At 56.6% G+C, this 57671-nt stretch carries 52 protein-coding genes, 1 tRNA gene and 2 riboswitches (2 of these 55 running past the window's edge); of the genes, 23 read left to right on the forward strand and 30 right to left on the reverse strand.

Translation table 11 applies throughout. From position 1 onward, the window contains the following. The 7 genes from AD930_RS13590 to cbiB all read right to left on the reverse strand — a co-directional run. Window positions 1-1277: the 5' portion of an MFS transporter gene (locus tag AD930_RS13590; RefSeq protein ID WP_061506661.1), read on the reverse strand. It extends 85 nt beyond the left edge of the window; 1277 of the gene's 1362 nt are visible here — the first part of the coding sequence; its start codon is at window positions 1275-1277; its stop codon lies off the left edge, out of view. 76 nt (window positions 1278-1353) lie between these two features. Further along, complete coding sequence (locus AD930_RS13595) at window positions 1354-1947, reverse strand: hypothetical protein (RefSeq protein WP_156475283.1); 594 nt, start codon at window positions 1945-1947, stop codon at window positions 1354-1356. A 149-nt stretch (window positions 1948-2096) separates the two neighbouring features. Next, entirely contained in the window at window positions 2097-3359 is a 1263-nt protein-coding gene (locus AD930_RS13600; RefSeq protein WP_061506662.1) for an MFS transporter, read from the reverse strand. A 69-nt stretch (window positions 3360-3428) separates the two neighbouring features. Further along, complete coding sequence (locus AD930_RS13605) at window positions 3429-5120, reverse strand: alpha-keto acid decarboxylase family protein (protein WP_043549626.1); 1692 nt, start codon at window positions 5118-5120, stop codon at window positions 3429-3431. A 40-nt stretch (window positions 5121-5160) separates the two neighbouring features. Continuing rightward, window positions 5161-7035, reverse strand: coding sequence for a hypothetical protein (locus tag AD930_RS13610; RefSeq protein ID WP_061506763.1), 1875 nt, complete (start codon window positions 7033-7035; stop codon window positions 5161-5163). Between the two features lie 434 nt (window positions 7036-7469). Beyond that, entirely contained in the window at window positions 7470-8108 is a 639-nt protein-coding gene (bluB, locus tag AD930_RS13615; protein ID WP_061506663.1) for a 5,6-dimethylbenzimidazole synthase, read from the reverse strand. After that, the gene (gene cbiB / locus AD930_RS13620; protein WP_061506764.1) at window positions 8105-9091 is read right to left on the reverse strand and encodes an adenosylcobinamide-phosphate synthase CbiB; all 987 of its coding nucleotides are present in this window, start codon (window positions 9089-9091) and stop codon (window positions 8105-8107) included. The genes bluB and cbiB overlap by 4 nt, the downstream gene beginning before the upstream one ends. A gap of 241 nt (window positions 9092-9332) precedes the next feature. On the opposite strand from cbiB, the gene cobD reads away from it, so the two are divergent. Together cobD and AD930_RS13630 are read left to right on the forward strand one after the other, a co-directional pair. After that, a complete protein-coding gene (cobD, locus tag AD930_RS13625) occupies window positions 9333-10337 on the forward strand; it encodes a threonine-phosphate decarboxylase CobD (RefSeq protein WP_061506664.1) in 1005 nt (334 codons plus the stop codon). 2 nt (window positions 10338-10339) lie between these two features. Next, on the forward strand, window positions 10340-11188 hold the full coding sequence (locus AD930_RS13630) for a histidine phosphatase family protein (RefSeq protein ID WP_061506665.1): 849 nt from the start codon (window positions 10340-10342) through the stop codon (window positions 11186-11188). 18 nt (window positions 11189-11206) lie between these two features. Here the strand turns inward: AD930_RS13630 and AD930_RS13635 are convergent, their stop codons facing one another. The 9 genes from AD930_RS13635 to AD930_RS13675 form a co-directional block, all read right to left on the reverse strand. Continuing rightward, the gene (locus AD930_RS13635; RefSeq protein WP_061506666.1) at window positions 11207-11389 is read right to left on the reverse strand and encodes a hypothetical protein; all 183 of its coding nucleotides are present in this window, start codon (window positions 11387-11389) and stop codon (window positions 11207-11209) included. 410 nt (window positions 11390-11799) lie between these two features. Beyond that, complete coding sequence (locus AD930_RS13640) at window positions 11800-12009, reverse strand: hypothetical protein (RefSeq protein ID WP_061491384.1); 210 nt, start codon at window positions 12007-12009, stop codon at window positions 11800-11802. 87 nt (window positions 12010-12096) lie between these two features. Next, the gene (locus AD930_RS13645) at window positions 12097-12819 is read right to left on the reverse strand and encodes a CbtA family protein (RefSeq protein WP_061506765.1); all 723 of its coding nucleotides are present in this window, start codon (window positions 12817-12819) and stop codon (window positions 12097-12099) included. Window positions 12820-12841: 22 nt separating this feature from the next. Further along, window positions 12842-13066: a CbtB domain-containing protein gene (locus AD930_RS13650; protein WP_043549773.1), complete on the reverse strand. Its 225-nt coding sequence runs from the start codon at window positions 13064-13066 to the stop codon at window positions 12842-12844. Between the two features lie 19 nt (window positions 13067-13085). Then, window positions 13086-13215, reverse strand: a riboswitch (adenosylcobalamin (AdoCbl) riboswitch). A gap of 46 nt (window positions 13216-13261) precedes the next feature. Next, the gene (locus AD930_RS13655; protein ID WP_061506667.1) at window positions 13262-14233 is read right to left on the reverse strand and encodes an adenosylcobinamide-GDP ribazoletransferase; all 972 of its coding nucleotides are present in this window, start codon (window positions 14231-14233) and stop codon (window positions 13262-13264) included. After that, window positions 14230-15423: a nicotinate-nucleotide--dimethylbenzimidazole phosphoribosyltransferase gene (locus AD930_RS13660; protein WP_408735777.1), complete on the reverse strand. Its 1194-nt coding sequence runs from the start codon at window positions 15421-15423 to the stop codon at window positions 14230-14232. Before AD930_RS13660 ends, AD930_RS13655 begins: the two co-directional genes overlap by 4 nt. Before the next feature lie 100 nt (window positions 15424-15523). Then, window positions 15524-16270, reverse strand: a complete 747-nt coding sequence (locus AD930_RS13665) for an adenosine deaminase family protein (RefSeq protein ID WP_244150595.1) — start codon at window positions 16268-16270, stop codon at window positions 15524-15526. A gap of 284 nt (window positions 16271-16554) precedes the next feature. Next, window positions 16555-17139 carry a TetR/AcrR family transcriptional regulator gene (locus AD930_RS13670; RefSeq protein ID WP_061506668.1) on the reverse strand — a complete coding sequence of 195 codons (585 nt, stop codon included), beginning with the start codon at window positions 17137-17139 and terminating at the stop codon, window positions 16555-16557. A gap of 281 nt (window positions 17140-17420) precedes the next feature. Further along, window positions 17421-18701: a hypothetical protein gene (locus AD930_RS13675; protein ID WP_061506669.1), complete on the reverse strand. Its 1281-nt coding sequence runs from the start codon at window positions 18699-18701 to the stop codon at window positions 17421-17423. 324 nt (window positions 18702-19025) lie between these two features. Between AD930_RS13675 and cobU the strand changes: the two genes are divergently transcribed. Continuing rightward, entirely contained in the window at window positions 19026-19670 is a 645-nt protein-coding gene (gene cobU / locus AD930_RS13680) for a bifunctional adenosylcobinamide kinase/adenosylcobinamide-phosphate guanylyltransferase (RefSeq protein WP_082781895.1), read from the forward strand. Between the two features lie 18 nt (window positions 19671-19688). Here the strand turns inward: cobU and AD930_RS13685 are convergent, their stop codons facing one another. Then, window positions 19689-20801: a glycerophosphodiester phosphodiesterase family protein gene (locus AD930_RS13685; RefSeq protein ID WP_061506670.1), complete on the reverse strand. Its 1113-nt coding sequence runs from the start codon at window positions 20799-20801 to the stop codon at window positions 19689-19691. A 191-nt stretch (window positions 20802-20992) separates the two neighbouring features. On the opposite strand from AD930_RS13685, the gene AD930_RS13690 reads away from it, so the two are divergent. The 4 genes from AD930_RS13690 (at window position 20993) to AD930_RS13705 (ending at window position 25710) form a co-directional block, all read left to right on the forward strand. Further along, on the forward strand, window positions 20993-22309 hold the full coding sequence (locus tag AD930_RS13690; protein WP_082781896.1) for an autotransporter strand-loop-strand O-heptosyltransferase: 1317 nt from the start codon (window positions 20993-20995) through the stop codon (window positions 22307-22309). Window positions 22310-22428: 119 nt separating this feature from the next. Beyond that, window positions 22429-23883, forward strand: a complete 1455-nt coding sequence (locus AD930_RS13695; RefSeq protein ID WP_061506671.1) for an NAD-dependent succinate-semialdehyde dehydrogenase — start codon at window positions 22429-22431, stop codon at window positions 23881-23883. Window positions 23884-24287: 404 nt separating this feature from the next. Next, window positions 24288-24866 (forward strand): acyl-homoserine-lactone synthase, encoded by a 579-nt coding sequence (locus AD930_RS13700; protein ID WP_061506672.1) that lies wholly within the window; start codon window positions 24288-24290, stop codon window positions 24864-24866. 88 nt (window positions 24867-24954) lie between these two features. Beyond that, on the forward strand, window positions 24955-25710 hold the full coding sequence (locus AD930_RS13705) for a helix-turn-helix transcriptional regulator (protein ID WP_061506673.1): 756 nt from the start codon (window positions 24955-24957) through the stop codon (window positions 25708-25710). Window positions 25711-25738: 28 nt separating this feature from the next. Here AD930_RS13705 and AD930_RS13710 read toward each other — a convergent pair whose 3' ends face one another. Then, entirely contained in the window at window positions 25739-27196 is a 1458-nt protein-coding gene (locus tag AD930_RS13710; protein WP_061506674.1) for a cryptochrome/photolyase family protein, read from the reverse strand. A 206-nt stretch (window positions 27197-27402) separates the two neighbouring features. Between AD930_RS13710 and msrB the strand changes: the two genes are divergently transcribed. Further along, the gene (gene msrB / locus AD930_RS13715) at window positions 27403-27786 is read left to right on the forward strand and encodes a peptide-methionine (R)-S-oxide reductase MsrB (protein WP_043549642.1); all 384 of its coding nucleotides are present in this window, start codon (window positions 27403-27405) and stop codon (window positions 27784-27786) included. A 32-nt stretch (window positions 27787-27818) separates the two neighbouring features. Then, on the forward strand, window positions 27819-28223 hold the full coding sequence (locus tag AD930_RS13720) for a DUF4112 domain-containing protein (RefSeq protein WP_052403678.1): 405 nt from the start codon (window positions 27819-27821) through the stop codon (window positions 28221-28223). Window positions 28224-28238: 15 nt separating this feature from the next. Here the strand turns inward: AD930_RS13720 and AD930_RS13725 are convergent, their stop codons facing one another. Further along, window positions 28239-28928 (reverse strand): TetR/AcrR family transcriptional regulator, encoded by a 690-nt coding sequence (locus tag AD930_RS13725; RefSeq protein ID WP_231866783.1) that lies wholly within the window; start codon window positions 28926-28928, stop codon window positions 28239-28241. Window positions 28929-29199: 271 nt separating this feature from the next. On the opposite strand from AD930_RS13725, the gene AD930_RS13730 reads away from it, so the two are divergent. From AD930_RS13730 to AD930_RS13745, 4 genes are all read left to right on the forward strand, one after another. Then, window positions 29200-30363, forward strand: a complete 1164-nt coding sequence (locus AD930_RS13730; protein WP_061506675.1) for an AI-2E family transporter — start codon at window positions 29200-29202, stop codon at window positions 30361-30363. 84 nt (window positions 30364-30447) lie between these two features. Next, window positions 30448-31386, forward strand: a complete 939-nt coding sequence (locus tag AD930_RS13735; RefSeq protein ID WP_061506676.1) for a DMT family transporter — start codon at window positions 30448-30450, stop codon at window positions 31384-31386. Window positions 31387-31517: 131 nt separating this feature from the next. Next, a complete protein-coding gene (locus AD930_RS13740; RefSeq protein ID WP_043549787.1) occupies window positions 31518-33143 on the forward strand; it encodes a bifunctional aspartate transaminase/aspartate 4-decarboxylase in 1626 nt (541 codons plus the stop codon). 420 nt (window positions 33144-33563) lie between these two features. After that, a complete protein-coding gene (locus AD930_RS13745) occupies window positions 33564-35768 on the forward strand; it encodes a TonB-dependent siderophore receptor (RefSeq protein WP_061506768.1) in 2205 nt (734 codons plus the stop codon). Window positions 35769-35932: 164 nt separating this feature from the next. Here AD930_RS13745 and AD930_RS13750 read toward each other — a convergent pair whose 3' ends face one another. Continuing rightward, the gene (locus AD930_RS13750; RefSeq protein ID WP_082781898.1) at window positions 35933-37819 is read right to left on the reverse strand and encodes a Hint domain-containing protein; all 1887 of its coding nucleotides are present in this window, start codon (window positions 37817-37819) and stop codon (window positions 35933-35935) included. A 192-nt stretch (window positions 37820-38011) separates the two neighbouring features. On the opposite strand from AD930_RS13750, the gene AD930_RS13755 reads away from it, so the two are divergent. After that, window positions 38012-38629 carry a recombinase family protein gene (locus AD930_RS13755; RefSeq protein WP_061506677.1) on the forward strand — a complete coding sequence of 206 codons (618 nt, stop codon included), beginning with the start codon at window positions 38012-38014 and terminating at the stop codon, window positions 38627-38629. Between the two features lie 311 nt (window positions 38630-38940). Here the strand turns inward: AD930_RS13755 and AD930_RS13760 are convergent, their stop codons facing one another. The 4 genes from AD930_RS13760 to AD930_RS13770 all read right to left on the reverse strand — a co-directional run bounded on the left by AD930_RS13760 (window position 38941) and on the right by AD930_RS13770 (window position 40650). After that, entirely contained in the window at window positions 38941-39480 is a 540-nt protein-coding gene (locus AD930_RS13760; RefSeq protein WP_043549647.1) for a Dps family protein, read from the reverse strand. A 158-nt stretch (window positions 39481-39638) separates the two neighbouring features. Further along, window positions 39639-39878, reverse strand: a complete 240-nt coding sequence (locus AD930_RS13765) for a (2Fe-2S)-binding protein (protein WP_043549648.1) — start codon at window positions 39876-39878, stop codon at window positions 39639-39641. A 176-nt stretch (window positions 39879-40054) separates the two neighbouring features. Beyond that, a complete protein-coding gene (locus tag AD930_RS17955) occupies window positions 40055-40300 on the reverse strand; it encodes a hypothetical protein (RefSeq protein ID WP_167375195.1) in 246 nt (81 codons plus the stop codon). Between the two features lie 273 nt (window positions 40301-40573). Next, window positions 40574-40650: transfer RNA gene (locus tag AD930_RS13770), tRNA-Arg, on the reverse strand. Between the two features lie 190 nt (window positions 40651-40840). Between AD930_RS13770 and AD930_RS13775 the strand changes: the two genes are divergently transcribed. Further along, window positions 40841-41284 carry a hypothetical protein gene (locus AD930_RS13775; protein ID WP_043551659.1) on the forward strand — a complete coding sequence of 148 codons (444 nt, stop codon included), beginning with the start codon at window positions 40841-40843 and terminating at the stop codon, window positions 41282-41284. An 8-nt stretch (window positions 41285-41292) separates the two neighbouring features. Beyond that, a complete protein-coding gene (locus AD930_RS13780) occupies window positions 41293-41844 on the forward strand; it encodes a GAF domain-containing protein (protein ID WP_061506678.1) in 552 nt (183 codons plus the stop codon). A gap of 9 nt (window positions 41845-41853) precedes the next feature. On the opposite strand, the gene AD930_RS13785 is transcribed toward AD930_RS13780, so the two are convergent. Beyond that, window positions 41854-42105 (reverse strand): hypothetical protein, encoded by a 252-nt coding sequence (locus AD930_RS13785; RefSeq protein ID WP_061506679.1) that lies wholly within the window; start codon window positions 42103-42105, stop codon window positions 41854-41856. Window positions 42106-42306: 201 nt separating this feature from the next. Between AD930_RS13785 and AD930_RS13790 the strand changes: the two genes are divergently transcribed. Further along, window positions 42307-42708 carry a hypothetical protein gene (locus tag AD930_RS13790; protein ID WP_061506680.1) on the forward strand — a complete coding sequence of 134 codons (402 nt, stop codon included), beginning with the start codon at window positions 42307-42309 and terminating at the stop codon, window positions 42706-42708. Window positions 42709-42769: 61 nt separating this feature from the next. Further along, complete coding sequence (locus AD930_RS13795) at window positions 42770-43117, forward strand: DUF3147 family protein (RefSeq protein WP_061506681.1); 348 nt, start codon at window positions 42770-42772, stop codon at window positions 43115-43117. Window positions 43118-43122: 5 nt separating this feature from the next. Here AD930_RS13795 and AD930_RS13800 read toward each other — a convergent pair whose 3' ends face one another. Continuing rightward, window positions 43123-43752: a recombinase family protein gene (locus tag AD930_RS13800; RefSeq protein WP_061506682.1), complete on the reverse strand. Its 630-nt coding sequence runs from the start codon at window positions 43750-43752 to the stop codon at window positions 43123-43125. Between the two features lie 194 nt (window positions 43753-43946). On the opposite strand from AD930_RS13800, the gene AD930_RS13805 reads away from it, so the two are divergent. Beyond that, on the forward strand, window positions 43947-45785 hold the full coding sequence (locus AD930_RS13805; RefSeq protein ID WP_061506683.1) for a Hint domain-containing protein: 1839 nt from the start codon (window positions 43947-43949) through the stop codon (window positions 45783-45785). 106 nt (window positions 45786-45891) lie between these two features. On the opposite strand, the gene AD930_RS13810 is transcribed toward AD930_RS13805, so the two are convergent. Both AD930_RS13810 and AD930_RS17960 read right to left on the reverse strand, forming a co-directional pair. Next, on the reverse strand, window positions 45892-46833 hold the full coding sequence (locus tag AD930_RS13810) for a LysR family transcriptional regulator (RefSeq protein ID WP_244150596.1): 942 nt from the start codon (window positions 46831-46833) through the stop codon (window positions 45892-45894). Window positions 46834-47036: 203 nt separating this feature from the next. Then, window positions 47037-47216 carry a hypothetical protein gene (locus AD930_RS17960; protein WP_156477106.1) on the reverse strand — a complete coding sequence of 60 codons (180 nt, stop codon included), beginning with the start codon at window positions 47214-47216 and terminating at the stop codon, window positions 47037-47039. Between the two features lie 69 nt (window positions 47217-47285). Here AD930_RS17960 and AD930_RS13815 point away from each other — a divergent pair, with 69 nt between their 5' ends. Further along, complete coding sequence (locus AD930_RS13815; RefSeq protein WP_061506684.1) at window positions 47286-50231, forward strand: Hint domain-containing protein; 2946 nt, start codon at window positions 47286-47288, stop codon at window positions 50229-50231. A gap of 530 nt (window positions 50232-50761) precedes the next feature. Then, window positions 50762-53449 carry a Hint domain-containing protein gene (locus AD930_RS13820; protein ID WP_082781899.1) on the forward strand — a complete coding sequence of 896 codons (2688 nt, stop codon included), beginning with the start codon at window positions 50762-50764 and terminating at the stop codon, window positions 53447-53449. Window positions 53450-53540: 91 nt separating this feature from the next. On the opposite strand, the gene AD930_RS13825 is transcribed toward AD930_RS13820, so the two are convergent. Together AD930_RS13825 and AD930_RS13830 are read right to left on the reverse strand one after the other, a co-directional pair. Continuing rightward, window positions 53541-53984 carry a CHRD domain-containing protein gene (locus AD930_RS13825; RefSeq protein ID WP_043551671.1) on the reverse strand — a complete coding sequence of 148 codons (444 nt, stop codon included), beginning with the start codon at window positions 53982-53984 and terminating at the stop codon, window positions 53541-53543. A gap of 117 nt (window positions 53985-54101) precedes the next feature. Next, entirely contained in the window at window positions 54102-54293 is a 192-nt protein-coding gene (locus AD930_RS13830) for a hypothetical protein (RefSeq protein WP_061506685.1), read from the reverse strand. Window positions 54294-54413: 120 nt separating this feature from the next. Beyond that, window positions 54414-54626, forward strand: a riboswitch (cobalamin riboswitch). 38 nt (window positions 54627-54664) lie between these two features. On the opposite strand from AD930_RS13830, the gene AD930_RS13835 reads away from it, so the two are divergent. Together AD930_RS13835 and dcm are read left to right on the forward strand one after the other, a co-directional pair. Further along, window positions 54665-56920: a TonB-dependent receptor gene (locus AD930_RS13835; RefSeq protein ID WP_061506686.1), complete on the forward strand. Its 2256-nt coding sequence runs from the start codon at window positions 54665-54667 to the stop codon at window positions 56918-56920. Window positions 56921-57088: 168 nt separating this feature from the next. Next, window positions 57089-57671, forward strand: the 5' portion of a protein-coding gene (gene dcm / locus AD930_RS13840) for a DNA (cytosine-5-)-methyltransferase (RefSeq protein ID WP_061506687.1). Its footprint extends 674 nt past the window's final position; only the first 583 of its 1257 coding nucleotides appear in the window; it begins with the start codon at window positions 57089-57091; its stop codon lies off the right edge, out of view.

A 57671-nucleotide genomic window follows, 5' to 3' on the forward strand; every position in this document is an offset into this window, starting at 1 on the left:
CAATGCACAGCGCCGCCGCTGCCTTGGGATAGGCCGAAGACGAGGGCGACAAGTGCGGAGCCCAGCGCCCAGCCCAGTGTGCGGGCCACGGCCATCATGCCACTGGCCGCCCCGCTGCGGGTGGCGGGGCCAGAGGTCATGACGGTCAGGTTATTGGGCGTTTGGTAAAACCCGAACCCAATGCCGCACAGCGCCATGCGCCAGCCCACGTCCCAAAAGGCCGGTTGTGCAGGCATCAGGCTGAGTGCGGCCAGTCCAGTCGCCAAAATTGCCAGGCCAACACTGCTTAAAACCGATGCCGGGTGCCGCGTTGCCAGTCGGCCCGCAAAAGGGGCCGCCACGGCGACCAGTACCGGCCATGGCGTCACCAGCAGGCCGGTTGTTACGGCAGACAGATGCATAACCGTCTGGAACAAAAACGGCAGTGCGACATAGGCCAGAATTTGCGCGGTATAGGCGCAGATGGAAGTCAGGATTGAAAGCGAGAACAGCGGAATAGCCAGCAGATCCAGCGGCAGCATGGGCGTCTTCAGCTTTTTCTGCTGCCTGTAAAGCAGAAGCGTGCAGAGGATACCGGCCCCGATTTCAAGCACTCCCAGCTCAGTTTCCTTCTGTCCCAGCGCATCAACGCCCAGAATCCCCAGCCCCAGAGCGCCCACGTTCAACAGCGCGCCCGCCCCGTCGAACGAGAGCGGGGCGCGCGGGCTGGAGGGAGCCACGCGCAGGAAAAGCACAACCGCCATCACGCCAATCGGCACGTTAATCAGGAACAACCAGGGCCACGCGGCAACCGCCAGAACCGCTGCGGCCAGTGTCGGCCCAATGGCTGCGGAAATGGCAACCGCCAGTGCAATAATGGCAAACGCCTGATGCAGCATGGCGCGGGGGTAAACACTGCGCACCAGCGCGCCGCTGAGGGCTGCCATACACGCCGCCCCCAGCCCCTGCACAACACGCGCGCCAATAAGAGCGCCGAGTGAGCCGGACAGCGCGCAGGCGAGGGAGGCTGCGGTAAACAGCGCCATCCCAAACCCGTAAACCCGTTTAAGCCCCAGAGAGTCCGCCAAAGCCGCAGCCGGCAGCAGACTGACCGCAACCGCCAGATGATAGACATTGACGACCCAGACCGTCAGCGTCTCGCTACACTGGAGGTCAGGGGCAATGGTGGGAAGCGCGATATTGGCAATCGCCCCATCCAGTCCTGCCAGAACAATGCCAAGCACGGCACAAAGCATGACCAGACGGCGCTGCGTATCGGAAACAGGCGGAGTGGTCATAAAGGGTTCCAGTGTCCTGAGTGTAAAAAGGCTGCCTTAATGTCTTGCAGAGAAAATATCAAAACTCCGTCACGTTTTAGCTCAACGTCTCAAAGTGCCTCAGTATCCAGGAAACCTCATACACAAGTCCAAGACTGACAAACGCCATATGAAAACGACGATTGGCGGACACAATGGCAACGCCACACAGCACAAGATAGACCGGAACCCGGAACCAGTATTCAGCCGAGAACAGGGCGTAATGCGCCGAGCCTTTGAGCAGGGTATCAATCAGGTCAAAGACCACACTCAGAGCAAAAAATGAGAAAAACCACTTCCTTCTGGAAATAAAGAAGTCCTCATATCCCGTGTAATCACTGATTGAATCCGGGAACAAAAACGCGCTGAGAAAAAACAGAATAATCGCGTAAATAATGAGGAACAGATAGATCTCAAATGTCCAGCGGTGCAGCGTAACCAGCCAGAACTCCCACCACCAGAAATGCATGAGCATGAGCAGCAGTGTCAGCACCCAGCCGATATGAACCGGATAGACCCGCGTTTGTCCGGGATGCTGAATAATGCGCACCAGACCATTAAGCAGGCGCGCCACACTCAAACCCACCACCATTCCCATGATGATGCGGACATGCTGAAAAATTTCCGGGGAGGGTAAAGGCGGTTGGGGCAAGGCGGCTGTCCTTCTGATGGGACGCTTGATATGACCCGGAATGGTCATCAGGCTCAGCAGTCTTGTCAATAAACATCGTCCGACACGCACAAAAAAAGCGCGAACCCTGCAAGGTCCGCGCTCCTTTTAAAACCCAACTGGCAGAAGGTTTATTTCTGCACAGCCCAGCCCGTTTCACGCAGGCGGAAGGCCAGCAGGATGGCAACCACAATACCAATCACCAGCGGCAGGAAGGCCCGGTGGAAGACTTCCATGGAATCACCACCGCCACCCATCAGCGCGGACACCATGGGGGAGAGAATGCCCGTCGTGCCAAACACGAGGAAGTTCATCACACCAGCCGCCGTGCCTTTAACTTCCGGCGGGTTCACTTCCTTCATGGAAGAGAACGGGATCATCGCCGCACCGGAGGCAATGCCCATAACCAGCGCCACAGAGTAACGTGGCATCACGCCAACCGGCACATACAGCGCGCACAGGGCGGCAGCCAGCAGCACCAGTGCGCCACCAATCAGCACCGGTTTACGGCGGCCAATCTTGTCAGAAATCCAGCCCAGCAGCGGGCAGCCAATCACCCAGCCAATCGGCACCATGGAGATGTCGGAGGCTGCAAAGGCCATGGAGACATGCTCGCCCTTGTTGAGCATGGACGCCCCCCAGCCCAGCGCACCAATGGTTGTGGGCACAAACAGCAGGCCGCCAATAATCCCGGCATACCAGCTCTGGGGATTCCCGAAGATGGTTTTGAACGGCTTAAGCAGGTTTTCAGCAGACAGGTGGCCGTGGTGGTCCGTGCTGTCCCCGGAATCCCGCGGCATGACAAGCCATGTCGCAATGGCCAGACAGACGCCAATCACCCCAAAGCCCAGCCACACTTTCTGCCAGGGCAGGTGGAAGGAGCCTGCTGGGTCAATCAGAATACGGGTGGGTTTGGAGCCAAACGCAGCCCCGGCCATACCAAGGCACTGCGTCAGCCCCACAAACAGGGCCAGCGTGCGCGCAGGCAGATACCGTGCTGCCACGTAGGAGGAGCCAACAAAGGCGCAAATGGCCCCCAGCGCCTGAATGACGTACCCGCCAATCCCGGCCGGCATGCTGCCCTGTGCAAAAATCAGGCAGCCAACACTTGTTATGGCAATCCCCACCGGCATGGTGGCATGTGCGCCATAACGGTCCAGCAGCACGCCCACGGCCAGAGCGGCCAGTGCATAAACAATGTAGTAAGAGGCAATCATCAGGCCGAGGTGGCTGTTGCCCCAGGCCTGCGTCAGCTCATCCTGCATAATGCCGGGGGCAGAGCGGATGGCATACTGATAGAAATAGAACAGGGCGCAAAGAAACCACGCCAGCACATAAAGCGGTTGTATTTTTTGCGGCTGCGGGGCGGCGCTGGGTGTGTTGGAAGCCGACATTAACAGGTGCTTTTCAAAAAGGTGCAGGCCGTGCCCGTGTGTTGCAGGGGCACGGCCATGCAGGTTGACTTATTTTGCAGGCGGACGGCCGTTTGCCGTGGCCACATGGCGGCCCCAGGAAATCAGCTCGGACGTGCAGTCATCACGCGGAATGACGCATTCGATCAGGGTCGGGCCTTCTTTATTTTCCAGCGCGACCTTCACCGCATCAGCCAGTTCACCCGCCGTGTTGGCGCGCAGACCTTTGCCTTTGCCATCTTCAGCGTTGAACGCGCTGATGATGCCTGCGTAATCCCAGTTCTTGATGTTGTTGTACGGACCATCATGAATTTCAACTTCGATGGTGTATCCAGCGTTGTTGATCAGGAAGATGATAACCGGCAGCTTGCGGCGGATCATCTGCGCCACTTCCTGCGCCGTCAGCTGGAAGGAGCCGTCACCCACCATCAGAATGGTGCGGCGTTCCGGGGCACCCACAGCGTAACCAAAGGCCGCCGGGACAGACCAGCCAATGTGGCCCCACTGCATTTCCAGTTCCACACGGGCACCGCGCGGCAGCTTGGTGCGCATGACGTTAAACCAGCTGTCACCCGTCTCACCAACAATGGTGGTTTCCGGTGTCACCAGGCTCTGCAGCGTCTGCTGGATGTCTGCACGGGTCAGAACGTCATCACCCTTGCCGGTGGTTTCCACCGTGCGTTCGGTGTGCACACGCTTGTACTGGACCAGCGTGGAATCCTTCTTCGGCTTGTTCTTGAAGTACTCTGCCAGAGCTTCCAGCAGTTCCTTCAGGTGGATGTTGTCGAAGGCGTAGCCGTGCAGCTTGGTGATGTTCTTGTCCAGCACAGCCACGTTCGGGCCCTGCGGCCATGCCGTCCAGCCTTCGGTGGAGTAATCGTTAAAAATGGGGGCCAGCGCAATAATGCTGTCCGTCCAGTTAAAGATTTCATTCACACCCGGCGTGGAGGCGCTGCCCCAGTAGGTGCCAACGTAAGAAGGATGATCTTCCGGGAAGAAGCTCTTGGCCGCAGCCATGGTGGCCACAACACAGCCCAGAGCGTCAGCCAGCTTCACAGCGGCTTCTTCCGCACCGGCGGCGCGCAGGCGGCTGCCAACCAGAATGGCGGGCTTTTCGTGCTTTTCAATAAAGTCCGCAACAGCTTTTACGGCTGCGTCCAGGGTGGCCTTGTTGGAGGCCGGGGCATCCACAACAGCGCTGATGGGGCCGGGGGCCGCACAGGGCTGTGCAGAGACGTTACAGGCGATTTCAATATAAGCCGGTTTCTTCTCACGCAGCGCGGTGCGGATGGCGTGGTCGATTTTTTCCGGTGCATCTTCAGCAGATGTAATGGAAACAGCCGCACAGGTCAGCTTTTCAGCAATCTGCAACTGGTAGGAATAGTCCGTCGTGCCAATGGTGTGGTGCAGGATGTGCCCGCTGCCGTGGTCATTGGAGTTCGGAGCGCCGGAAATCAGAATAACCGGCAGGTTTTCTGCATAAGCGCCACCAATGGCGTTCAGTGCGGACAGCGCACCAACGCTAAAGGTCACAACCGCAGCACCAGCGCCGTTTGCACGGGCATAGCCTTCAGCAGAGAAACCGCAGTTCAGCTCGTTACAGCAGTAAACCTGCTCGCATTCTTTGTTCATCAGAAGCTGGTCGAGCAGCACAAGGTTATAATCCCCTGCCACTGCAAAGTGATGCTTCAGACCAATCTGGGCAAGACGCTCAGCAAGATAAGTGCCAACTGTATAAGACATCGAGTTCTCTCTCCTTTGGCGAGTATTTTACCATTCCAGTTTACTGGAACGGCAAATATCGGAAGGTGACGTAAACTGTGTTGCCCGAAGTTGTCGGGTACACACTGTTGTTGCTGCCGTCATTGCCTCTGAAGGCAAACTTCCGGATATAGGTGTATTGCAGGCCCCCCATCACACTGCCGTAGCGGCCTTCAACGAAGTGCCACCAGCCGCCAGTGGTGAGGGATGCCAGCGTGCGTGTCTGGGCGTTACAGGAGCCAAACTCCACGTCGCACCCGCCCAGATTGAGGTCATTCACACCGTAGCCATACTGTGCGCCATCTGCGCCCATGTACCGCTTGCGTCCCGCTGTCTCGATACCCCCGTAGGTGTAGAGCAGCACGGACGGTGTGGGATGCCCGATAAGACCAAGGGAGCCCATCAGCTCCGGCACGGGGGACAAAGCACCCCGCGCGTTGGGCGTGGTGTCCGGGATCAGACTTGGCCCATAGCGGCCAATGCCTTCACCCGCTGTCACATTCCCGGCCATCTGGAGCTTTTTGGTGCCCAGCGGCACCGTCATGCCCGCGCCAACGCCACCCCCAAATGTGGTGTGCTTGCGGGTGGTGGTCATGCCCGGTTCCACCGCAAGGGAGCGGAACCAGCGGGCCAGACCAAACACTTCATAATGCCCGACAGATGTATCCACAGCCCCTTTCAGAATAATGTCCGGTGCGGGGTTGTAGGTATATTGCGTGTTCGGGTTCAGCAGCACGCCGCCTGCGTTGGAATAAAAGACGCGTGTCCCGGCCTTCTCTCCATAAGCCGCGGGCAGGGTGCCGCCGGAAGACAGAGCGGAAGAGAAGGCAACCGTCGCCTGCGGATCTTCCACGGAAAGGCCCAGCCAGTATTTCTGGTGCCAGTCCTTGCCAATGCGGATCTGCGGGACGCGGGTAAAGGTAATACCGGGGATCTGGTTGTTATCCGTCACCGCAGGCAACTGTTCCTGGCGCGGCAGAATGCCCTTGGCGTAGTTGGTGGCAAGGCTCCAGGCCTGACCCATCAGGATATGCAGGCCCCAGTCCTTCTGGGTGAAGGTAAAGTAGCCCTGCCGCAGGCGCGGCGTGTACCCGCTGATCTGCACGCTGTTTGTCGTGCCGGCAGAGCCGCCAAAATCACTTTCCACATAGGCCTGCAACCGGACGGATTTGGAGGGGTTGGCCTCCATCAGCACGGACATACGGCTGAGCTGCGCGGACATGCGTTCTTCACTCAGCCCATGGTTGGGGCTGTTGGCGTAGGGGAAGTTGTTCCAGGCCGTGGCGGGGCCACTGGTCATGTTGGAATCACGCCAGATGTTGGAAAATTCCACAAACCCGCCCAGCCGGACAGAAATGCCGCCAATGCTGAAAATGGGGGGCAGGCGGTCCACGTCCGTCTGGGTAATGGAGGACGGGCTGGAAGAGCTTAGATCGATAGCGGATTTGGATGTCTGGTGTTCCGGTGCCGGCGGCATCCATTTAAACCCAGCAAAGCCTGAACCGCTGTGCAGGGTCGGGTTCTGATTGGCGCCAACCTCAATAGGCTGGGCCCCGCCGGAGAAGCGAATACCCGGATCAGCCGGTCCATCTGTCCGCAGGCCGGAAAGCCCGTCCGAAAAGCCACCATGCGTGCTGCTGGCGGTGCGAACACCCGCCGAGGAAGCCCCTTTTGAACCTGCCGTCCGCACACTGGCCGTGTTCCGTGCCGAGGCCACCTGACGCCCACTTTGTCCGTGTTTGAGCGCCTGCCGATGCTCAATGGCTTCCACCTGGGCTGCCAGCTTGCGCATTTGCTCTTTAATGGCTGCGAGTTCCTGCGCGTCATCAGCATGTGCCAGAGACGGTTTGCTCAAAACACAGACCAAAGCCGTGCCGAGGAGAAGTCTGGTATCCAGTTTTCTGGTCTCGGTAGAATCCCGGAGCGCAGGCGGTTTCACACTAAATCCTCAGGAAATTATAAAACTTTGTTATAGATAAACTGTTTTTGTGTGAAATGGGTAGAAATCTCAATGATTCATGTCAATATTACATACTGTTAATTATATCAAGGCAAGTCTGAAACTATTCAGCGCACTAAGATTTATAAAAATCGAGTATATACCGCAGTTCCTTAAAATAAACTTTATACTCTTCTGACGCTTTGAAAACGCAGGGAAGAGAAAATTATTGGGCGTGTCAGGGCACTTTTCAGACCGATTTCTGGTTTGAAAGACGGCCTTTATTTATAGGAAAGTCTCATAAACCATCAAAATTCTGTCATGGTTTTCCAGAGGGCATGCAGGGCAGCCATACGGGCAAACAGTGCGCCCCCTCCGGCAGCAGTCCAGACTCAGCGGTTAATCCACTGTTTGCGGGCCGGGTTGCGCTGTTCCCACCCACGCCGTTCCAGCTCTGGCGTGTCGGCCTGTTCCGCCGGATAGCCTACGCACAGATAGGCCAGAAACTGCCAGTCCGGCGTAATACAAAGCGTGCGGCTGGCGTCCTCCGGGTTCAGGATGGAGACCCACCCCAGCCCGACACCCTCCGCCGTGGCAGCCAGCCAGAAGGTGTGAATGGCCATAACGGCAGACCAAACCGTGGTTTCCGGCATGGTGCCGCGCCCCAGCCCGCGTCCCTGTGCGGGGTTGGTGTCACAAAAGACGGCAATATGGTGCGGGGCATCATCCAGCCCGGCCAGCTTGAGCGTGGCGTAACGCTGGGCGTCATCGCCGCTATGGCCGGTCAGTGCTTCCGCATTGCAGCGGGAAAAATTTTCCCGGATTTCAGCACGGCGCGCCGGGGCATCCACCCGCACAAAGCGCCAGGGTTCACTCAACCCCACGGAGGGAGCAAGGCAGGCAGTTTCCAGAAGGCGAGACAGCACGGCCTCGGGCACCGGGTCTGTGCGGAAATGGCGCACATCGCGCCGCCATGTAAAAAGCTGATCCAAAGAGGCACGAAAAGCGGGGGAGAAGAGGGGGGCTGTCATGCCGGGATCATGAAGAGAAGTGCCCCCACCAGCAAGACCCCCGCCAGAATAAGACAGGCGCGCCGATACAGCACCAGCCCCCGGTCCAGATCCGCCACCGTTGCCTCCGGCGTGCCGGCCCCCATCCATGCATCCTCCACGCGCACCCCTTTATACAGGCGCGGCCCCGCCAGCCGCAGGCCTAAGGCTCCGGCCATAGCGGCTTCCGGCCAGCCTGCGTTGGGGGACCGATGCCGCGGCGCGTCCCGTCGCACCGCTGCACGAACTGCGGCCCGGTTCTCCGCCGGGGCCGCCAGAATGAGGCAGAGTGCCGCCACGCGGGAGGCAGGCAGATTCACCGCATCATCCAGTTTGGCCGCCGCCCAGCCAAAAGCGGCATGGCGCGGGGTGAGGTGGCCAATCATGCTGTCCGCCGTATTCACGGCCTTGTAGAATACTGCTCCCGGCAGGCCGAACACCGCCGCCCAGAGCAGGGGGGCTACAATGCCATCAGAGAAGTTCTCGGCCAGACTTTCCAGCGCGGCCCGCACAATCCCGGCTTCATCCAGCGCTGCGGTGTCCCGCCCGACAATCTGCGCCACAGCCTGCCGCCCTCCGGCCAGCCCGTTCTGCCGCAGGCCAACCCCCACAGCGCGCACATGCTCCCATAGGGATTTCTGCGCGACCAGCGTGCAGGTGCCCAAGGCCTGCACCCCCAGCATGACGGGGGCGGGCAGAAAGCGATACCCCACATCCAGCACGGCCCCGGTTACCCAGAGCGGCACGCCCACAATCAGGATCAACGCCAGCACGCCCATCCAGCGGCGTTTCCGCTCGGAAAATTCTGGCTGGTTGAGGGCGGTGTCCAGCCTGTCTATCAAGGCCCCAATCCACATCACCGGATGCCCGATGGCCGCCAGCAGGGCAGGGGGATAACCGCAAGCGGCTTCCAGAATGGCGGCAAGGGCTGCTACGGGGAGCGTGACGGAAAGAGGGAACACCATGCGGGCAGCAGACTCACTCATCGGGCAGGCCGGAGCAAAACCGACCGAAAGCATGCAGGGAAGCCCGCAGACTACCACGCACGCCCCGTCCGCTGCCATCCCTGAGTCAGCATCCGTGCCACCAGTGCGCGCTGCCTCACCCCCGGTGCGCACTACGCCACCCGTGCCGGTTTCTGCCACCGCGTCCGTGCCGTCAGAGGCTCTCCCATTCCCAATCCACGGTGGGCAGGTCAGAGCCGTCATGGCCCATTTCCCCGGCGCACCGCGTCCTTATTATGACCTCTCCACCGGCATCAGCCCGTATGCCTATCCCCTCCGGATGCCAGACCCGGCGGTGCTGGCCCGCCTGCCGGAAGAAGACGAGGAAGCCGATCTTCAGGCCGCCGCCGCCTTCGCCTACGGGCTGAGCAATCCCGACATGGTAGTGGCCGGGGCCGGGAGCCAAAGCCTGATTGCCCTGCTGCCGCGCCTGCTGCCAGCGCAGCGTGTATGCCTGCTGGGGCCAACCTATTCCGGCCACGCGCAGGCATGGCGTTTGCAGGGCGTGCCGGTGCAACAGGTGACGGACCCCGCAGCACTGGAACAGGCCGCCACCCAGCCCGGCACGGTCTGCGTGGTTTGTAACCCCAACAACCCCGATGGTCGCCTTCTCTCAGCCGACTGGTTGCACACACTGGCCAACACCTGCGCCGCGCACGGCACTATTCTGATCGTGGATGAAGCCTTCGCAGATTTTGAGCAGCAGAGCGTCGCCCCCCTCCTGCCGCATCCCGTACTGGTTGTATTGCGCTCCTTTGGCAAAACCTACGGCCTGCCCGGTGTGCGGCTGGGCTTTCTACTCGCCAGCCCGGAAACCGCCGCACAAGCCCGCGCTGTGCTTGGGTCATGGCCTGTGGGCAGCCTCGGTCTGGCGGCCGGACGGCAGGCCCTGCGGGACACCGCATGGCTCCGCACTGCCAGAACACAGGCCCGCGTTGCCCATACCCGCCTGACAAACCTTCTGGATGCTACCGGCCTGCGTCACACCGGGCAGGCCAGCCTGTTCACCTTAGTGCTGCATCCCGATGCTCCGAGCCTCTGGCGACATTTCTGCACCTACGGCCTCGTGACCCGCATTTTTGCAGACCAGCCGGGCCGCCTCCGCCTAGGCCTGCCTGCAACAGACGCCGCATGGTCCCGGCTGGAAACCGCCTTGCAGGCATGGGCCGCGTCCCCCAAAAGCCCCGTATCCCAACCCGGCTCCTGACCATGTCTCTGATCCCAACGCCCACTCCGTCCCGGTCTGCGGTTCCGCAGACCCAGACCATCCGGCTTGTGTGCCTGACCACCACGCTCCCAGACGCCGCCAAACAAGGCCGCATCCCACCCCGCGAGGCGAAAACAGCAGCCCGCTACCCCACCGGAGCGGAGGGCTTCACCCTCCCGCAACTCCGCAAACCACCACGCTTCACACAGATCATTCTGGCCGAGGATTGCACCTGCGAGGGGTTGGACACTGCACGCCCCCTCCCTGACCCCGACGCCATCCCGGCAGGCCGCGCCCCCCAATCTGCCAGGCAGCCCCACATGCCTCAGGCAAAAGACGCGCCCGAAAGCCCCGATTTCTCCACAGTCTCCGCCGAATGCGGCCTCACACACACCGCCAGCCTGAAGGACCGGAATTACGGCACATGGCACGGACAGGCCTTGCGCGCTCTCCCGCCCGAAGCCCTGAACGCCTTGCTGCACGACCCGGATTTTGCCCCGCCGGAGGGGGAGAGCCTTAACCAGTTTCACGCCCGAATTGGTGCGTGGCTCACCACCGCATCCCAAGAGGAAATGGCAGAAGTCGAACCGGGTTCTGGCAACCTTTCAAACAGTTCCCCAAGCGGAACTGGCCCCGCTGCCTCATCAGGCAAACAGCCCCGCACACCGTCAGGCACAAGCGCCCTCACAGTGCTGCTTATCGCCCGCCCCGCAGTCGTGCGCGCCCTCGCCACGCATATCCTGCAAGGCGGCGTGGACATGGCCACCCGGCTGGACATCGCCCCTGAAACAACCAGCCTGTTCACCCACCACGCCGGAAACTGGCGCGTGCGGATGCTGGGTGTGCCCTAAAACCGAGGGGAGTGCGTATTACCGGCGGCGCAAGGCTTTTGTGACAAAGGCTGTGCAAAGCTGGGCCAACCCAAACATCACGAGAACATTGATCCAAAAATGCTCTCTGAGTTTAAAATGCTCAACAAGTGCAACGTCGAGGACGATAAAAATCAGTCCGGAGACACTCACTATGGCAATCTTTTTTGTGGTGTCTGACATGGCTGCAATCCCTTCACTTTAAAAATGCACCTTTAAGGCAGGCAAATCTAATCTGGTCCTGAACCTTTCTATCAAACTAAAGATAATCAGATCATTTCGAAATAGAAAAGCCAAAGGCTGTCATGCCTTTCGCCCAACACAGATGGGGCGGGATCAGAAGTGCGCCTTATGGTATCAGCCACTCAACCCGCATCCGCGCAAACAGACCAAAAAACGTGCTGGTCGTGGTCCAGCAATTGGTAAAGCCCAGGCCAGATTTTTATTGAATCGATAGAAATGCTCTACACAGGGGCTACTGACCACGCTGCGGAACTGGACGCGCTTACGGCAAAGCAGGCGGCAGGCGCGCACCTTGCGGCAGATGCGCCTGAGCAGACGCACCTACCAAAAATCTGAGTGGGAAAAGAGCGTTATTTTTTGGAAGTTTTGGACCGGTAAAGGGCCAGAACCATCAGCATCTGCATACCCGCCAGAGCCCCATCAATCAGCCCTTTATCAAAGTCGCTCACGGACAGGCTTGCCACATACAGCATCGCCAGAGGCACGAACGTGACAGGAAACAGCAGCATGTTCTGAAAAGCCGGCTTTTTCACAGCTTTTGCTTTGCACCGTGCAGGCATTGTCCAACCCCTTCTTTGCAAACGACTCACTGACAAATCGCAGTGAAAACGCTGGCACACCCTGCCGCGCGGTGCAAGCCTCTTCGTTTAAGATCGCTGAGTGCGGCCTGTCAGCACCGGGGTTGCCAGCGCGCCAAAAATCAGGCCCATACTGCCCCAGAGCACAACCTGCATGCCAAGGGCTGCTTCCCGAAAGCGCCAGAGCACCACAGCGGGAAATCCGTCCGGCACCTCATTCACATCCGGCAGGCCAAACTGCACAAGGGCAACCAGCAGAATAAACACCGCTCCCCCACACAGCCAGCCCGTCCACGCATCGCGCATCTGGGTCACTTTCTGGCCAATCAGGCAGGCAATGGCGGCTACGCAAATGGACAGCGCAATCATCACAAAATAGGTTTCCGTGCGCAGCGCCAGCGTGGCCGGGTTGCCCACGGCGGGTGGGTTGGGCGGATATTTCAGGTCCGGCACCAGCACCACAGTCACAAACCCCGCCACAGCCAGCAACAGCGCCAGCACGCGGGGGGACTGGAAAGACAGCCGCCCATAGGCAAAGGAAAAGACTAGCGCAAACAACCCGCCAAATCCCGCGCCATACAGCACCGTGGCTGTCGCCAGACCGTAACTGGCCTGCACGGAGCGGCTGATCATCTCAGGTTCCGGGGTAGCCCCTTCAGCCGCACTGCGGGCGGCTTCAAACGCAATGGCCAGCGCGACCTGTGGTTCCCCAAAAAAACGGGCAAACACAAAGGCAAGCGCCGCCGCAAGGCACCCGGCAATCATGCCGCGTGCCAGCAAACGTCCAGCAATCATCAGGAAAAATCCCTGCTCTTTAGTGGCAGGGGAAGCCCAGCAGATGGCGGCCATCATGCACAAACTCATGCACTTCATGGCCAGAAATCAGGGAGACAGCACCCTGTTCCGCACCCACAAAATACAGCATCAGCACAGACAGCAGCAGGCCAAACACCGCCCACGGCAGCAGAGCGCCAACCGGAATGGCAACAGGTGCGGGAGCCGCAATGGCCCGTGCGCGGGAGGAAGAGGGGTGCATCATCAAACAGGCTCCGCTGGTAAAAACGCGTTCCGCGGTGGAAAAAACCAAGCTGAGGGTCTGACTTCCCACTTTTAAAAAGCGGATTACAGTGGCGCGACCGTGCCGGACTCTCACCAGCTTCCTCAGATCAGCGCATAGTCTGAACGGCCCCTCCGCCCCTGTCAATTCATACAAAAGCAGGTGGGACCTCTGGATTCAGAACAGCGCCGTGAAACCCGCCAGCACCAGACACTCGGTGAACACCGCAGCCGCCCCCAGCACATCGCCCGTATAGCCGCCCAGCAACCGCCGCGCGGCCACCCCCACCAGCCCGCAGGCCGCAAGAGCTATCGCCACAGCGGACAGGCTCATCAGTGCGGTCAGAACACCGTTGCCATAAAGCCAGCCCCCGCCGCCAGATAGCAGCAGTTGCCGCCCAGCATCCGGCGTCATGCCCTGCCCAACCGCGTTGCCTGACAGTGCTGCACCGCCGGTGCGTACCCATACCATCCTCGCAGTTTCAAAGCCTGCACAGGCCATTGCTTTCGCCATCTCCCCGGCCAAGGCCACAACACTCACCCCCGCCAGAGCCAGCCCCATCCAGAGCGACCCACGCGGCAGCGGGTTGAGCGAGCGGGCCAGACCATCGGGCCGGGCAGGGGGCAGGCAGGCAGGCAACACCAGCAGCACCGCCCGCGACAGACACGCGGACGCGACCAGCGCCAGCATAGCTACTCCCGCCGGAAGGGCCGCCACAGCCGAGGCCCGCACCAGCAGGCTCAGGCCCAGCGCCATCACGCCATAACTGCCAATCCGGCTGTCGCGCATAATCTCCAGCCGACGCTCCCGTGTGGCCCCGCCGCAGCCATCGGCCATGTCAGCCAGCCCATCTTCATGCAGGCCGCCAGTCAGCACACACTGGAACGTCAGCGCCAGCCCCGCCGCCGGCAACGCCGCCACATGGCCCAGCCGCAGCAGCCAGAACACTGCCCCGACAAGCAAGCCAATCGCCGTGCCAATCAGCGGCCAGCACCAGATGGAACGGCCCATCGGCCACAGCGCCGTGCTGGCGCGTTGCGTGGGGGAGAGCAGCCAGCCCACGGGCAGGCGCGTCAGTAAACTCAGCCCGCAGGCCAGATCCAGCCGCAGCCGCGCACCAAAGGAGTCTGCCGGGGTCGGGGTGCTCATGCGCGGCCTGAAACCGCAGCCTGCGCAAACGTCGCCATGCCATTATGGCAGGCCATCGCCGCCCGCAGCAGCGGCACCGCGAGTGCCGCGCCCGACGCTTCCCCCAGCCGTAAACCAAGGTCCAGCAACGGCACCAGCCCCAGCTTTTCCGCCAGCCGCGCATGGCCTGCTTCTGCAGAACAATGGGAGAGGCGCGTATGGTCCAGCCCGCCAGCCGCCAGCCGTGCCAGCGGAGCCACTGCCGCCGTGCAGACAAATCCATCCAGCAGCACCGGAATACCGTAATGCCGCGCCGCCAGCGCTGCCCCCAGCAAAGCCGCGAGTTCATACCCGCCCAGCCTGCGGGCGACCTCAAGTGGGTCAAACCCGGCCACGCCTGCTACGCCAGACTCAGCGTCAGATACCTTACCATGACTATCAACCCTTTGCTCACCGGATGCGGGTGTCACAGTGCCGAATGGCTTTGCGTAACGGCTTCCTGCCTCAGAGGCACCCTGTGCCGCTGCCATTTCCGCTTTATGGAACGCTAACGCGGCATCAATCACCCGCGCTTTGTGCGCCACACCCGGAGCATCCAGCCCCGTGCCACGCCCGGCCCAGTCTGCCCCCACGCCACCAAACAGCCCTGCCGCCAGCGCTGCCGCCGCCGTGGTGTTGCCAATGCCCATTTCCCCCAGACACAGCAGGTCACAGTCCCGCGGTGCCGCGTTATACCCCGTCTGCACAGCCTCCAGAAACGCGGCTTCTGTCATGGCCGGAGCGGTGGTGAAATCCGCCGTGGAAGCCAGCCCCAGCACCGGCACCACCCGCAACCGGGCATCCGCCACGCGGGCCAGCTGGTTGATGGCCGCGCCGCCGGTTTCAAAATTCTGTACCATCTGCACAGTGACATCCTGCGGCCAGGGCGACACACCTTGCCGCACCACGCCATGATTGCCCGCAAAAATCAGGATCTGCACCCGCTCAAGCTGAGGCTGCGCCCGCTTCTGCCAGCCACCCAGCCAGCGCGTCAGCTCTTCCAGCCGCCCCAGACTGCCCGCCGGTTTGGTCAGCTTGGCCTCGCGGTCGGCAATCTGCTGCTGAGCCGCTGCATCCACCCCCGGCAATGCCACGCAGGCAGCCCGCAGGGCGGAGAGGGAGTCAATCGACCATTTCGGATCGTGGAGTGTGCTCGTTTTCATGGGCCGCATGGATACAGTCTAAAGACTCCACATCATAACCCTGTTTTTCGAACGCTCCATCCAGCAGGAGGTATGGAAATAAGGGGAAGACCTCTTTCCTCCCCACTCTTCAGGCCTTTATCATACTGAGAGACTGAATTTCGGCCTCAAACTCTGTCTTCATGGCCGCTTTTTCCGCGTCCGAAAGCCACGAGGCGTCGAGTGTCCGCAGAGACATCGCCGCGACCTCTTCCACGCTCAGTGACAGAACGCGCGCCATCGTCACATACGTCGTGCCAATATCCGTCCCGAACATCGGCGGGTCGTCTGTGCAGGGAACAAGAAACAGCCCGGCCTCATGCATCGCTTTCAGCGTTTCTGCCCGTTTTTCCATACGCTGCGGCACACAGGTATGGGAGCAGACGGTAAACGGCACACCACGTTCCCTGCACCGGCATGTCAGAACCGGGTCCGCCAGCATATTATAGCCGTGGTCAATCCGGTCACAGCCCAGAACATCAAGGCAGGTTTCGACATTGCGCGGCGGTGCCTGCGTCAGCGTCTGATTGTCCTCACAGGCATGCGCCGTGCAACGCAGGCCGGCGGACCGGGCCAGAGCATAGGCATCCTTAAACAACTCCGGCGGGCCTTTGAATTCGGCACAGTCCATGCCGATCCCGATAACCTCCTCCCGCGGATGGGCGAGAACGTCTCTCACCATCGCTATCGCGACCTCCGGCCCGAGTTCCCGGTTGATGGCAGGAATCAGACGGCCAGTAATCCCAAGCTCTTCTTTCGCCCGTCGAAGGCCATCAATAAACCCATCCACCATGGTCTCGTAACTGACCCCATGCGGGTAACGACCGGTCTGCCACAAGCAGCGTTTCGACCGACATATGCCGGGACCGCACGCGCGCAAGCCACGCTGCACCGAGCGACAGAAGCAGGACGCAGGCGACAATAATCCCGGTCATCTCAGCCTCTCACAGAGCCAAAGACACAATGATGTCAGCGGGAACCACGCAAAGAGCCAGATAAAAACAATGGGAATCCCGAAAACCGAAACTGGCAGACAACTGAGAAATGGTGCGACAAGAACAATCGCAATGCATGGAATGCCAAAACCGAGCGCTACGGCCCGCCTGTTCGGGAAAGTGGACATCACGGCTTTTTCTTTTTGGCCGGAGCAGAGCGCCGGGTCTCATTCAGCACCAGTTCCATCGCCCAGCCGATGGTCGTCCCAATCTCCTTCGCATCCATGTCGAACTCTTCTCTGAGCGTCAGCCAGGATTGAACATTGTCCAGACAGGCCAGAACAGCCTCCGCCCGCAATCGGTCTGGGGCAGGGATGTCGGGTGTGTCATTCCATAAGAGGCTCCGTCTCCGAGAAGCCAGTTCATTCCGGAACGTGCTGCGCATGGAGCGCCCAATGCGCGTGAGCGCAAGAATACGGGCAAGATCCGGACGATTGTCGAACTTCCCAACGGCGACCTGAAACCCTTTGACAACGCCCTCCGGGTCATCCTGTGACGCCAGCCCGAAGACCTCCGTATTCAGCCAGTCAGCCGTTGCCGCAAGCAGAGCGTCGCGGGAAGGAAAGTAACGATACACCGTCCGCAGTGAGACACCCGCCCTTTTTGCAAGAGCAGACGTCGCAATACTGCTGTCCTCGCTCTCTTCAAGCAGAGCAATGAAAGCCTCAATAATACGTTGCCGGGTCTGGGCTGCATATTCGTCGCGGAGCATGTGGCACACATATGTAGTTGTGACACATGTGTGTCACGTAAATCCGCGCCTGACAAGATGCCTTGTTGCGGTAACGGATTGTTATGCTCTGAGGAGAGTGGTCCGCGGAGTAGGGACCGCTTATGAAAGAAAAAATCATACCCGCTCAGGTTGGGACCGGAGAGCAAGCTCCGCCTATGGGCGTTGTTTCCGTTTAGTCGGCAGCTGGTTTTGCAGGGTAAACCGAATGTCAGTTATCAGTCATGAAAACTAGAACGCAGGCATTTAACGAATACGATGCTTTAGCTTGTCTCCTTTGAGACAAATCCGCAAGCTTCCATGAACGTCCATGCGCGAAGCCAACTAATAATATCGTCGATTTGAAGGCGCTTCACGTCAACCGCCCTTTCAGGGAATGAGGCATTATACCGACGCATTGCGGCGAGATGCTCAACATAAGCCTCTCGCAACATGCCAGTTAGGCGAAACCCGAGATGGTGAGCGAAAACAGTCTCGATCATACTAGTCACCATCCCACCCCAATAAGGCGTTTCAAACTCAACTGGAAAATTTTCTTCAATACAGTCGTTGATAACTCGTTCGGCTATAAGCAATAATCGACCATCAAAGCCCAATTTTGGGATCTCTGAAAAGCTGCTACGATCCTCCTTTTTCAATTGACTAGTGATGAGGCTTGTTCGATCTACATCAGTAAGTTGAAAAGGATTCAGGGCGCAGATAATAAGTTCAGAGCGTTCTTCCCCTACAAGGGACATCTGGATTTCATGCCAGCGTTTGCGAATAAAGCAAAAGCCATGGAGACCTTCTTTCTCCATTAGTTGGGCGGCATACGAAGTGATATTTCGTAGTGTATCGCAAGTATGAACAGGTAAAAAAGAACGATTTTCTTCGTCATATTCGATCCATCCCGGGATGTCCGGAAAAGACGCAACTACACAAGCCATTGCATTATGTGACAACAAACAATTAGCAAAATTTTGAAATTCTTCATCGTCGGGAATATAAAGAGATAGACGTAGGCTCTGTACGCTAGCATCAGGAAATTTTGGTTGATACAAGACAATATTTCGATCAGAAATCAGCAGGTCATACAGGTAGGCCTGCTTCGCAATTTTGGCTTCAATAGGAGCCACAAGAATATTGAAAATGTCTTTTTCTCCTGATCCAGGAAAAAGACTAGAAATATAATTGCTATATGCGAGAAGCTCCGTAAATGCATTGCGTTCTGCCGCTCTGTTAATTTTTAGCTCAAGTATAAAAATACCATCTTCATGAGTGCCTAGTAAATCGAGGAACATATGTCTCGTCTTGTCGATAGGTAAATTAATCCCAGCACCAATAAATTCACCCCCGCGTGTAAGATCGTGAAGATAACGTAGCTTCTCAAGGGCTCGCTCTTTCAGAAGCTTCCAGAGTTCAAAATCAGGAATATCAAATTCACTAAGTGCGCCCGAGGATGTCGGTGTAGCCGCCTCTAGTCTCACTTCATCGTCTTCAAGGACGGCATCTAAGCCGACTGCGAATAAATGCTTTTGTACATCTTCTTCGGAGAAAGTAGTCATTTGTTCCTCAATCAGTCGGATTTAAAAATAGTGCTCGACACCATGTGATGTAGTGTCGCAAGTAACGGACTTGACCTATATTATACTCATGTGGGCTTTCGGCTGCAGGCGGTTTAGTGATTTCGTCTCAAAAGAAGTCGAAAGCTGTCTTAATTGCTAAGGCCGTAAACAACAGCTTCAGCCCCCATAGTCAAAACATACAAAGCACACCGAAACACCAGAAAAAAAGCCGAGGCATGATCCTACCTGCTATGCTGTGATAAACCCCACAACCCCACAACCCCACAACCCCACAACCCCACGGCAGCAGAAAGCGGATTGCGCATGACCTCCATCACGCTCAAGGCAGACCCGGCCAGTCCGGCAGGCACACCAACAGATGGGCAGACCGCGCCTGCACCCACGCCCGTCACAGCCACGCAGAACGACCCTGCGCAGCTCCCCGCAGGTCTGTCCGCAACAACGCTCATTCTGGGCGGAGCGCGGTCCGGCAAAAGCCGCCATGCGGAAGCCCTGATAACAGCGCTGCCCGCCCCGTGGGTCTATCTGGCCACAGGCCGCGCGTTTGATACGGAAATGCAGGACCGTATCGCGCACCATCGCGCCGGTCGGGCAGAGGGCTGGCAGACGGTGGAAGAACCTTTCGCAGTGGCCGATGTTCTGCGTGCCCATACCGACCGCCCGGTGTTGCTGGACTGCCTGACCCTGTGGCTGACTAACCTCCTGCTGGAAGAGCGCAGCATTCCAGACGCCACACACGCACTCATCACCGCTCTGGCCGAACGCCGCGCTCCCACCGTGCTGGTGGGGAATGAGGTCGGGCTTGGCATTGTGCCGGAACATAAACTGGCCCGGCAGTTTCGGGATGAAGCAGGCCTTCTCCATCAACGTCTGGCCGAGAAAGTTGGAAAAGTCCTGTTTATTGCAGCAGGGTTACCCCTCGTCCTCAAGGACACGCCACCAGCCTGAGCCAGCGACGACCCATCCTCAGATGTGGTCCACCGCCCGGCGGCCAATGGCCGGATCATCGGTAAAAAACCCGTCTAGCCCCATATCAAGATAGCGTTGAATTTCCTGAATGGACCCGTGCACATTGCGGGCTGCATCTCCGTCCGCATTGCGTAACTGGCGCGGCAGGAAATGGTTTTCCGGGCGGCAGGTATAGGCATGCACCAGCAGCCCCGCCGCATGCGCATCCTCCACCAGAGAGGACGGCTCAAGCCACGCCCCCTGCGCATCGCGCGGAATAAGGTCGGTCAGGGACGGGCCAATCACATCCGCATAACGCCGCACGTCTTTCAGGCCCGCCGGGGTCATCAGGTCTCCAAAGGTGGTTTTTTGGCCTTTGGCGGCCAGATCAGGTGGCACCTCTTTGCGTTCCCCCATCAGCAGCATCAGCCGCGCCTGTGGGTTGATGACATGCACATCTGCGCCAATGCGCTGGAGGTTTCCGGTCTCGAAGGACTGCACTTCCAGCGGGGCGGTGCGCGTATAGGCATGGGCTGCAATCGTGCGCAGGAACACGGCCTCCGGGTCAAACCCCAGCGTATGAAAGTGCGTGGAATGTTTGATTTCGGGGATCAGCCCCAGAACCCGACCGCGCGTGGCAGATTCAGCAGCGACAAAATCAATCATTTCCTCAAAGGTCGGAATATCAAAATGTCCGTCAAAGCGGGTGTTATGCACACGCAGCGTTGCCAGACGTTCCTTTGCTCGCAGGGTTTTCAGCTCCGCAAGGGTAAAGTCCGTCGTAAACCAGCCAGTGGCTGTCGTGCCATCAATGGTGGCGGTGCGTTTGCGGCTGGCAAACTCCGGCCGCTGCGCAACGTCCGTCGTCTCGGCAATATTGGTTTCATGGCGGCAGACCATCACGCCATCTTTGGTCATCACAAGGTCGGGCTCGATAAAATCCGCACCATCAGCAATGGCCTGGGCGTAAGCGGCCAGTGTGTGTTCGGGCCGCAGGGCGGACGCACCCCGGTGCGCAAACACCAAGGGGCGCGGGGTGAGGGAGGGTGCAGCTCCCGCCTGCCGCACACTTCCGTAGAGGGCCGCGGCACAGGATGTTGCCAGAGCAGAACGACGAGAAAAAACCCGCATCAAACCAACCTTAAATTAGGGAATAGTGTGTGAGAGTTTACCCTTTTTTAGGTGTTAGTGTGGTGATGTTTTCATGAAGAATGACACAGTGTTAAATCAGGAGTTACATAGACAAATGCGAATTGTCTTTATAAGACCTTGATTTAGTAGTTTTTATTACAAAAATTTTGTCTTTCACGAGGTGATCCTCTTTGTCTGAAACCGCAGCACCCGCTTCTCCCGCTCCCCAGGCCGAAGCTCAGGCTCAAGCCGTACAGCAAGCCCCCCAGCAGCCGGGAGGGGAGGCCTCTGCCGCTCAGCCTTCGGGGCAGCCTGATGGCAAACCGGCTTATCTGGCTCCCCCGCCGCTGCCGGTGCTGGAAGGCCCGCAGGGGATCCGCTTCGATTTCAATCTCGGCGCACGCGTGCATGTGCCCGAGCGCAAAGAGGGGAAATGGCGCGTCATTCTGCGGGATCTGGATACGGGGAATATCCTTTTCCATCATGAGGCCGCCGGAGCCACCATTTCTTCCAGCAAACGCTACTATGTGCGCTTTGGGATTGAGGTGATCGATATCGGCGCGGATGGTGTCGAGCGGCCTGTTTTCCAGCATGAGTATGATGCACGCGGGCAGGAGGTTATTATTCAGTTGCCGGTGGGCACGCTGGGGGATACGCTGGCGTGGTTCCCGTATGTGGCCCGCTTTGCGGAAGAACGCGGCGCGAAAGTCACCTGCCTGCTCTCCGGCCTCATCCTGCCGTTGCTCAAGGATGCTTACCCCAACATCACCCTCATGACGTCGGAAGACGCCGAGAAGGCCGAAGTGCCGGCCAAGGCTTACGCCACGTACTGCATCGGCCTGTTTTTTGACGACAAAGAGAATAACCAGCAGCCTACCGACTTCCGCTTTGTCGGCCTGCACCGCACCGCCGGTTATATTCTGGGCGTCTCCCCGCATGAGGAAGCCCCGCGTCTGCACCTGCCGGATGACAGCCGCCCTATTGCGGAGCCGTACGTCTGTATCGCCGTGCAGGCCAGCACGCAGTGCAAATACTGGAACAACCCGACCGGCTGGCAGGAGGTCATCGCCTTCCTGAAGGAAAAAGGCTACCGGGTGATCTGTATTGACCAGAAAACCGTGCACGGCACCGGCCTCGTCTGGAACTACATCCCCCATGGGGCGGAAGATGAAACCGGCAACCGCCCGCTGGCCGAGCGCGCCCGCTGGCTGAAGCATGCGGATGCGTTTATCGGCCTCAGTTCCGGTCTGGCCTGGCTGGCCTGGGCTGCAGGCACGGAGGTCGTGATGATCTCCGGCTTCACACACCCGACCAATGAGTTTGAAACGCCTTACCGCGTCATCAACTGGCACACCTGCAACTCCTGCTGGAATGACCCCACGGAGCGGTTTGACCATCACAACTTCTTGTGGTGCCCCCGGCATGAGAACACGCCGCGCCAGTTTGAATGCACGCGCCTCATCACCAGCGTGCATGTTATCAATGAGCTGAAAAAGCTGTTCGCCTGACTCCTGCGGGGGCACCAGACGTGCCCCCTTGCATCCCTATCCTGATGATGCTCTCTCCTTAAGGATCATAAGGCAGCGTCATGGTGGCGTGTCTGTCGTTCCAGTGGGAGAGATACGCAATGTCAGAGGACTTTATCAGCACACAGCTTCTGGTGGCCGGGCAGTGGCAGGGTGCGGCAGATGGCCGCACGCTGCCGGTCTTCAACCCCGCCACGGGTGAAGAAATCGGCAAGATTGCCCACGCCTCCAAAGCCGATCTGGCACGGGTGGCCGAAGGGGCTGCTCAGGGCTTTGCCGCATGGCGGGCGCTTACGGCGTGGGACCGCTTTGTCATCATGCGCAAGGCTGCCAATCTGCTGCGTGAGCGCGCCGAGAGCATTGGCCGCATCATGAGCCGCGAGCAGGGCAAGCCGCTTGAGCAGGCCATTATCGAAATCAAAGGGGCCGCAGGCGTCATTGAATATTTTGGCGAGGAAGGCCGTCGCCTGAATGATACGCTCATTCCGCCGCGTGTGCCTAATGTGGAGCAGCGCGTGCTGCATCGTCCCGTGGGTGTCGTCGCGGCCTTTACACCGTGGAACTTCCCCATCAACCAGATTGCCCGGAAGCTGGGTGCCGCTCTGGCCGCCGGGTGCGCCGTCATCGTCAAAGCCCCGGAAGATACTCCGGCCTCTCCGGCGGAACTGCTGCGCGCGTTCTGTGATGCCGGGGTTCCGGCGGGCGCGGTCTCTCTGGTCTATGGCAACCCGGCGGAAATTTCCGAATATCTGATCGCCCATCCGGTCGTCCGTAAAATCTCCTTCACCGGCTCCACCCCGGTTGGCAAACATCTGGCGTCCCTCGCAGGCGCGCAGATGAAGCCCGTCACCATGGAACTGGGTGGCCATGCCCCGGTGATCGTGTGTGAAGATGCGGATCTGGACGCCGCTGCTCAGCGCCTGTGTGCCGCCAAGTTCCGCAATGCCGGGCAGGTCTGTATCGCCCCCACGCGCTTCCTGCTGCACAAGAGCGTTGCCTCCAGCTTTGTGGACAAATTCAAGGCGCAGATGAACGCCCTCAAGGTTGGCTCAGGCCTTGATGACGGTGTGACCATGGGGCCTGTGGTGAACGAACGCCGCCTGAAAGCCCTGACGGAACTGGTCGACGATGCACGGGAGAAAGGGGCCACCATCTGGCAGGCTGACGTGCCGCTGCCCAATGAAGGCTGCTTCTTTGCCCCCACGCTTATCCTTAACCCCACCCTGTCCATGCGGGTGATGCAGGAAGAGCCGTTCGGCCCGATTGCTCTTGTGTCCGAATTCACATCGCTGACGAATGCGGTGAAGGAAGCCAACCGTCTGCCCTATGGTCTGGCGGCGTATGCTTACACCCGCAACGAGCGCACGGAGCGTCTGCTGGGTGAACAGGTGGAAGCCGGGATGATCGCCATTAACCATCACGGTCTTGGCGTGCCGGAAGTGCCCTTCGGCGGCATCAAGGATTCCGGTTACGGCACTGAAGGCGGGCCGGAAGCGGTCAAGGCGCATACGCTGATCAAGTTCGTCTCAACCGAGCATGAAAAAGCCGATTTCTGATCGGTTCCCACACAGACTATAAGAAAGGGGAACACATCCCGGTGTGTTCCCTTTTTTGTTTTCCTCATTCAGTCATTATAACCCTTCAAAAGGAGAGAATGCCCTTGAGGAAATGAATGTGGAGCTAAACAAGTTTGGCATAATTCTGCTTTATTTTCTGCATAGAAACCCCGCCTGAAAAAGGCCAGTCATGGCGGGAACTTCAGAGAGTATGATGTGTTATAAAGAGTAGTTTGGTTGAGTTTTATCGTTAAAATGTCCGTTATATTATAAATTTTTAAATATCACTTTGCATGCCGTTCACTATATGCACGGCCACTCTTGCAGAGTGTGAGACGCCAAACAAAATAGAGAGGGATAAGTCAAAACTTATATGGGGCTGAGATTAAAAGCAGGTAGCACTTATGATTTATGAATTTTCTTATGATGAGCGAGAGCAGTGTCTTCCAGTTTACGAGAAGATGCTTGGCGCACGGAAAAAGTTTTTTGAAAATTATCCAGAATGGAATCAGGCCTTTCAGCCTTGCCCGGTAGAAGATGAGTATGACCGGCGCTGTAGCCCCTTTTATATCGTGGGGATGGAGGATGAGGCCGTTGCTGCCGTCCGCATTATGCCCACAACGGGGCCAACCATGTTGCGGCAGGAGTTTGCGCCTTATTTTCAGGGATGTCCGGATATTATCAGCTCAGATATCTGGGAGCTTTCCTATTTCTCAACCACGGCGGATACATCCTCTCTGGCAGGGCGCAATCTGCTGCTGGACGTGCTGAAAACGGCCTACGCACGCGGGTTTGCGAACGGCATCAAGCAGATTGTCGGCACGTATCCCAAGTCCAAATTGCGGTTGTACCGGCGTCTGGAATGCCTGCCGTTTCCTATTTGTGAGGGCGAGATCAACGGGCAGGACTTCGCTGTGGGGGTGTGGGATGTCAACCCTCTGGCCTTGCGGCATCTGTCAGAACTGCAGCTCCGCCCGTTTTGAACAAAGCAACTTATTTTTAATGAGAAGGGCCGCAGAACGGGGCGTATGCTGGCCAGACTTTAGAAGATACGATAGTAAGGTTGGGGTTATGAGATTGAAACAAACAGCACCGACCCTTATTCTTCCCAAGGCTTTGCAGGGCCTGGTTTCGGCCATTACACGCGCGCAGTCTCTGGAAGAGTTGTCGGCTGCTTTGCAAACACTTCCTGAAAAATGCAACATGAATAATGTTGTTTATTATTTTGCGGGTTCAGGCAAAGCTTTTCTAAACCCTGACGGGTTTACCTGCACGACCTACCCCCGGGAATGGCAGGAGCGGTATTATAACCAGAACTACCTGCTGATTGACCCTGTCGTCCAGCGGGGTTTGCACAATGGTCTGCCGTTTGAATGGCGGGATTTGAAGATTGAAAAAGGCACGCAGGCCTACAGTATGCTCATGGAAGGGCTGGATTACAGTCTGGGGAATGCAGCGCTGAGCATTCCTCTGCTGGGGACGGATGGCTCTCGCGGCCTGTTCGCCATTACCAGCAATGACTCCCATAAGTTTGAAGGTCTCGCCCGCGTGAGCTACGTGCGGGACTACCAGATGCTGGCCAATTATGTGCATGAGGCCTATCTGCGGATTACAGCCTTTCAGACCAATGGCGTGATGGATCTGTCCCGGGAAGAGAAAGACTGTTTGAAACTGGCGGCGGAAGGGCTTCTGGGGCATGAAATTGCCCATAAGCTCAAACTGTCCGAGCCCGTCGTGCGGCTATGCCTGCGTGTGGCGCGCCATAAGCTGGGTGCGGCCACAACGGATATAGCCATTCTCAACGCAAACCAGTTCGGCGTGATTTAAAGCGGCCAGCCGCCTGTTTACGTCGGCCTCAGCTCTTCTCAGCACCTTTTAGGTTTTTGTAGCTCTCCAAAGCAATGGCGCGCGCCTGCTTTAACTCCACAATCGGGTGGGGGTAGGTCGTGCCCGGTACAAAGCGCAGATGGCGGCTGAGTGTGGCATCCATTTTCCAGGGTGTGTGGATCAGCTTGTCCGGCAGGCCAGCCAGTTCCGGCACCCATGTGCGGATATAAGCGCCTGAAGGATCAAACTTTTCGGATTGTCCGACCGGATTAAAAATGCGGAACCACGGCGAGGAATCAATACCCGTCCCTGCACACCACTGCCAGTTCATGGCGTTTAAGGCGGGGTCTGCATCCACCAGCCGTTCATAAAACCAGCGTTCGCCTTTGCGCCAGTCTGTCAGTAGATGTTTGGTCAAAAAGGACGCCACGACCATCCGCACCCGGTTATGCATGGTGCCGGTGGCGCGGAGCTCCCGCATCCCCGCATCCACCAGCGGATAACCCGTGCGGCCTTCTGTCCACGCGGTAAAAGCCTCCGCATCATTCTGCCAGGGCATTCCGTCAAACTCAGAGCGCAGATTGCGGGTGGGCATCTGAGGTTCATAGAAAAGCTGCATCCACCCAAAATCGCGCCAGCCCAGTTCGGACAGGAACTTTTCCGTATTTACATGGTCGCCGCTACGGGCCTCTGCTTTTCGGGCTGCCTGCCAGATCTGCCGGGCAGAAATCAGCCCGGCGCGCAGATAAGGGGAAAGGCCGGATGTGCCCTCCCGGTCGGGCCGGTCGCGGTCTGTTTCATAGTGCGCCAGCGTGTCATCCAGAAAATCTTCCAGAATGGTATCGGCGTTTTCTTCACTGCACGGCCAGTATTGCGCCGCCTGTGTGGCATCTTCCGGCAAGGCGGGTTTCAGCAACGCTTTGGCAGAGACGTCTTTTTTAAACGCCTCCGGCACAGCGGCAAACTGAATGGCCTGCGGGGCGGGCAGGGGGCGGCCGGGTTCACCCAGTTCCCGCGCAGCGCGCCACCATGCTGTAAAAATCCGGTAAGGCTGTCCCGCCCCGGTGCGCACGGCCCAGGGTTCATGCAGCAGCCGTGCGGAAAGGGACTGCACCGCCACGCCCTGTTCCGTCAGCGTGGCTTTCAGAGCGGTATCAATCTCCTTGCCCACAGGGTCATACCGCCGGTTCCAGAAAACTTCTGAAACCCCGGCTTTTTTTACAAGGTCCAGCACAACCGGAAGCGTTTCCCCCTCCGGGGTCAGCAATGTGCCACCACGCTTGCCCAGTGCTTCGGCCAGCGCCCCGGCAGCCTGCCCCAGCCACCAGCCAATCACCCCTTTGGGCAGACAGGCCTCATCCTGTACATACGCGCACAACACTGGCTGGCCGGTAGCGCAGGCCGCATGCAGCGCCGGGTTGTCGCTCAGGCGAAAATCATCCCGAAACAGGACAAGAACAGGGGAGGGGGTTTTGGAAGCCGTCATGCCGGGAGACTGCCGTCTTCCTCTCGCTTATGCAATGGTTCGCCCCGTTTGCGCTGGCGTAGCAGCCCTGATGCAACCGTTCGTCTCTGCTATCGTTAAATAACGTTCCAGTCAGGGCCTTATCGCCCGGTGCACCGCATGAGAAAACCCGCTAGAAAGACAGCACACATTCCCCAGAGACTTGCTTTAAGAGAAGGACCCTCCGCATGACCCAGTCCTGTTCCCCCACCGGTTGCGGCCCGCTCACGCCAGAGCAGGAACATATTTTGAAAGAACACGGCACGGAATATCCGGGGTCCAGCCCTCTGAACCACGAAAAACGCCCCGGCCAGTATCACTGCGCGGGCTGTGGTCAGACACTGTTTGAGTCCGATACCAAATATGAAAGCGGCAGCGGCTGGCCCTCGTTTTACGATGCCATTCCCGGTGCCGTGGAAACCACGCAGGACAGCCGCCACGGCATGGTGCGGACCGAGGTGCATTGCGCCTCCTGCAAAGGGCATCTGGGCCATGTCTTCCCCGATGGCCCGCTGCCCACCGGCCTGCGCTACTGCATGAATGGTCTGGCGCTGGATTTCCGGCCCTCTTGAATCCGGCTCTAGCCTCTCCCATCTGGTGAATCATGACATACGCTCATGCCACAGCCGGAAACGGCTCGCCCCATACGGCCTCTCATACCGCTGAGGACATTGCGCACCGTCTGCGCCGTGTCCGGCGGCTGGCCTGGATTCTGGACGCCGCCTTCCGCCTGCCCGGCACGCGCTTCCGGGTTGGGGTGGACGCCATAGTCGGCCTGCTGCCGGTTGGCGGCAGCGTGGTGATGGGCCTCGTCTCCCTCTATATCGTGTGGGAGGCCTGGCGCCTGCGTGCGCCCACCAGCCTGCTGGCTCGGATGGTGGGGAATGTGCTGCTGGAAACGGCGGTCGATACTGTGCCAATCGCGGGCGATCTGTTCGATGCCGCCTTTAAGGCCAACCTGCGGAACGTCGCCTTGCTGGAGCAGTATTTCGGGCACACGGCCCGCTAAGGGCCGCTTTCCGCGTTAGGCCTGCTTTACCTCAATGCCATGCAGGAAGAGTGACCACGCGCGGTCAAAAAATGCATCGCGCGCGGCGTCATCTTCCAGCGGGTTCAGGCCGAACAGGCTCTGCTTCATCGGCCAGCCCGTCAGCAACCCACTCCATAAATGCGCTGTGGTGGAATTGGCATGCCCTGCTTCAATCTGCCCGGCTGCCTCCGCCGCTTTCAGTAACCGCATGAAGTTGGCGTGAAACGGCTCATTAATATTCTCAATCGCATGGTCTATCAGGCTGGGGTAGCGGTAGGCATCGGAAATCAGAATCCGATACGTTCCCAGCGCATCAGGCCGCACCACAAAATCCAGCATCAGGCGGCTGACATGCTTCAGCTCCAGCAACGGGTCCTTCAGCGGCGTTTCCGCCATGGTGCGCAGCAGGCAGGCCGTCAGGTTGGTAATCACCGCCTTGAACAGCGCTTCCTTGGAGGGATAGCGCCGATACAGCGTCTGCTTGCTGGCGGAAGCCTTGCGGGCAATCTGATCCACCGATGTCCCGGCATAGCCATGTTCCACAAACAGGCTCGCCGCCACCTCCAGCAAATGCTGGTCCAGCTGCTCCGTCCCGGATGGGGTCGGCCGTCCGCATCGACGCTTCTTCCCCTCAAGGCAGGGGTGCGCCATGTCCATATGACCGGCAGCGTCAGGTTTCGTCATAAAGCAACGGGCCTCAAAGAGCGGAGAGGGAAAGGTGAATTCATGATTGGCGGAATGCTGTTGTCTCGCCTTTTTTGGCGTGAAAGACAAGATGAAAGGCAGTCCCACTCCTACCATGCCCGGATCTGCCATGCTGATAAAGCCTGTCCTCACCCCTTCTCGCATGTGTGACACTCTGGCCGCTGGTGCCTGCGGGTAAAACGGCGCAAGATCACGCAAGTCTGCCTTACCACCCGGCAACAGGGCGGGGCAGCAGGAGAAGCAGAACGTCATGGTGCCGCCCCCCACAAATACCCCGGACACGGCAAGCACTCCCTCCGTTTCCCACGACCCGCACTCACCCCAACCCGCCCCCGCTCAGCAGGTACCAGCACTGGCTGCCGTGCAGGCGCTGGAGCACACGCTGGCCCGGTTCTACCGGCTGGTTATGGTGGTGGTGGTGCTGGGCGTTCTGGGGCTGATTATCGGCACAGGCGGCCCCGTGCTGATGGTTGTCTGCGCCTCGGCACTGGTGGCTGTTGTGCTGCACGGTGCGGCCCGCTGGATTACCCACCTGCTGCGCCTGCCGGAATGGCTGTCCGTCATGCTGCTGGTGCTGGCTCTGGCTGCGGCGGCCACGGCGCTGGTGCGGGTGTTCGGGCCGGAACTTACGGTGCAGGCCGGGCACCTGCGCACGGCTCTGGTCTCACAGATCAGCACAATGCATGACCGGCTGAACAGCGGCCAGTTCGGTCACCTTATTCTGGATCACGTCCCGCAATCGCTCGGCGGCAACCAGACCGGAGGCGGCAGCCGCGCACCGGGGCTGGATTTTGCGGGCTCCATGACCAACGTGCTGACGTCCACCTTCGGCTCCGTCGGCACGATGGTGGTCATTGTTATTGCCGGGATCTATTTCGCGCTTTCCCCACGCCTGTATGCCAACGGCATCCTGCGGCTCACGCCAGAACGGCACCGCCCGCTGGTGCGCTCCCTGCTGCAAACCATTGCGCACACTCTCTCTGCCTGGGTGGCGGGGCAGATGCTGGATATGACGGTAGTGGGCGTGCTGACATGGCTCGGCCTGTGGGCCATCGGGATGCCGCTGGCTCTTCCCCTCGGGCTGGTAGCGGGCACCGCCAACTTCATCCCGTATCTGGGGGCCTTTGTCGGGGCCATTCCGGCATTGCTGATTGGCCTGTCTGTCGGCACGCAGGAAGCCCTGATGGTGCTGGGCCTGTATGGCGTCATTCAGGCGTTTGAAGGCTACGTCATGTCTCCCTTCATCCAAAAACGCGCCGTCAGTATGCCGCCCGCGCTCACCATTCTTTCGCAAACCATTTTTGGGGCGTTTCTGGGGATGTGGGGCTTCATTTTTGCCTCCCCCATCACCGCCGTTCTGCTGGCCGTGGCCACCCGGCTGTCCGCGCCCTTAAAAGAAAAAGACATGCTGTAAAACACACTCTCAAATCTTCTCTTTTCCTGCCGCTGGTCCTGCTGCATAGGGACACCAGAACAGGGCGAAAAGGGAACTAAAGGGATGAACACGCGCAAACCGCTGGATGCAAAAGCCACCAGCCTGATGGTCGGCCTGTGTTTCTGTTTCGGGCTGCAACAGGTTGCGCTCAAAGCCGCGGCGCAGGACATGGCGCCCATCCTGCAAATCGCGCTGCGTTCCGCTCTGGCGGCGGTGCTGGTGGTGGCCCTCATGCTCTCCCGGCGGGAACGTCTGGTGCAACTGGCCCAAACATGGAAGCCCGGTCTGGCCGTGGCCGTGCTGTTCTTTCTGGAATATCTGTTTCTGGGGCAGGCCCTGCGCTACACCTCCGCCTCCCGCTCCGTCGTGTTCCTTTATACGTCGCCCATTTTTACAGCGCTTATCCTGCATTTTATGGAAACGTCGGAACGTATGGAGCCTCTCCAGTGGGTGGGTATCCTTCTGGCTTTTGGCGGCATCGGCACGGCCTTTCTCGGTCACTCCGCCGGAGCGGGGCAGGGGGCGGGTCTGCCGCTGTTGGGGGATGCGCTGGCCCTGCTGGCGGGGGCAAGCTGGGGCGTGACAACGGTCGTTATCCGCATGTCCTCTCTGGCGCGGGTTCCTGCCAAACAAACGCTGCTCTATCAGCTTGTGGGGGCGTGCGTGTTCCTGCTGCCCATGGCCGTGCTGCTCCATCAGACGGCTTTTACCATCACCCCCATCCTGCTGCTCAGTCTGGGCTATCAGGTGTTCATTCTTTCCTTCATCGCGTTCCTGCTGTGGTTCTGGCTGCTGCGGCATTATCAGGCCTCGCGCATTGGTGTGCTGTCTTTCATGACACCCCTGTTCGGCGTAGTGCTGGGGGCCGTGCTGCTGCATGAACCTGTGGAACCGGGCTTTGTAACCGGCGCAATTCTGGTCGTGGCAGGGCTGGTGCTGGTGAGCGGCTATGGGTGGATCAGCCAGAGTCTGAAAAAGGTCCGAACCGCCCCCAAACGCTGAAAATCTCTCATCACAACGCTGAGACCGGCGGAGGTCTCAGCTCCTTTATCTGACTATAAAGGTAGCAACCGGCACTTTTTTTGTGCATGTTTGGCCCCTTCTTTGCGCAGCCCCTGCTTCAGGAACCGGCCATGCCCACGTCTCCCGACTATGAGAAATTCAACACCCTCAGTCCGTTTGAGCTGAAAGACCAGCTCATCAAACTGGCCTCCGGACGCGCCCAGCGCGCCATGCTGGATGCCGGGCGCGGCAACCCAAATTTTCTGGCCACACTCCCCCGGCAGGGGTTTTTCCAGCTTGGCCTGTTCGCCACGGCGGAATCAGAACTCTCCTTTTCCTATATGGCGGAAGGCGTTGGCGGCTTCCCCCGGAAAGACGGCATAGAAGCCCGCTTCAACGCCTTTGTAGCTGACCATAAAGCCGAACCCGGCGTCGCCTTCCTGCGCCGCGCTCTGTCCTACGTGCGGGACCAGCTCGGCCTGTCTGCCGAAGGCTTCCTGCAGGAAATGACAGCGGGCATCTTGGGCTGTGACTATCCCACACCCCCGCGCATGCTGCGCTATTCAGAGCAGGTCGTGCGGCATTACCTGCTGCGGGAAATGGCGGGCGGCACCATGCCGGATGCCACAACAGATCTGTTTGCGCTGGAAGGCGGCACAGCGGCCATCAGCTATATCTTCGCCTCTCTGCGGGAAAACGGGCTGATCCGCCCCGGTGATAAAGCTGCCATCGGCATGCCGGTCTTCACCCCCTATGTGGAAATCCCGGAACTGCGGGACTACCAGCTGGATGAAGTCCCCATCTACGCCGCGCCGGAAGCCGGCTGGCAATATCCGGATAGCGAGCTGGACAAACTGCTGGATCCCGCCATCAAGGTGTTTCTGGTGGTCAATCCCAGCAATCCGCCCTCGGTCAAGATGAATGATGCCGGGCTGGCCCGCATTGCCGAAATCGTCAAAACCAAGCGCCCGGACCTTATTATCGTCACGGATGATGTCTACGGCACCTTTGCAGACAATTTCCGCTCGCTCTACAGCGTCTGTCCGCAAAATACTGTTCTGGTCTATTCCTTTTCAAAATATTTCGGCTCCACCGGCTGGCGACTGGGCGTTGTGGCAACCCACACGCAAAACGTGCTGGACCGCGCCCTCGCGGCCCTGCCAGAAGAGGAAAAGGAGGCGCTGGACAAACGCTATGCCTCTCTCACGCCAGATGTGCGCGGCCTGAAGTTTATTGACCGTCTGGTGGCTGATAGCCGCACCGTGGCGCTCAACCACACCGCTGGCCTCTCCACCCCGCAACAGGTGCAAATGGTGCTGTTCGCGCTCTTTGCCCTTATGGACGGGCGGGAAGCCTATAAAACCGCTCTAAAAAACCTGCTGCACCGGCGGGAACTTGCCCTCTACCGAGACCTCGGTGTGCCTGCCCCGAATGACCCCGGCTGCACGCACTATTACACGCTGATCGACCTCGCCAACGTCGCCACCCACCTTTACGGCACCCGCTTCGCCCGCTGGCTGATCACACGCGTGGACTACCAGACCATCCTGTTCCGTATCGCAGATGAAACCGGCGTGGTGCTGCTGCCCGGTGATGGCTTTGCCGTGCGCCGCCCCTCAGCGCGCGCCTCCCTTGCCAACCTGAATGAATACCAGTACGCCGCCATCGGCGCCGCCCTGCGCCGCATGGCAGACGAATATTACGAACGCTATAAAAAAGAAAAATCCACAGACACCACAGGCAAAAACACGCCCTGAGTGCATTCCGTTCCGGCGGACAGACCCAGCGCGCAAACACCACAGCCCGGGGGCAGGGGAGACCGCTCTGCCCCCATACGGACATACACGTTAGGCTGTGACGCCCTTCCCACATGGTGCCTGACAGGCCTTGTCGGGCTTCCCCCAAAGTCCCGGTTCATTCCAGACACGCCAGTGTCGCCGCCAGTTTTACGAGTGATGGACTGAGGGCCATTTTGTAGCCTAATAACACGATAAATATCGTATTAAATATGTAACACAAAAATAAAGATACGAATCGATATATACGTATTGACGATGTGAATTGTTCCCGATATCCCAGACCTGAAATACACTAAAAATGGTCGTGCTATAATGATATCACCAAGACGTTTCGTTTTAATTGGAGCTGTTGTGTCGTCTTGCGGGGTGAGCATGGTCATGGCGCACGCGCAGGAGACGGCTGCCAAAACGCCCGCAGAAATCCGCGCTGCGGCAAAGAAAAAGCCCTCAGCCACTCTCCAACAGCAACCGCTTACACAGCAGGCCCATAAGCCCCACTCTGCTCAGGCGCACCCTGATAAATCCCGGTCCGCTCCGGGGCAAACGGCTCCAAACCAACCCGGCAAACCGCAAATTGCCAAGCGGGAAGAACTGGATGTGCATGGCACTGCCACCCCGGCCTTCTCTGGCGGGGCGCTGGGCAGCAAGAGGCCGCTGGATACACCCTTTTCCATTCGCACCATCACCAGTGCGGAAATACAGGAACGGCAGGTAAAATCTCTGTCCCGCTTGCTGTCTCAGGATGCATCTGTCGTCACCAACGGGGATACCTATTCCTTCAACGCCTACAGCGTGACGGTGCGCGGTGTGCCGCTGGATGATTATAACGGCTACAAGATCAACGGTTCGCCCTTCTATATGACGACGGTTGAGCTGCCGCTGGAAAGTTTTGAAAACGTCCAGCTTCTCAAAGGCGCATCCGGCTATATGTATGGCTTCAACGCGCCCGGCGGCATCATCAACTATCAGACCAAAAAGCCCACGGAAAACCGCCCGTTCGAGGTTGATGCCGGCTATAGTTCAGGTGCTATCGCCAGTGAGCATATTGATACCGGTGGCCGCCTGTTCAACAAGGTGTTCGGATACCGCCTGAACCTGACGCATGAAAAAGGCGAGACCTATAACGGCTCCCACGTGGAACGGTATTCCGGCTCTCTGGGCGTGGATGCCCGCATTACCAAAAACCTGCTCTGGACTGCCGACGCCATTTATCAGGATAGAAAAATACGTGGGCTGGTACAGGATTTCTTTATCGACCCTACAACCTATCCTTCAAACAAACTGCCAGACCCCATCAGTGGGAATAAAAACCTGAATGCCTACCCCGGTTCCATGTTCACCTCGCATGTGCTGTTTCTGACAACCGGCCTGAAATGGGATATCAGCAATAACTGGAAATTCCGTGTGGATTACAGCCACAGTCAGGACTGGCGCTCTTATCAGAGTGAATGGATGTCTCTCAATAACAGGGAAGGGGATTATGACTCCTACCTGTCCACAGACCCCCGCAGCTGGTCCGACTATAATCAGGCGCAGGGTATTCTGGAGGGCAGTTTCCATACAGGCTTTGTCAAACATGACGTGACACTGGGGGCCACGTGGCAGGGGCTGACCAAATATCTCCCGACCAACAGCGAGTATGTGAACATCGGCTCACAGAACATGTACGCGCCGATTATTCCCCGGCCATGGAACGTCAATAACGAGTCCAGTGTTTACCGGAATTACCGGTCAGATCAGGTCGGTCTGTTCCTGAGTGATACGGTCACCTTCACGCCTCAATGGTCTCTTCTGGCCGGGGTGCGCTACACCAACTTCCAGCAGAGGGGCTATAACGCTGCGGATGTCAGAACGGCAGCCTATAAGGTCAACCCCGTTACCCCCACAGTCGCGCTGCTTTATCATCCTGTTCGGAACATGACAGTCTATGCCAGCTATGTTCAGGCTCTGGAAAATGGCGGTACAGTTGGGGACACCTACAAAAACGCCCGCCAGACCCTGCCGCCCATCCGGTCTGATCAGGTGGAAGTCGGGGCCAAGATCACCCGCCGCTCGTGGGATCTGACCGGGGCGCTCTATCGCATCACGCGCGGCGCGCAATATGCCAATGCCGACAATTACTATGTCTCAAGCGGCACACAGGTTTATCAGGGGTTTGAACTGAACGGCCACGTGGACCTGCCACTCGGCTTTGTGGTGACCGATAGTCTGGGAATTGAGGCCTCAAAATACAAAAAGACCGATCCCTCCATTCAGGGCAATACAGCGGAAGCCATCCCCACGTTCCAGAACATGTTTACGCTTACAAACAACATTCAGGCCGTGCCGGGCCTGTCGGCCTCAGCAGAGGTGCATTACACCGGCAGAATGTGGGGCGACGCCATGAACGTCTATCACATCCCCGGCTATACCCTGCTCAACCTGCGGGCCAGCTATCGCACGCATATTGGCAAACACCGTGTAACCTTCAGAGCAGAACTGGATAACGTCGCCAACACTCACTACTGGGGCGTTCTGGCCTCCGACTACTTCTTCGTCGGTGCTCCCAGAAGCGTCTATCTCAACGCGCGGTTTGACCTGTAAAGAAGTCACCTACGGCTCTTTGTCATGCCGTCCAGAAGCGGCTTGGACTGGAAAAGGCAGCGTGCGCTGTATGAAGCGCGCTTCTAGTCAGGATCAGTTTTTTGGAAAAGGCTTAAAGCATTAAAAAAGGCGCCACCCCATAAGGGATGGCGCCTTTTTTTGGTTTATGCGGAGTGCCGCACCAGAGCAGCAGACTGCTCTGTCTCAACACGGTAGTTCTCAGCCGGCAGAGCAGAGATGATCAGAAGTCCCATCTTGCCGTCATTCTTTCCGCACAGGGGCAGAAGAGCATTGCCTTTTGTCCAGATGTAGTTGGCGTCGCTGCTGGCTTCATGCCAGCCCTCGTGCACGGTTCCATCCAGATGCGCCGTAATCTGGGTCTGTTTTTTGCCATTCATGAAGTGGATGGCACCCACAGCAACGCCCAGATCCCGGCGATCATCTACAAACGGCCCAACCACATCACTGGGGCGGCTGGTGCGGGAGAGGATCCGGACAGAGTCAACGCCAGCCGGAATCATAAAGCTGTAATTCTGACCATCCTGACGGATGGGGCGAATAACAGCACCATTCTTCAGAACCAGATGCAAATCCGGATTGTGTGTCAGCGTCCCGCTGGCGGCAGGCGTCTGGCAATTGGCGACCTGTTTCCCCTGTGTTTCCAGAGACCGGAACAGGGGCTCCACAAACTTGCGGTCTACACACAGTGGTGCTGCGGCATCATTTTGCCAGTTCAGGGTGCCTGTAGCATGGAGTGAGGCGATCTTGGTATCCTGGCGGAAGGATGCCCGGTTGCCGGTATCAAGATAGCTTTCGGTCAACATACCATCCGCTGTGATGACCGAATGCTCTTCTGTTTCCACATGATAATAGTCGTAGGACGTAATGCTGGTATCATAGAAAATTGACCGCCCATTAACCAGCATACGCGCAGGAACAAAATTCCCTTCAAAGAACAGGCAGTGTTCAGCCGTAATCAGCATATCCTTGTAGGGCACACCTTTAGAAATGGCATTTTTGAGGATACGCACAGGATAGCCAGCCTCATCAAGCGGCAAACCTGCCTGAACTGTGGCGTGAGCCTTTCCTGCCCAGACAACGGAGCGTGCAACGTTTTTGTTCTTCTTCCAGTCAAACGCGATAATCTGATCACCAATCTGCAGATCTTCTACAGCAATATCGCCATTGGCCGTGCGGATCATGCTGCCGGAAAGGAAGCAGGTAATAACCATTGTCCCATCAGAGTTGGAAGACAGCCCACTGCCCAGGTAATATGTATCACCTGCAAACTCGCCACTGCTGACTGTGCCGGTCGTCCCTCCGCCATACAGGTCTGATGGTGTATAATAAGTCGGGTTGCCCGCTTTATCCGCGCCAGACTGAGCAAAAGATACGTTGGTTGCAATGTAGTTGTTACCGGCGGAAGTCGAGGTGTTTCCATACTGGTCTACGCCGATAAGAGAATAGGTGTTTGTACCAGTTTTTACCCATTCAACATTGGTGTAGCCATACTGGTTTTTAATAACAATGGAATCATCAGGGCTGAAGTTTTTAATATTCTTTATGGAATAAGAGCCACTCCCCAAAGTGACAGTGTTATGTCCATTTTTGGTAGAATTGCCGCCAAAATCAATGGTAGTGGTATCAAGAGAAGTGTTTACACTGAGATTTGCTGCATTTTCTAATTTTATTGTTCCGCCAGAAACAGTTTTACTTGCAGACATCGTTGTGCCGTCAAGCACGACTGTTTGGCCATCCCCCACGCTAATAGTACCATATGATACCACACCGCCGGAACCTGTAACGGTTACAGTGCCTGTTCCTGAGAATGTAACGGATTGCGGTGCTGTGGTGGCATTAGGATACGAATTACCCCACTGATCAGAATATGAATAGGGCGTTGTGTCTATAGCGATGTCTTTGTCAGTATTGATAACAACAGGATTTTGGCCATTAGGGTCGTAAGACGCAACTGTTCCAGTTTCAGCGTCTTTCCACATCTGGGGATTATTGAAATTACCATTTCCGCCAACCCAGTCATAAGTGGTCATTATCTAAATTCCTGATTTATAAGAATTTCATATAATTAACATTCTTAAATGGAATTTATATTTCTATTGATTTGATAATGCTTAACGAGTTAATAATTAACTTGTTTTTAACGATGCCGATGCGCAAAGTCGCGTTTGCATAAATCAGGATTTAAAAAAATAATAATCTCTTTTATGTGACGTTATAAGCTCATGAAGGAACGCGACATTCGTAGAAAAATTGGTTACGCACGGGTTAGTACGATCGGGCAAACCCTTGATACACAATTAAAAACTCTGAAAAATTACGGATGCGAAAATATTTTTTGTGAAAAAGTCAGCGGTGCGAATGCGCAGCGTAACCAGCTTCGAAAAATGATCAGAAGTCTCAAAAAAGAGGATACGGTGATTGTTGCGAGAATTGATCGGCTCGCAAGAAGTACTTTTGATCTTTTTGCAATTGTTCATGACATTACTAAAAAGGGTGCTCATTTTTATTCTCTGGCAGAGCCATGGGCCGATACGAATACCAGCACGGGGCGTCTGATGCTCGCTGTTTTAGCTGGTCTTGCAGATGTTGAACGTGACCTGATTCGAACGCGTACAGCAGAAGGCCGCGCCAGAGCCATTGAGCAAGGCAAGCGTATGGGGCGGCCTCCCAAAATAAACGCGCAGGAAAAGCAAGCCGTGATCAGGCGTCGATTAAGAGGAGAACCCTTGAAATCTGTAGCAAAAGACTTTGGAATCAGCGTTGCAACGGTCTCTCGCCTTACGATCGCAGCAGCCTGTGTGCATACAGAAAAAAAGGAAAAGGCGCTTTCCAGTTATTGAAAGCAGCGTTTCTGTAAGAAGGTAATCTGGATTTTCTCTAAAAGTATTTCTGTGCAGAAACTATTTTTACGAAAAAATAGAAGAAGTACAAAAAAATGAAAAATTTTCAGATAAGATTTTTAAAACATCTATGATCAAAAAAAGATTATTTTAGATCCTTTATTTCTTTCTTTGAGAGTAATATAACTTTTTATGGCTCATCTCATTTATGAGAAAATTTTCCATAAATATCTTTTTTAATTAGCGTTATCGAAATCTATTATGCGAATCCAGCGCCTTTCCAGATACCTGAAAAGACGCCGGAGCATCGTTTAGTCGTTTTTACCAAACGCCGGGCGCGTGGCTTCAAACAGGAACCACGTGCGGCGTTCCGTCTCATCAATCCAGTTTTCCAGCAGGCTGGCGGTTGCCACGTCGTTAGCGTCATCACACACGGCATGCACTTTGCGCATCCGGGTCGTTAGCGCCAGATTGTCGTCGCGCAGTTCGGCCAGCATGTCTTCCGGCGTCACATACAGCGCATCATTGTCCAGCACCTGCGTGCGGCGGGAAATCTCGCCAATGGAGTGCAGCGTCGTGCCACCAATCTTACGGGCGCGTTCGGCCATCGGGTCTGTCATGGCAAAAATCTGCGCGCTCTGTTCGTCCAGCAGCAGATGGTAATCGCGGAAGTGGCGGCCGCTCATATGCCAGTGGAAATTCTTCGTTTTGACGTAAAGCGCAAACACGTCGGCCAGCGTATCGGCCAGACCTGCCGCAACTTCCTTAACAGCATCTGCCTTCAGGTCGGTCGGGGTGCCAAGATATTCGCGGATATGAGCGTCTTTTGCAGTCGGAGCTGTTTTCGGCATGAATCTCGTCCTTGTTTGCTCAGTCGCTACAGATGCAGCGTTCTGTTGTTACAAATGACGTGGGAAGGCAAAAGTTCCGTTGCAAGACACATGGAGCCAGCCATGCCCTTTATGCAGAGAGGCAAACGAACAGGCGCAATAAGTCCGAAATAATCAGATCAGGCGCTCAGCGCTTCGGCCTGCACCACAACCGGCAGGCAGGCATGGGTAGCAGTTTCGGCAGCCTGCCGCTGGCGCATCCGCACTTCCTTCAACATGCACACCACACCGGGCACGCAATTCCCGCACTGGGCCTTGCAGCGCTTGGAAGCGTAAATTTCACTGGGGCGGGTAGCGCCATGCGCCACGGCTGATTCGACGTCTTTGTGAGTCAGGCTGTTGCAAGAGCAGATGACCATTCGGAAAGCCCCGTATCTCTGATGAGAGATGCACTAAAAGCACGAATGAGAACCATTCGCAACACATTTCGTAAAATTAGCCTTATCAACTGCGCAAGGCCCGGCTGCGGCCAGCGCAGGAAGCGAATACCTTATTCTCATATAGAGCAGCGTCCCTGCTATTCTAGGGCGCGTCGTCAAGGAGCCGGTTTCGGCATCCAACCTGCTTCTTCACCGATGACTTGTTTGCCTGCCGGGTCTTTCAACCGGGTTGCAGGTGGAACCGTCGGGTTTGATGGATAACTGCGGCCATTAAAGCGCAGTCGTGCCTCGTATCCGAGAATAATTCCACCACCCGCAACCAACACTCCAAGATCGTGCCAGTCATGTGTGATTGTCGGCAGCACTTTTATGGGTGGCCGGGTGATCGAAATGCTCGTCACCCGCCGATAACTGGTTGGAGTGAGCGACAAGACATAGAGGACGCATCCTCCGCTGCGTTGGCCGCCGGTGTCAGAGCCACGAGAGTCGCGATGAGCCACATCTTCGGATACTTCACATCCAGCTTCCTCACCGCTGTCAGACGCTACCGTATATCTATGCCGGGTCCGACACCGCAGCAGCTCCATCCGCCCGCAAGCAAATTGGCAAACTTCAAATCAAGATTGGCAAACGCGCATCTTAACTTGTTATTTTTTCTATATATTTATGGAAATTGGTGGACCCGAGAGGATTCGAACCTCCGGCCTTCAGATTCGGAATCTGACGATCTATCCAACTGATCTACGGGTCCTTGGGCTTCTCCCTAGCGCAAAGGCGGGGGGCTTGCCAAGCCTGTATTGCGGGGGAGGGATAAATTCCCTGCGCCCCGCCTCCACATCCCCTCGCGGGGCGCAGAGCAGCCCGACCTTGCCGCGTGCTGGTGTCTGTCCCTATTCTGTCCGCCTCAATGCTGTTTGGCAGATACAAAGAGGACCAAGCCTATGCTGAAACTTCGCCCTGTCTTTCTGGCCCTGACCGGCTGTCTGGCTCTGTCCGCCGCTCTGCCGCAGGCTCACGCCGCCACGTCCGGCGTGCTGACGGTCCCCGCCGGCCCCGCCCCCATGACAGCCGCCACCGCAGCGCCCGGCGTGCTGGATTATGATGGCATCCCCACGGTCGAACACGCCTCTGCGGAGAATGTCGGCGGCCTGATGTATTATTGTGATTCCCACAAGCTGGTCACGGATACCACCGTCCGCTCCCTTGGCCGCCAGCTCGCCAGCCGCGAGGGCATTCGCACCAACCCGGCTTACGCATGGGGCGGGCAGGGGCGTCTGATGCTCAGCCCGACAGTGATGTTTGACATCACAACCCTCAACCGGGACCAGCAGGAAGCCGTCTGCAGCCGCTCCGCTCTGCGCGGCCCGGCTCTGCTGGCGCAGTAAGCGCTACCATGAGCGCCCCGGCCCATCGCCTCACCCCGGAAGATCTGCTTTCCGCCGCCACAGGTCTGCTGGCGGCGGAGCAGGACCCTCTGGCCAATATGGCTAATCTGTCCGCCCTTATTTTTGAGGCGCTGCCAGATCTCAACTGGGCCGGGTTCTACCTCTACCGCCCGCACGCCAAGGCACCAGCCACGCTGTTCACGCTGGCTTCCGCTGCACCGTCCGGCCAGCCTGAGGCGTCTTCCTCACAGGGCGAACTGGTCCTCGGCCCCTTTCAGGGGCGTGTGGCCTGCACCCGTATTGCTATGGGGAAGGGGGTTTGCGGCACGGCGGCGCAGACCCGCACCACCCAGCGCGTGGCGGATGTGCATGCGTTTCCCGGTCATATCGCGTGTGATGCCGCTTCCGCGTCTGAAATTGTTATTCCGCTGGTCGCACAGGGTCACCTTCTCGGCGTGCTGGATCTCGACAGCCCCCGCAAAGACCGGTTTTCCCCGGCAGACCAAACTCTTCTGGAAACGCTGGTCACAACTTTTCTCGCAACACTCCCGACGGCCTAAGGCCTTCTCTCAGGCAAAGCATGGCTCCGGCGTTTCATCCGGAATTTTCCCGGTTTTTCCACCGGAGGCATCGTCCCGCCCTGGCGTCTCTGCCTGAGTAGGGTCGGCTTTGCCTGTTGCCGTGGTGTCTGCCGTATCCGCCACGGCCTCAGTCTCAGGGCGTTCAGCCCGTTTGGAGCGGGGGTTTAAAATGCCCCGCTCAAAGCGAGACCCATGCAATAAACCAGAGCTTGCACGGCTGGTGTCAAAGGGGCGTCTCATAACGGCCTCCTTAATTTTTTCATTTTGTTATCTTTTAAATATGGGGTGCCGCACCCGGGAATAAAAGGGCCTCTTTAAAGAAAGACCAACTCTTTTGCGCAAAGGTGGACGCAAAGGGGCGCACATTGTCTCCACAGCACTCTTTCGATACGCTTACAGGCAGATCTGCCTCATTATCTGGCAGAAGAAAGGAATATAGAGATGCGTCGATTGATCACTCTGAGCGTTCTTGCCGCTCTGGCTGGCACAACAGTTACCGCCGCACAAGCAGAACCGGGCGGCTGCCTGAAATACGGGGCTGTGGGCGCTGTAGGCGGCCATGTCGCCAATCATGGCGTTCTGGGTGCCGTGGGCGGTTGCATCACCGGCATGTATCGCCGCCACGTCTATCGTAAGGAAGCCAAGCAGAAGGCTGCTCTGTATGATCAGGAGCATCCCGGCGCAAAAGGCACCTACGCCCAGAAGGCCACAGCGTATGACGTGGAACATTCCACCCAGCCCGGCAAAATGACGCCGGACGCCGCCCCGCAGAACGGAGTACAGCCCGGCCAGGCACCGCAGGGTCAGCCTGTTCAGCCCCAGCAGGGCGACACCCGCCTCTAAAAACTGCCAGCCCCTCCGCCAGCTTTTTTGCAGGCGGAGGGGTTCTGCACCGGAAAGAACGATGTTTTTCTGGCTCAAAGCCCTTCTCTCCGGCCTGACCATTGCTCTGGTCTCCACGCTCGCCCGCCGCTACCCCGGCCTTGGCGCGCTGGTCGCGTCTCTCCCCCTTATTTCCGTCTTTGGGATGATCTGGCTCTGGCTGGAAACCAAAGACCCCGCCCGCATGGAAGCGCATGTCGGGGCCACGTTCTGGTACGTACTACCCTCCCTGCCTATGTTCCTGCTCATCCCATGGATCATGCGGCACGGCGTGCCCTTCTGGCTGGCATTATGCACCGGCTGCGGCGTCACCATCCTGCTCTACATGGGCATGGTCTGGCTTGCCCCCAAAATCGGTATTCAGATGTAGGGGCGTTAGCACGGAGGGTGCCGCCCTCTTTTTTTGATCTTGGCAATATCTGGCTGATAGCTACCCTGAGCGCGCGCAATACGGGAGACGGTGCTGTTATCAATGCCAAAGCTTTCCGCAATGGATTGCAGGGATTCCCCTATTTTTCGCCTGTTGATAATGCTTTGCCGTTGATCATCAGTAATCCGGCGTGGTCGGCCCATCCGTTTCCCTTGCTCTATAGCCCGGGCTCGACCTTCAGCCGTGCGTGTGCGGATCAAATCACGCTCCACATCAGCTAACCCTCCTAAAACGGCCAGCATAAGTCGCCCTGTGCTGGTGTTAGTATTGGTCCAGGGTTCACCCAGAGAATAAAACGTGGCCTTTTGGTCAGTAATCGTCTTCACAATAGAAAAAAGATCAAATGTGCTACGGGCCAGTCTGTCCAGGCGCGCGACCACCACCATCTGGCCTTCTTTCAGGTTGGCCAGCAATTTTCTTAACTCTTTTCGGTCAGTATCGGCACCGCTTGCTTTTTCACAATAAATGCGGCGGCATCCGTATTCTTTGAGCTTTTTTATCTGAATATCCAAAGTCTGGTCTACCGTGCTTACACGCGCATAACCGACTTTATAACCTGATTTTTGAGAATTCATTGTCTGTAAAACACATAAAAATATGCAGGAATTTTCTGTGAAACTCCTGATTTAAGCAAGGACAAATGGATGGACTCGTTTCAGTTGACTGTCGAGGCGATTACTATAACACCAAAGATATCAGCGCAACAAAAATGTAAAAAATGTACATATTTGATTTCACGAACTCCTTTGCTTAAATCAGGAGTTAGGAAATGACACAATATCACGACACAGTGAATGGTATAACTTACGATATCGACACAAAAGCAGGTTTTCTGGACCTCCAAACGAACGTCACCATAACCGACAGTAATGGGAGCGTCATTTTCAATAAGAATCTCCCCCATGATAGCGTTGTGGTAGAAGACAAAACAGTCTTTTCCCTTTTGGGAGGGGGGACTTATGTTACACGTCCCGGAACAACGAGTAAGATAGATTTTGCCGGAACATTTCTCACAGGCACGACCTATTATATAGGCGGCAACACCTCCATCAATGTTGGCGGCAGTGCGCTCACAAGCTCAACAATTAATGTTTTCGGCGGGGATGCAACATTAACCGGTGGTGCGCTGGGAAGCGGGTTTAGCAGTAACACCGTCAATATCGGCTATGGCGGGAAATTTAATACCGGAAATACCTTTCTGAGCTTCCTGTCGGGAACAACGATCAATTTTACGGACGGTGGCGGAACTCTGGTTGTTAACGGGGGTTCCAGCACGATCGATCTGAGCGGCAAAACCTCCATTAACAATTACAATCCCGCTTATGATACGATCGAGTTCGAAAATCAGACAACGGTTATAGATCGTTATACAATTTTCTATAATAAGGACGGTTCAGTCACCGTAACGCTCAAGGATGAGAATGGATATACGGTTGGCTCCTATACGGCCAATTTAGCGGATGGTGTCACCCTTCCTGAAGGGCTCTTCTACGTAGACCAAGGGGATAACCCGCTTAAAATTACGTATGATGGGCAGAATACCTATATTGGGGTCTGCTTTTTGGCAGGATCAATGATTCGTACTCCCGAGGGTGACCAAGCGGTAGAAAGCATCCAGATTGGTGACGAGGTCATCACGTTTGATTGGAAAAGCAACAAGGATATTGTAAGCCCCGTTGTCTGGGTCGGGAAGGCCCATATGACTGTCCGCCCTGATCTGCCGGATGATGAAGCTGGCTATCCTGTAAGCGTTCTTAAAAATGCCGTTGCGGAGGGTGTGCCTTATAAAGATATGCTGATTACAGCAGAGCATTGCCTGTTTTTTGAAAACAGGTTCGTCCCGGTGCGTATGCTGGTAAATGGTGTCTCCATTTTCTATGATAAATCGATCATGTCTTATGACTACTATCATGTGGAAACAGAGCATCATTCGGTGATTACAGCCGATGGTATGCTGACAGAAAGCTATCTGGATACAGGGAACCGCCGTTCTTTCCGGCAGAATGGAAAAATTGTTGGTTTACGTGGTGCAATCAAAAATTGGGTAGAGGATGCTGCTGCTCCGTTGGGTGTCGATCGCTCTTTTGCAGAGCCTTTGTTCCATGCTCTGGATGAGCGGAAAAGTGAGGTTAAAACCACACAGAAAAAAACAAAAACCCAAGACATGACTAATGATCCGGATCTGCACCTGATCACAGAATCAGGAGCAGTTATTCGCCCTATTCGTCGCATGGGCGGGCAATACAGTTTTATGCTGCCGTCTCGTACAAAGTCGGTGCGCATCATGTCTCGTGTGAGCAGACCGTCGGACGTAATCGGCCCATTTGTGGATGATCGTCGTTACCTGGGCGTTGCCGTAACAGATCTCTGTCTGTTGTCTGCCAGATCTCAGCATGCCCTTATGTCTCATCTGCAGGTAGAAAAACCAGAAGGGTGGTATCTAACAGACGGGAGTGATCGTATCTGGACAAATGGGGCTGCATTGCTGCCCGTAGCCGACCGTCTGGAGTCTGATAAAGTCAGTCTTTTATCCATAACGATTCTTGAAAATAACTCTTATTTTTTGGATAATTCGACAAAACGGGAAAGTGTAAAAAATTCAGCCTGAAGAGACGATCATTCTTTCGGCTGTGTCGGTTCGGAAGAATTGGGATAGAATTAGAGGGGGAGCGCTTCATGTGCTCCCCTTCTAAAATGGCTTTGCAATAAGAATATTATTTCGAGAAAATTCTTAAAATCTTTGCCGAAATATAGTCGCTGGCATACTGTGCTGCCGGGCTAAGATGTGTATCGCGCAGCCAAACCATCCCACTTTCAAGCTGTAATTCAGGAAGAAACCGCAAATGTGTGTCGGGGTCGACCACCTCGCGCCCCAGAGATTTGAGCATGCTAAACGGCAAAAGTGTGAAGGCGTCAGAAATATCAACAAGTTTTTGCGCGCCGAGTGGAGAGTTAATTTCAATGCGTCGTGGTGGCAGGCGTAACCCTCTGGCCGCCAGAATGGAATCAAATCTGTCTCGCATTGCCATGCCAGGTACAGGGATAACCCATGTGGCTGATACAAACTCCTCCCACCGTTCCAGAACATCCGGCACGGAGTGGATAGAGCTCATGCTCGCAACAACATATTGCTCACTCGCCAGTTTTTTCGTTTTCAGGCGTGGGTGGTTTGTAATGTCAGAAAGATTAATAAAAATAAAATCGTACAAATTCTCTTGCAGGCCGGCCAGAAGGTGCTGCCGTGCTGCATATTCGAATGTCAGATTCATATTCGGATGTTCTTTTTTTAATTTAGCAACACTGCGCGCAATGGTTTCCTGCAACATAGGTGTCTGGAATCCGATTTTTACGCTGTCATGAAAACTTTCTTCCAAAAGCGTAAAATCAGCCATGAGGTTTTTCAGTTCGGCGTCAATCCGCCTGCCTGAAATCAGAAAACGCTCGCATAGAGGGGTCGGCAAAAACCCAGATGCTGTACGCGCAAAAAGCTGAACTCCCAGAATACCTTCCAGTTCACGGCAGGATTTAGAAACTGCGGCAGGGGTAATATTCAGGCGTTCTGCTGCCAGCCGAATGCTTTTTGCGCAGGCAAGCGTTTCAACCAGCCGAAAATACCGCAACTTCATATGCGTGCGCAGATCAGGAAACTTCGCCACCTCACATTCTCCTCAAGGCTCAAGAGTGTCTTAAGGTTGTGAGTGCTTGTCAGAAAAAATCTTCTTCCTCACCTAACCTCTGATTCGGCTGCTTATCTCATAAAATAAAAAACAGGACATTACAGAGACAGGAATCAACTATTAAATTTTTATTAGGATAACAAGGTGGTTTATGGCCCTTAATATTTTGTTAACTATATTAGCTAAAAGTAAGAAGGCGCATTGGTGTGTTTGTTCTTGCTGGCACTCCCGTGGTCGTCTGGTTTTTTTTCGGCCAGATCCACACGTTTTGATACGGCTTCAAAATTAAAAACCCTTACTAAACCGCCATTTTTCCCTATTTTAAAATTCGATAAACTAAACGGTTTACGCATAACAACCATTATTCGATTTTCTTAGTTAGTAAAAAAAATACTATCGGCTTGATTTCAGGCTCAACAGGAAAAAATAATATGACCAAAGTTACAAACGGCGTACTCTGGGTTGATGACTATACAAGCGGGCAAGGCACAATCCCCGGCAACAAATATAATGGAAGTGTGTATTCATCAGTTATTATTCAATCGGATGGGACATGGGCCGGTCCGCATACAATTGCTTCCGGAGGAAGTGTCACCGTTTATAATCACGGGATTCTTGGCAGCGTCGAAAATTCTGGCGAGATCGTGCTGAATGGCGGAACGATCAGTTCCTATAGCAATGTGCAGGGCAATCTGCGTTACAGCTGGGGCTCATCAGGCGGCACGCTCGAGTTGCTCAATGGGGCCGTCGATTATCGGGAAGATCCCGTTGCAGGCAGTGCTGTCATTCTGGTTGATTCCGGCGCAACATTGTCAAGTGCGACCCTGCAGTCTGGCAATACTCTGCAGATCAGTGGTGGCGGCACGGTCAATGTGGCTACCGTAAACACCGGTGCGACAGTAACTGTTGCTAAGGGCGCAGTTGCGTCTGGCTTCTCGCTGAAGGGGGGAACGGTTGATGCCTATGCCCCGGTCCAGTTTGTAGCCGGGGGCGTCTCAAGCGGCACGTATATCCTGGAAAGCGGTGTGAACGATGGCGGTTATAATAAGCTGGGTTCAGACGTAACCATTCAGGTCAAATCCGGTGCTTCGCTGTCAAGCAGCACCATTGGCAATAGTAACAAACTGATTGTCTCGTCCGGCGGCAGCGTAACCTCTAACGTGCTGTCCAGCGGTGGTAGCCTGACTGTTTACGGCTCTGCCGCCGATACAACGGTTAATGGCGGTTCCACAGAAACCGTTCTTTCCGGAGGTGTGGCGTCTCGTCAGACAGTTCAGCCCAACGGTAAAGTCGTTGTGGGTGACGGCGGCACTTTAATCCAGACAGCGGATAATGGCGTAGGAAACTGGAGCAACAGTGGTTCCATTGTTGTCTCAAATGGCGGCCTTATTTCACGCGGGGCAGCTGTCGGTGGTGGCGTTACCACTATTCTGAGCGGCGGCACGGCAAAAGATGTCATCGCTGGCAACGCAGGGTCCGTCGGCACGGTCGTCTTTTCTTCCGGCGCCATTGCCCAAGGGACCACAGTTGCCCGTTCAGGTGGCACCGTAAGCGGTGGGGATCTGGCCTCCGGTGCAGCATTGCAGGTCCAGTCCGGCGGCCTGGCATCTGGAACAATTGCTGACAATGGCGGCGTAATTAATATCCAGTCTGGCGGCCAGACCTATTACACAACTGCTGGCAGCGGCGGTGTCGTCAATGTCGCGTCCGGTGGGTCCACCTGGAACATGGTCGTTGATGGCGGCACACTGAACCTTTCTGGCGGCGGTGATGGCAACAAGACGGCCTTCGTCACAAACAACACAACCTTTACGTCCAATGGCGGCATAGTAAACCTCGCAAGCGGTTATAGCGAAAACCGCACATGGACCGTGCCCGCCGCTGTCACCATGAACGTGACGAGCGGGGCGACACTGAGCAACGCTGTTGTCTCTTCTGGGGGTGACGTCACTGTCGCCAATGGCGGCGTGATTTCCGGCACCGTGACAGTGCAGGATGGTGGCTCGGCTGTCATCGGCCCGAACGCAGGCGGCGTTATTGCTCTGCCGGGCGATACCAACGGTGGTCTGGTCATTTCCGGCCTGACATCTGGCGGCACGGTCAGCACGGTCATCAGTGGGTTCAGCGGCACGGCAGCTGGCAATTCTGACAGCATTGAACTGTCTGGCGTGAAGTCTGCGGATGTTTCTTCCGTTACCTATCCGTCTGCGGATCAGGTCGCGCTGACGCTTAAAAATGGCGGTGTCGTCACCCTGAACATTCCGGGTGTTGAGAGCAAAGGCTTCAGCCTGTCAGACGGCACGGACGGCTGGCTGGATTTTGAAGTCTGCTTCCTGTCCGGTAGCATGATTCAGACCCCGAACGGTGAAGTCGCGGTTGAAACGCTCCGTCTGGGTGATGAGGTTCTCGCCTACGTGGATGGCCTGCCGCAGTCCCGCCGCGTTGTCTGGGCTGGCAAGTCCCACGCCACGGTGCGTCCGCATCTGGAACTTACCGAAGCAGGCTACCCTGTTCGTATCCTGAAGGATGCCGTTTCTGCAGGCGTGCCGCACAAGGACATGCTGATTACCCCGGAACATTGCCTGTTCTTTAACGGTCGTTTCGTTCCGGCCCGCATGCTGGTGAACGGGTCTTCCATCTTCTATGACACGTCCATCACGTCTTACGATTACTATCACGTGGAAACAGAGCAGCATTCCGTTCTGTGTGCAGACGGCATGCTGACGGAAAGCTATCTCGACACGGGCAACCGTCGCACCTTCCGTCAGGATAGCGCTGTGGTGTCTCTGGGTGCAGGCCGTCGGGACTGGGCGGAAGATGCTGCTGTGCCGCTGTGCGTCGAGCGTGCCTTCGTTGAACCGCTGTTCCACGCTTTGGCCGCCCGTGCGGACGAAGTTTCCGGCAATCAGGCTTCGGTAAACACTGCTGCCCTCACGCAGGATCCGGATCTGCATCTGGTGACGCAGAGCGGGGCCATTGTCCGTCCCTTGTCTCGTAAGGATGGACAGTATCGCTTCATGCTGCCGCCGGGTGTTGCGTCTGTGCGCATCGTCTCTCGCGCCAGCCGTCCGAGTGACGTCGTTGGTCCGTATGTGGATGATCGACGGGCGCTGGGTGTCGCCATTGCTGACATTCAGCTGATGACAGCTGTGATGAGCAGCCACATTACCGCGCACCTGCAGACGGAAAAGCCTTCCGGCTGGTATGATGTGGAAGCTGGCAGTGCAGGCCCTGTCTGGACAAACGGGAACGCACTTCTCCCGCTGCCTGCTCTGGCACGAAATGCTATGAGCATGCTGTCTCTGGACGTATGTGCCGCTGGCCCATACCTGTTGGCCAATCAGACAGAAACGGAAACAGCAGCCCGTTCTGCCTGAACACGCTCAGCAGTCTGACCAGTAAAGTAAGAGGGGGTGGTTCTGCCAAATGGCAGGATCACCCCTTTTTTTTGTCTTGTAAAAGCCACGTATAGAAATAAGGTTTTTAAATATATTGGTGTAGACCTATATGGTCTTCCTATACGAAAGAATGACCCAGAAAATTTTCGAAAATATATGGGGGTTTCATAAAAAACCTCAATAAACCCACTCAAGAAATCAAATATAAATATTAAATAAAAATCATGATATATTCACGTTATTATAAAAATATACTTCCAAATAACCCGAATCTTTCTGTCGCGTGGAAACATTCAGAGCATTCAGGAATCAAAATTGCATAGTTTGATGAGCAGACATGCTGATTTTTTGACTATTTTCCTGAATTCCAGAACGGCAGTTAATGGCCGTTTTTTCTAATTGATAGAGGAAAAACAACAAAAAGTTGAAATGCGATAACTATTTTTCGATTTTATTCGGTTAAGAAAAAAATATTCTCATTTTTGATTATTTTCGAAAGGAGTGATCATATGAGTAATGTTACAAGCGGTCAGCTTTGGGTTGATGGCAAAATTACCGGATCGAATCTCATTGTTCCTGGCGATACATTTAAGGGGCATGTCTACTCGTCTGTTATTGTTCAATCCGGTGGTGACTGGGAAGCTGACGCTACAATCGCTTCTGGTGGCTCAATCGTCATTTCTCAGGGTGGGACTGTAAGTGGCGCCACTGTTTTGAACGGCGGTTCTATTACGTCCTATAATAGTACTTCAGGTAAACTTGCCTTCACCTGGGGGACTTCAGGCGGTACGCTGGAATTAAAAAGCGGTGCCGTTGATCATGCTGAAACGCCTAAAGCCGGGAATGCGACAATCCTGGTTGATTCCGGGGCAACACTTTCCAGTGCAATTTTGCAGTCCGGGAACACTCTGCAAGTGAGCGGGGGCGGTCGCCTCTTCGGCGCAACCGTTAATACGGGTGCCACAGTCATCCTCTCCAGCGGTTCAACAGCATCCAGTCTCGCGCTCAGCGGGGGCACTGTGGATGCCTATACCTTACCGAAATTTGTAACCGGTCATTTCACGAGCGGTAAGCTTATTCTGGAAAGTGGTGTAAGCGATGGCGGCTACAACCAGCCAAATTCAGGGATAACCATCGAGGTTAAATCCGGAGCATTGCTGTCAAACAGCACCATGCTGGGAGCTTCTGATATAACGCTTGTTCAATCTGGCGGCACAGCTTCCGGCATTAAGCTGGACAATTATGGCAATCTTGCTGTTGCAGCCGGTGGTAAAGCAAGCGGCACAACTGTCGGGAGCAACGGTTATTTTGCTCTTGCGGGGTCTGCTGTCAGCACAACCATCACGCAGGCAGGCAAGCTTGAAATTGCCAGTGGGGGTATCGCAACAAGCAACACAGTCACAAGTGGCCAGGTGAGTGTGGATGCAGGCGGCACACTGAATTCCGCCACGGTTCAGGGTTCTTCTTTGAACGCGAATGGACAATCGGTTCCGGGGGTCATTGTCTCGGGCGGCGGAACAATGTCTTCCGTCACGGTTCAGGACTGGGCAAATCTCAGAGTTTCCGCCGGTGGCTCTGCAGTGAACACCGTTGTGAACAGCCGCGGTGGCCTGTCACTGGCGGGGTCTGCAACCGGCACAACCGTTAACACCAGCGGCGTCATGAATGTTACGTCTGGCGGGGCGGCAGATAACACGACCATTACAGCCGGTGGCGAAGCCTATGTCGGCTCCGCTGGCACACTTGGCAACACCACGGTCGCCAGCACAGGCATTGTCAGCATAGACAGCGGAGGCGTCCTTTCCGGCCAGCTGACACTGCAGGACGGCGGGTCTGCCACACTCTGGAACAATGCCGGTGGTGTGGTTGACCTGCAGGGCGATACCAACGGCGGTCTGGTCATTTCCGGCCTGACATCCGGTGGCACCGTCAGCACGGTCATCAGCGGGTTTAACGGCTCGGCCGCAGGCAATTCTGATAGTATTGAACTGGCAGGTCTGAAATCCGCGGATGTCGCGTCCGTCACCTATCCGTCTGCGGATCAGGTCGCCCTTGCGCTGACAAACGGCAGCACGGTCACGCTGAATATTCCGGGTGTTGAGAGCCACGGCTTCACTGTCTCAGACGGCAAAAATGGCTGGCTGGATTACGAAGTCTGCTTCCTGTCCGGCAGCATGATCCAGACCCCGCATGGCGAGGTTGCTGTAGAAACCCTTGGTCTGGGTGATGAGGTCATTGCCTATGTCGATGGCCTGCCGCAGTCCCGCCGCGTTGTCTGGGCTGGCAAATCCCACGCCACGGTGCGCCCGCATCTGGCCGAGGATGAAGCCGGCTATCCGGTCCGCATTCTTGAAAACGCCATCTCTCAGGGGGTGCCGTATAAGGATATGCTGATTACCGCGGAACATTGCCTGTTCTTCTACGGTCGCTTCGTTCCGGCCCGTATGCTGGTCAATGGTGTGTCCATTTTCTATGACACGTCCATCACGTCATACGATTACTACCATGTGGAAACGGAAGAGCATTCTGTTCTGCGTGCCGACGGCATGCTGACAGAAAGCTATCTGGATACCGGCAACCGCAGCGCCTTCCGTCAGGCTGGCTCTGTTGTAGGGCTGGGGGCAGGGCGTCGGGACTGGACGACAGATGCCGCCGTGCCCCTGTGTATAGAGCGCGCCTTTGTGGAACCACTGTTCCATAGCCTCGTGGCGCGTGCCGCTGCGGCATCGGGTCAGGAGGGTCCTGTGACTCTGTCTGAGCAGACAATGGACCCGGATCTACATCTGGTCACTCAGACCGGCGCTGTCGTGCGCCCGGTTTATCACAAGGCCGCGCAGTATCGCTTCATGCTGCCGCCGGGTGTGACCTCGGTCCGCATTGTCTCCCGCGCCAGCCGCCCGACGGATACGGTCGGCCCGTTTGTAGATGACCGCCGGATGCTGGGTGTTGCCATTGCCTCTGTCCAGCTCATCACGGCTGACCAGACGCAGAGCATCACCACGCACCTGCAGGCGGACAAACCCGCCGGCTGGTATGCGACGGATACGTCTCACGCCTGGACGGACGGCAATGCGTCTTTGCCACTGCCTGCTCTGGCCAAAAAAGCCATGAGCATGCTGTGCCTGGAAGTTTGCGCTGCCGGTCCTTACCGTCTGGCAGATCAGGCTGAAGAGAAAACAGTCGCGCAGTCTGCATGACGCAACAGGGGGCAGTCCTGCAAACAGGCAGGCTGCCCCCACATTAAGGCCGTGCCATCCAGACGGCGTTCAGGATGGCACGCGTTATGGACTACTCACTCTTCCCCAACCACGCCCGCACCTCGCCATTCGGATATTTCTGGGTATGCAGGTTCAGGTAAATACGCCCGTCCATCAAATCCCGCTCTGTCTCCGTGCTCAGCATCACACTGCCACTCAGCGGGCTTTTATAGGGGCCATGCACGGTTACTTCCGGCGGTCCATCCTTGCCGGGCAGGGCAGGGCCATGCAGATGCGCAATCGTCACCGGCCCACTCAGCCCGTCCCATGTCACGGTGTAGCGCAGCACGTGCGCTCCGGCGTAATAGAGCGCCACCACGTTTCCGTGGGCCTGCGCGGACGCGCCATGCTCCGCCGCCAGTGTGCCAGAAAACAGCATGCTACGCTGGGCCTGTGCCGGAGCACTCAGTGCGCCTGCCGCCAGAAGGCCAGCAGCCAGCACCATACTCAAAATTGGTTTGCGGGGCAGGGTCATCACGGCAGGGTCCTCATCACGTCAAAAAGCACGCTGCACCCGGAACCCCGGATGCCATCACACGCCTAAAACGCTCAGGACAAAGCGCCGTTGCCTCCGCTCACATAATGTGAACGGTTATTCAAAGTCCCGTATCACGCCCTCACGGTCGGGAAGGCGGTCGGGCGTGCGGCTAAACTGCACGCGGGGCTGCGTGCCATCCGCTTTCAGTTTCTGGCGCAGCGTGGTCAGCCAGCGTTCCGTCGCGGCCTCCCGCTGCACGGAGGGCGAGGAAATTTCTGGTCGGGGCCGGGGAGACTGAGGCATCATTTTGCTCACAAGCAGAAGGATTTCACGCCCCCTTCCTACACCGGCCAGCGCCTGCCAGCACGTGACGTTTTTTTGAAATCAAGGCTCCCATACCCTTGACCCACCCAAAGCCCATCCCTTACCTCTGCCGGTGTCGAAGGTCTCGCGCAAGCGAGTGAAAAGGGAACGCTGAAGGATCCGGCAGGGCACACAGGCCCGGGGTTCAGGCAGCGGCTGCCCCCGCAACTGTAAACGGTGCGCTGACGCATCACGCCACTGGCCGGACAACGGCTGGGAAGGCGCGTCAGACAGACCCCCGTGAGCCAGGAGACCTGCCTTCGTCGCTCAGTTATGATAGCCGGGCGGGGTGCCCCGGATATCGGGGAACGGTTATGGGTCACGTCGTGGTCCCGCGCTTTATCAGGCGTGGGCACTGTTCATTTGTTGTTGCACTGCTGTGCGCGCCTGTTGTCCTCATCACATCCACAGGCACGCAGGCCGCACCGCTCACACCAGCAGACGTGCCGCCCACCAAGCCCACGGCAGCCCCCACTGCAGCACCCCACGGTCGGCATTCTCCCTCAGTCGGTCAGAAACTCGTCGGCCACAAAACCACCGAGGCCCACGGGGAAGAACATCTTCAGGTCATCGCCTCACATACAGACCCCATCGGCCGCGCGTTAACCGCCAGCCAGGGCAGCATTACCGCCAAGGAACTCCGCCTGCGCCCGGTCTATCGTGTGGGGCAGTTGCTGGAATCCGTACCCGGTCTGGTCGTCACCGCGCATTCGGGCGAGGGCAAGGCTAACCAGTATCTCCTGCGCGGCTTCAATCTGGACCACGGCACAGACCTTGCCAGTTTTGTGGATGATATCCCGGTGAATGAACCCACCCACGCCCACGGGCAGGGCTATACAGATGTCAATTTTCTCATGCCCGAACTCGCACAGGGCATCGACTACACCAAAGGCCCGTTTTACGCGGATGTCGGGGATTTCGGCGTCGTCGGGTCCGATCATATCCGCTTAACGGATGACCTGCGCGGGCAGGCCTCCGGCAGCCTCGGCACGCTGGGGGACCAGCATGCCTTTATTGGCGATACGGCCCACTTCAAAAATGGCGATAAGCTGCTTGGCGCTTTCTCAATCGATCATCTCAACGGCCCGTGGGCGCACCCGGATAACTTCCGGGGCATCAAATCCGCCGCGCGCTACACCCACACTACAGAACACACCAAATTCAACCTGACCGGCCTGTATTACCGGGGGATGTGGAACAACACGACCGACCAGCCTCTGGAAGCCTACCAGAAAGGCCTCATCAGCCGTTATGGCTCTCTGGACCCAAGTGATGGCGGCTATTCCGAACGATTCAGCGTGTCCGCGCATCATATTTTGCATAATGATAACTGGCAGCTTAAAACATCGCTTTACGTCGTGCATAGCCGCCTGACGCTTTGGAACAATTTCAGCCATTACCTGAATGATCCGATTAATGGCGATCAGGAACAGCAGGACGAAACCCGCACCACCTTTGGCGGCACATCGGCCTACCAGCGGCACGACACCTTCCTGCACCGCGCCACAGACACCACCTTTGGCGTACAGGGCCGCTGGGACAACATTTATATCGACCGCCGCCACACCCGCCAGCGCCGCGTGCTGCCCGACTGCCCGGACAGCAGCGTGCCCACCGGCCAGTATGTGTGTAATGCGGATAGTGTCTCACAAGGCAATGTCGGCCTGTTCGGCCAGAACATCACCCACTGGATGCCGTGGCTGCGCACTGTTGTCGGCCTGCGTGGTGATTATTATGGCGGCTCAGATCACAGCCTCGTTTCCGGTTACAATGGGAAAGTGCATCAATGGCTTTTCCAACCCAAAGGCAGCCTGATTTTTGGCCCGTGGTATAAAACGGAATTTTATATCAGTGCAGGGCAGGGCTACCATTCTAACGATATCCGCGCCGTCCTGGGCACCGTGCCAACAGATGGCATTGCCAACGGAGCCATCGCCACCCCGTTCATGACCCGTGCCACCAGTGAAGAACTGGGTGTCCGTACCAACATCATCCCAAAACTGAACCTGCAGGCCGCCTTTTTTCGCATCGATTTCAGTTCAGAACTCACCTACGACGCGGATGAAGGCGTGAACGACGCCGGCGCACCCAGCCGCAGGCAGGGGTTTGAACTCTCCGGCCAGTATCACCCGCTGCCCTGGCTGGAACTTAATGCAGATATTGCCTCCACCCACGCCCGCTATTTCACCGGCAATCCCGGCCTCTATGGCCTGCCGGGACGCTATGTGGCCAACGCCCCCAACTTCATCGGCTCCTTCGGCCTGCTGGCAGACCACCCCAGCGGCTTCTTCGGCGGTGTGCAGTTCCGCTGGCTCGGTTCCTACCCCTTAATCGAAGACAACTCCATGCGCTCCCACGGCTATAAGGAAGTGAACATGGATGTCGGCTACCACATCACAAAATACCTCCAGGTGCAGGCCAGTATCTACAACCTGACCAACACCCACGCCTCCGCCTCCCAATACGCCTACGACTACCGCATGACCCCCACATCCCCCGTAGAAACCGGCTCCACCTACCACCCCCTCGAACCCCGCTCCGCCCGCTTCTCCGTCACCGCGAATTTCTGAAAAAAGGCCTGTCTTTGTCTGACCGGATAAGCTGGTCGCCGTGTTCCACCTTTGCTTCAGGCCGCGCCTCGCAAACGGGTTTCTTCGGAGGGAGAACATATGTGGGCCATTATGCTTGAATTCTGGGTGCGTGAGTGACATAACGTCACAAAATGACCCAGAGGCGTTATGTCTGAGAACGAATTTTCCATGCTGCGTGGCCAGACAGGCCTGACCGTTGAAGAGCTTGCTGATGTCCTCGGCTACAGTAAGCGGCAGGTTTATCGCTGGGAAAATGGCGAGAGCGAACCACGTTCGGCAGCCGTAGGCATGTTGCGCAACCTTGCAGGCAAGCAGGGTTCAGGTGTCACGCAAAAGCGTTTCACATTTATTGATCTGTTTGCGGGTATTGGTGGTCTGCGCAGGGGGTTCGAGACCATTGGTGGCCAGTGTGTCTTCACCTCAGAATGGAACAAATTCGCCCAGCAAACGTATATGGCGAATTACAGGGATAACAGACCTGTAGCGGGTGACATCACGCAGGTTGAAACATCTGAAATCCCCGACCACGATGTTCTGGTGGCAGGTTTCCCCTGCCAGCCGTTTTCTATTGCTGGTGTTTCCAAGAAAAACTCCCTGGGTCGAAGCCACGGTTTCGCGTGTGAAGCGCAGGGAACCCTGTTTTTTGATGTCGCCCGTATTCTCAAAGATAAAAGACCCGCAGCCTTTCTTCTGGAAAATGTTAAAAATCTTAAAAGCCACGATAAAGGAA

The organism is Acetobacter malorum, assembly GCF_001580615.1.
GTDB classification, from domain to species: domain Bacteria; phylum Pseudomonadota; class Alphaproteobacteria; order Acetobacterales; family Acetobacteraceae; genus Acetobacter; species Acetobacter malorum.

Coding starts and splice junctions, on each gene's coding strand:
- AD930_RS13600 (WP_061506662.1), bottom strand. CDS start 3,359: ATGTCGGCTTCCAACACACCCAGCGCCGCCCCGCAGCCGCAAAAAATA.
- AD930_RS13605 (WP_043549626.1), bottom strand. CDS start 5,120: ATGTCTTATACAGTTGGCACTTATCTTGCTGAGCGTCTTGCCCAGATT.
- bluB (WP_061506663.1), bottom strand. CDS start 8,108: ATGACAGCCCCCCTCTTCTCCCCCGCTTTTCGTGCCTCTTTGGATCAG.
- cbiB (WP_061506764.1), bottom strand. CDS start 9,091: ATGGTGTTCCCTCTTTCCGTCACGCTCCCCGTAGCAGCCCTTGCCGCC.
- cobD (WP_061506664.1), top strand. CDS start 9,333: ATGGCCCATTTCCCCGGCGCACCGCGTCCTTATTATGACCTCTCCACC.
- AD930_RS13630 (WP_061506665.1), top strand. CDS start 10,340: ATGTCTCTGATCCCAACGCCCACTCCGTCCCGGTCTGCGGTTCCGCAG.
- AD930_RS13635 (WP_061506666.1), bottom strand. CDS start 11,389: ATGTCAGACACCACAAAAAAGATTGCCATAGTGAGTGTCTCCGGACTG.
- AD930_RS13640 (WP_061491384.1), bottom strand. CDS start 12,009: ATGCCTGCACGGTGCAAAGCAAAAGCTGTGAAAAAGCCGGCTTTTCAG.
- AD930_RS13650 (WP_043549773.1), bottom strand. CDS start 13,066: ATGATGCACCCCTCTTCCTCCCGCGCACGGGCCATTGCGGCTCCCGCA.
- AD930_RS13655 (WP_061506667.1), bottom strand. CDS start 14,233: ATGAGCACCCCGACCCCGGCAGACTCCTTTGGTGCGCGGCTGCGGCTG.
- AD930_RS13660 (WP_408735777.1), bottom strand. CDS start 15,423: ATGCGGCCCATGAAAACGAGCACACTCCACGATCCGAAATGGTCGATT.
- AD930_RS13670 (WP_061506668.1), bottom strand. CDS start 17,139: ATGCTCCGCGACGAATATGCAGCCCAGACCCGGCAACGTATTATTGAG.
- AD930_RS13675 (WP_061506669.1), bottom strand. CDS start 18,701: ATGACTACTTTCTCCGAAGAAGATGTACAAAAGCATTTATTCGCAGTC.
- cobU (WP_082781895.1), top strand. CDS start 19,026: ATGACCTCCATCACGCTCAAGGCAGACCCGGCCAGTCCGGCAGGCACA.
- AD930_RS13685 (WP_061506670.1), bottom strand. CDS start 20,801: ATGCGGGTTTTTTCTCGTCGTTCTGCTCTGGCAACATCCTGTGCCGCG.
- AD930_RS13695 (WP_061506671.1), top strand. CDS start 22,429: ATGTCAGAGGACTTTATCAGCACACAGCTTCTGGTGGCCGGGCAGTGG.
- AD930_RS13700 (WP_061506672.1), top strand. CDS start 24,288: ATGATTTATGAATTTTCTTATGATGAGCGAGAGCAGTGTCTTCCAGTT.
- AD930_RS13705 (WP_061506673.1), top strand. CDS start 24,955: ATGAGATTGAAACAAACAGCACCGACCCTTATTCTTCCCAAGGCTTTG.
- AD930_RS13710 (WP_061506674.1), bottom strand. CDS start 27,196: ATGACGGCTTCCAAAACCCCCTCCCCTGTTCTTGTCCTGTTTCGGGAT.
- msrB (WP_043549642.1), top strand. CDS start 27,403: ATGACCCAGTCCTGTTCCCCCACCGGTTGCGGCCCGCTCACGCCAGAG.
- AD930_RS13720 (WP_052403678.1), top strand. CDS start 27,819: ATGACATACGCTCATGCCACAGCCGGAAACGGCTCGCCCCATACGGCC.
- AD930_RS13725 (WP_231866783.1), bottom strand. CDS start 28,928: ATGACGAAACCTGACGCTGCCGGTCATATGGACATGGCGCACCCCTGC.
- AD930_RS13730 (WP_061506675.1), top strand. CDS start 29,200: ATGGTGCCGCCCCCCACAAATACCCCGGACACGGCAAGCACTCCCTCC.
- AD930_RS13735 (WP_061506676.1), top strand. CDS start 30,448: ATGAACACGCGCAAACCGCTGGATGCAAAAGCCACCAGCCTGATGGTC.
- AD930_RS13740 (WP_043549787.1), top strand. CDS start 31,518: ATGCCCACGTCTCCCGACTATGAGAAATTCAACACCCTCAGTCCGTTT.
- AD930_RS13745 (WP_061506768.1), top strand. CDS start 33,564: ATGGCGCACGCGCAGGAGACGGCTGCCAAAACGCCCGCAGAAATCCGC.
- AD930_RS13750 (WP_082781898.1), bottom strand. CDS start 37,819: ATGACCACTTATGACTGGGTTGGCGGAAATGGTAATTTCAATAATCCC.
- AD930_RS13755 (WP_061506677.1), top strand. CDS start 38,012: ATGAAGGAACGCGACATTCGTAGAAAAATTGGTTACGCACGGGTTAGT.
- AD930_RS13760 (WP_043549647.1), bottom strand. CDS start 39,480: ATGCCGAAAACAGCTCCGACTGCAAAAGACGCTCATATCCGCGAATAT.
- AD930_RS13765 (WP_043549648.1), bottom strand. CDS start 39,878: ATGGTCATCTGCTCTTGCAACAGCCTGACTCACAAAGACGTCGAATCA.
- AD930_RS13775 (WP_043551659.1), top strand. CDS start 40,841: ATGCTGAAACTTCGCCCTGTCTTTCTGGCCCTGACCGGCTGTCTGGCT.
- AD930_RS13780 (WP_061506678.1), top strand. CDS start 41,293: ATGAGCGCCCCGGCCCATCGCCTCACCCCGGAAGATCTGCTTTCCGCC.
- AD930_RS13785 (WP_061506679.1), bottom strand. CDS start 42,105: ATGAGACGCCCCTTTGACACCAGCCGTGCAAGCTCTGGTTTATTGCAT.
- AD930_RS13790 (WP_061506680.1), top strand. CDS start 42,307: ATGCGTCGATTGATCACTCTGAGCGTTCTTGCCGCTCTGGCTGGCACA.
- AD930_RS13795 (WP_061506681.1), top strand. CDS start 42,770: ATGTTTTTCTGGCTCAAAGCCCTTCTCTCCGGCCTGACCATTGCTCTG.
- AD930_RS13800 (WP_061506682.1), bottom strand. CDS start 43,752: ATGAATTCTCAAAAATCAGGTTATAAAGTCGGTTATGCGCGTGTAAGC.
- AD930_RS13805 (WP_061506683.1), top strand. CDS start 43,947: ATGACACAATATCACGACACAGTGAATGGTATAACTTACGATATCGAC.
- AD930_RS17960 (WP_156477106.1), bottom strand. CDS start 47,216: ATGGTTGTTATGCGTAAACCGTTTAGTTTATCGAATTTTAAAATAGGG.
- AD930_RS13815 (WP_061506684.1), top strand. CDS start 47,286: ATGACCAAAGTTACAAACGGCGTACTCTGGGTTGATGACTATACAAGC.
- AD930_RS13820 (WP_082781899.1), top strand. CDS start 50,762: ATGAGTAATGTTACAAGCGGTCAGCTTTGGGTTGATGGCAAAATTACC.
- AD930_RS13825 (WP_043551671.1), bottom strand. CDS start 53,984: ATGACCCTGCCCCGCAAACCAATTTTGAGTATGGTGCTGGCTGCTGGC.
- AD930_RS13830 (WP_061506685.1), bottom strand. CDS start 54,293: ATGATGCCTCAGTCTCCCCGGCCCCGACCAGAAATTTCCTCGCCCTCC.
- AD930_RS13835 (WP_061506686.1), top strand. CDS start 54,665: ATGGGTCACGTCGTGGTCCCGCGCTTTATCAGGCGTGGGCACTGTTCA.